51 protein-coding genes, 1 other RNA gene and 1 pseudogene (1 of these 53 running past the window's edge) are annotated in these 57,671 nt (G+C 61.6%); 17 read left to right on the top strand and 36 right to left on the bottom strand.

Going from position 1 to position 57,671, the window contains the following annotated elements:
* Positions 1-86: 86 nt before the first annotated feature.
* A complete protein-coding gene (locus ATY29_RS34030) occupies positions 87-2,564 on the top strand; it encodes an ATP-dependent helicase (RefSeq protein ID WP_003564991.1) in 2,478 nt (825 codons plus the stop codon).
* 27 nt (positions 2,565-2,591) lie between these two features.
* Here ATY29_RS34030 and ATY29_RS34025 read toward each other — a convergent pair whose 3' ends face one another.
* The gene (locus ATY29_RS34025; protein ID WP_003564993.1) at positions 2,592-2,939 is read right to left on the bottom strand and encodes a hypothetical protein; all 348 of its coding nucleotides are present in this window, start codon (positions 2,937-2,939) and stop codon (positions 2,592-2,594) included.
* 418 nt (positions 2,940-3,357) lie between these two features.
* On the opposite strand from ATY29_RS34025, the gene ATY29_RS34020 reads away from it, so the two are divergent.
* Positions 3,358-3,861 carry an EF-hand domain-containing protein gene (locus ATY29_RS34020; RefSeq protein WP_097534120.1) on the top strand — a complete coding sequence of 168 codons (504 nt, stop codon included), beginning with the start codon at positions 3,358-3,360 and terminating at the stop codon, positions 3,859-3,861.
* A 332-nt stretch (positions 3,862-4,193) separates the two neighbouring features.
* Complete coding sequence (gene pncA / locus ATY29_RS34015; protein ID WP_097534118.1) at positions 4,194-4,820, top strand: bifunctional nicotinamidase/pyrazinamidase; 627 nt, start codon at positions 4,194-4,196, stop codon at positions 4,818-4,820.
* Between the two features lie 36 nt (positions 4,821-4,856).
* On the opposite strand, the gene ATY29_RS34010 is transcribed toward pncA, so the two are convergent.
* Entirely contained in the window at positions 4,857-6,449 is a 1,593-nt protein-coding gene (locus ATY29_RS34010; RefSeq protein ID WP_097534116.1) for a hypothetical protein, read from the bottom strand.
* A gap of 86 nt (positions 6,450-6,535) precedes the next feature.
* Positions 6,536-6,786 (bottom strand): annotated as a pseudogene (locus ATY29_RS34005) (DUF2164 domain-containing protein).
* 131 nt (positions 6,787-6,917) lie between these two features.
* On the opposite strand from ATY29_RS34005, the gene ATY29_RS34000 reads away from it, so the two are divergent.
* Both ATY29_RS34000 and ATY29_RS33995 read left to right on the top strand, forming a co-directional pair.
* Positions 6,918-7,649, top strand: a complete 732-nt coding sequence (locus ATY29_RS34000) for an AzlC family ABC transporter permease (RefSeq protein WP_097534115.1) — start codon at positions 6,918-6,920, stop codon at positions 7,647-7,649.
* A gap of 3 nt (positions 7,650-7,652) precedes the next feature.
* On the top strand, positions 7,653-7,961 hold the full coding sequence (locus tag ATY29_RS33995) for a branched-chain amino acid transport AzlD family protein (protein ID WP_003565005.1): 309 nt from the start codon (positions 7,653-7,655) through the stop codon (positions 7,959-7,961).
* Positions 7,962-8,029: 68 nt separating this feature from the next.
* Here ATY29_RS33995 and ATY29_RS33990 read toward each other — a convergent pair whose 3' ends face one another.
* Positions 8,030-9,865: an aminopeptidase P family protein gene (locus ATY29_RS33990; protein ID WP_097534221.1), complete on the bottom strand. Its 1,836-nt coding sequence runs from the start codon at positions 9,863-9,865 to the stop codon at positions 8,030-8,032.
* 278 nt (positions 9,866-10,143) lie between these two features.
* On the opposite strand from ATY29_RS33990, the gene ATY29_RS37155 reads away from it, so the two are divergent.
* Positions 10,144-10,317: a hypothetical protein gene (locus ATY29_RS37155; protein WP_003565009.1), complete on the top strand. Its 174-nt coding sequence runs from the start codon at positions 10,144-10,146 to the stop codon at positions 10,315-10,317.
* Positions 10,318-10,533: 216 nt separating this feature from the next.
* Here ATY29_RS37155 and ATY29_RS33985 read toward each other — a convergent pair whose 3' ends face one another.
* Together ATY29_RS33985 and ATY29_RS33980 are read right to left on the bottom strand one after the other, a co-directional pair.
* Entirely contained in the window at positions 10,534-11,412 is an 879-nt protein-coding gene (locus tag ATY29_RS33985) for a 50S ribosomal protein L11 methyltransferase (RefSeq protein ID WP_003565011.1), read from the bottom strand.
* 67 nt (positions 11,413-11,479) lie between these two features.
* Positions 11,480-12,082 carry an SCO family protein gene (locus ATY29_RS33980; RefSeq protein ID WP_003565013.1) on the bottom strand — a complete coding sequence of 201 codons (603 nt, stop codon included), beginning with the start codon at positions 12,080-12,082 and terminating at the stop codon, positions 11,480-11,482.
* Between the two features lie 409 nt (positions 12,083-12,491).
* Here ATY29_RS33980 and ATY29_RS33975 point away from each other — a divergent pair, with 409 nt between their 5' ends.
* Positions 12,492-12,962 (top strand): chemotaxis protein CheW, encoded by a 471-nt coding sequence (locus ATY29_RS33975; protein WP_003565015.1) that lies wholly within the window; start codon positions 12,492-12,494, stop codon positions 12,960-12,962.
* A gap of 135 nt (positions 12,963-13,097) precedes the next feature.
* Here ATY29_RS33975 and ATY29_RS33970 read toward each other — a convergent pair whose 3' ends face one another.
* Positions 13,098-13,589, bottom strand: a complete 492-nt coding sequence (locus tag ATY29_RS33970; RefSeq protein ID WP_097534114.1) for a CreA family protein — start codon at positions 13,587-13,589, stop codon at positions 13,098-13,100.
* A gap of 77 nt (positions 13,590-13,666) precedes the next feature.
* Complete coding sequence (locus ATY29_RS33965; protein WP_097534113.1) at positions 13,667-14,257, bottom strand: 3'-5' exonuclease; 591 nt, start codon at positions 14,255-14,257, stop codon at positions 13,667-13,669.
* A 282-nt stretch (positions 14,258-14,539) separates the two neighbouring features.
* Between ATY29_RS33965 and ATY29_RS33960 the strand changes: the two genes are divergently transcribed.
* Positions 14,540-15,076: a GNAT family N-acetyltransferase gene (locus tag ATY29_RS33960; RefSeq protein WP_097534112.1), complete on the top strand. Its 537-nt coding sequence runs from the start codon at positions 14,540-14,542 to the stop codon at positions 15,074-15,076.
* A gap of 34 nt (positions 15,077-15,110) precedes the next feature.
* Here ATY29_RS33960 and ligA read toward each other — a convergent pair whose 3' ends face one another.
* The 10 genes from ligA to aqpZ form a co-directional block, all read right to left on the bottom strand.
* A complete protein-coding gene (ligA, locus tag ATY29_RS33955) occupies positions 15,111-17,267 on the bottom strand; it encodes an NAD-dependent DNA ligase LigA (RefSeq protein WP_003565024.1) in 2,157 nt (718 codons plus the stop codon).
* A gap of 334 nt (positions 17,268-17,601) precedes the next feature.
* Positions 17,602-18,129, bottom strand: a complete 528-nt coding sequence (locus ATY29_RS33950) for a DUF6886 family protein (RefSeq protein ID WP_003565026.1) — start codon at positions 18,127-18,129, stop codon at positions 17,602-17,604.
* Positions 18,130-18,216: 87 nt separating this feature from the next.
* Positions 18,217-19,890, bottom strand: coding sequence for a DNA repair protein RecN (recN, locus tag ATY29_RS33945; protein ID WP_097534111.1), 1,674 nt, complete (start codon positions 19,888-19,890; stop codon positions 18,217-18,219).
* A gap of 5 nt (positions 19,891-19,895) precedes the next feature.
* Positions 19,896-20,741, bottom strand: coding sequence for an outer membrane protein assembly factor BamD (locus ATY29_RS33940; RefSeq protein WP_003565029.1), 846 nt, complete (start codon positions 20,739-20,741; stop codon positions 19,896-19,898).
* 268 nt (positions 20,742-21,009) lie between these two features.
* Positions 21,010-21,966: a UDP-3-O-acyl-N-acetylglucosamine deacetylase gene (gene lpxC / locus ATY29_RS33935; RefSeq protein ID WP_097534110.1), complete on the bottom strand. Its 957-nt coding sequence runs from the start codon at positions 21,964-21,966 to the stop codon at positions 21,010-21,012.
* Positions 21,967-22,226: 260 nt separating this feature from the next.
* Entirely contained in the window at positions 22,227-23,942 is a 1,716-nt protein-coding gene (gene ftsZ, locus ATY29_RS33930; protein WP_003565032.1) for a cell division protein FtsZ, read from the bottom strand.
* Between the two features lie 55 nt (positions 23,943-23,997).
* Positions 23,998-25,329, bottom strand: a complete 1,332-nt coding sequence (gene ftsA, locus ATY29_RS33925) for a cell division protein FtsA (protein ID WP_003565034.1) — start codon at positions 25,327-25,329, stop codon at positions 23,998-24,000.
* Positions 25,326-26,258, bottom strand: a complete 933-nt coding sequence (locus ATY29_RS33920; RefSeq protein WP_025416629.1) for a cell division protein FtsQ/DivIB — start codon at positions 26,256-26,258, stop codon at positions 25,326-25,328. Before ATY29_RS33920 ends, ftsA begins: the two co-directional genes overlap by 4 nt.
* The gene (locus tag ATY29_RS33915) at positions 26,246-27,172 is read right to left on the bottom strand and encodes a D-alanine--D-alanine ligase (protein WP_097534109.1); all 927 of its coding nucleotides are present in this window, start codon (positions 27,170-27,172) and stop codon (positions 26,246-26,248) included. The genes ATY29_RS33920 and ATY29_RS33915 overlap by 13 nt, the downstream gene beginning before the upstream one ends.
* A gap of 227 nt (positions 27,173-27,399) precedes the next feature.
* Entirely contained in the window at positions 27,400-28,086 is a 687-nt protein-coding gene (gene aqpZ / locus ATY29_RS33910; protein WP_097534108.1) for an aquaporin Z, read from the bottom strand.
* A 215-nt stretch (positions 28,087-28,301) separates the two neighbouring features.
* Here aqpZ and ATY29_RS33905 point away from each other — a divergent pair, with 215 nt between their 5' ends.
* Positions 28,302-29,231 carry a UDP-glucose 4-epimerase family protein gene (locus ATY29_RS33905; RefSeq protein ID WP_097534107.1) on the top strand — a complete coding sequence of 310 codons (930 nt, stop codon included), beginning with the start codon at positions 28,302-28,304 and terminating at the stop codon, positions 29,229-29,231.
* 3 nt (positions 29,232-29,234) lie between these two features.
* On the opposite strand, the gene murB is transcribed toward ATY29_RS33905, so the two are convergent.
* From murB to ATY29_RS33820, 17 genes are all read right to left on the bottom strand, one after another.
* The gene (murB, locus tag ATY29_RS33900) at positions 29,235-30,209 is read right to left on the bottom strand and encodes a UDP-N-acetylmuramate dehydrogenase (protein WP_003565045.1); all 975 of its coding nucleotides are present in this window, start codon (positions 30,207-30,209) and stop codon (positions 29,235-29,237) included.
* The gene (gene murC / locus ATY29_RS33895; RefSeq protein WP_003565047.1) at positions 30,206-31,621 is read right to left on the bottom strand and encodes a UDP-N-acetylmuramate--L-alanine ligase; all 1,416 of its coding nucleotides are present in this window, start codon (positions 31,619-31,621) and stop codon (positions 30,206-30,208) included. Before murC ends, murB begins: the two co-directional genes overlap by 4 nt.
* Positions 31,618-32,742: an undecaprenyldiphospho-muramoylpentapeptide beta-N-acetylglucosaminyltransferase gene (gene murG / locus ATY29_RS33890; protein WP_097534106.1), complete on the bottom strand. Its 1,125-nt coding sequence runs from the start codon at positions 32,740-32,742 to the stop codon at positions 31,618-31,620. Before murG ends, murC begins: the two co-directional genes overlap by 4 nt.
* Positions 32,743-32,748: 6 nt before the next feature.
* Complete coding sequence (gene ftsW, locus ATY29_RS33885; protein ID WP_003565051.1) at positions 32,749-33,903, bottom strand: putative lipid II flippase FtsW; 1,155 nt, start codon at positions 33,901-33,903, stop codon at positions 32,749-32,751.
* A gap of 1 nt (position 33,904) precedes the next feature.
* Complete coding sequence (gene murD / locus ATY29_RS33880) at positions 33,905-35,317, bottom strand: UDP-N-acetylmuramoyl-L-alanine--D-glutamate ligase (RefSeq protein ID WP_097534105.1); 1,413 nt, start codon at positions 35,315-35,317, stop codon at positions 33,905-33,907.
* 7 nt (positions 35,318-35,324) lie between these two features.
* On the bottom strand, positions 35,325-36,425 hold the full coding sequence (gene mraY / locus ATY29_RS33875) for a phospho-N-acetylmuramoyl-pentapeptide-transferase (RefSeq protein WP_003565055.1): 1,101 nt from the start codon (positions 36,423-36,425) through the stop codon (positions 35,325-35,327).
* 22 nt (positions 36,426-36,447) lie between these two features.
* Complete coding sequence (locus ATY29_RS33870; RefSeq protein ID WP_097534104.1) at positions 36,448-37,887, bottom strand: UDP-N-acetylmuramoylalanyl-D-glutamyl-2,6-diaminopimelate--D-alanyl-D-alanine ligase; 1,440 nt, start codon at positions 37,885-37,887, stop codon at positions 36,448-36,450.
* Positions 37,884-39,404 carry a UDP-N-acetylmuramoyl-L-alanyl-D-glutamate--2,6-diaminopimelate ligase gene (locus ATY29_RS33865; RefSeq protein ID WP_193550387.1) on the bottom strand — a complete coding sequence of 507 codons (1,521 nt, stop codon included), beginning with the start codon at positions 39,402-39,404 and terminating at the stop codon, positions 37,884-37,886. The genes ATY29_RS33870 and ATY29_RS33865 overlap by 4 nt, the downstream gene beginning before the upstream one ends.
* 6 nt (positions 39,405-39,410) lie before the next feature.
* Complete coding sequence (locus ATY29_RS33860; RefSeq protein ID WP_025416637.1) at positions 39,411-41,171, bottom strand: peptidoglycan D,D-transpeptidase FtsI family protein; 1,761 nt, start codon at positions 41,169-41,171, stop codon at positions 39,411-39,413.
* Entirely contained in the window at positions 41,171-41,620 is a 450-nt protein-coding gene (gene ftsL / locus ATY29_RS33855) for a cell division protein FtsL (RefSeq protein ID WP_003565063.1), read from the bottom strand. Before ftsL ends, ATY29_RS33860 begins: the two co-directional genes overlap by 1 nt.
* Position 41,621: 1 nt before the next feature.
* Positions 41,622-42,647, bottom strand: a complete 1,026-nt coding sequence (gene rsmH / locus ATY29_RS33850) for a 16S rRNA (cytosine(1402)-N(4))-methyltransferase RsmH (protein WP_003565066.1) — start codon at positions 42,645-42,647, stop codon at positions 41,622-41,624.
* A gap of 17 nt (positions 42,648-42,664) precedes the next feature.
* Positions 42,665-43,102, bottom strand: a complete 438-nt coding sequence (gene mraZ, locus ATY29_RS33845; RefSeq protein WP_164895913.1) for a division/cell wall cluster transcriptional repressor MraZ — start codon at positions 43,100-43,102, stop codon at positions 42,665-42,667.
* A 426-nt stretch (positions 43,103-43,528) separates the two neighbouring features.
* Positions 43,529-43,926, bottom strand: an RNA gene (gene rnpB, locus ATY29_RS33840) — RNase P RNA component class A.
* 53 nt (positions 43,927-43,979) lie between these two features.
* Positions 43,980-45,155: an NAD(P)/FAD-dependent oxidoreductase gene (locus ATY29_RS33835; RefSeq protein WP_097534102.1), complete on the bottom strand. Its 1,176-nt coding sequence runs from the start codon at positions 45,153-45,155 to the stop codon at positions 43,980-43,982.
* Positions 45,156-45,236: 81 nt separating this feature from the next.
* Positions 45,237-45,857 carry a lytic transglycosylase domain-containing protein gene (locus ATY29_RS33830; RefSeq protein WP_003565072.1) on the bottom strand — a complete coding sequence of 207 codons (621 nt, stop codon included), beginning with the start codon at positions 45,855-45,857 and terminating at the stop codon, positions 45,237-45,239.
* 261 nt (positions 45,858-46,118) lie between these two features.
* Complete coding sequence (locus ATY29_RS33825; RefSeq protein ID WP_003565074.1) at positions 46,119-46,880, bottom strand: N-acetylmuramoyl-L-alanine amidase; 762 nt, start codon at positions 46,878-46,880, stop codon at positions 46,119-46,121.
* Positions 46,877-47,584 (bottom strand): J domain-containing protein, encoded by a 708-nt coding sequence (locus tag ATY29_RS33820; RefSeq protein WP_003565076.1) that lies wholly within the window; start codon positions 47,582-47,584, stop codon positions 46,877-46,879. The genes ATY29_RS33825 and ATY29_RS33820 overlap by 4 nt, the downstream gene beginning before the upstream one ends.
* Before the next feature lie 459 nt (positions 47,585-48,043).
* Here ATY29_RS33820 and ATY29_RS33815 point away from each other — a divergent pair, with 459 nt between their 5' ends.
* From ATY29_RS33815 to ATY29_RS33805, 3 genes are all read left to right on the top strand, one after another.
* The gene (locus ATY29_RS33815; protein ID WP_025416640.1) at positions 48,044-49,255 is read left to right on the top strand and encodes a pyrophosphate--fructose-6-phosphate 1-phosphotransferase; all 1,212 of its coding nucleotides are present in this window, start codon (positions 48,044-48,046) and stop codon (positions 49,253-49,255) included.
* A 57-nt stretch (positions 49,256-49,312) separates the two neighbouring features.
* The gene (locus tag ATY29_RS33810) at positions 49,313-49,948 is read left to right on the top strand and encodes a LysE family translocator (protein WP_097534101.1); all 636 of its coding nucleotides are present in this window, start codon (positions 49,313-49,315) and stop codon (positions 49,946-49,948) included.
* Positions 49,949-50,094: 146 nt separating this feature from the next.
* Complete coding sequence (locus ATY29_RS33805; RefSeq protein WP_097534100.1) at positions 50,095-51,021, top strand: lytic transglycosylase domain-containing protein; 927 nt, start codon at positions 50,095-50,097, stop codon at positions 51,019-51,021.
* 30 nt (positions 51,022-51,051) lie between these two features.
* Here the strand turns inward: ATY29_RS33805 and ATY29_RS33800 are convergent, their stop codons facing one another.
* Entirely contained in the window at positions 51,052-52,476 is a 1,425-nt protein-coding gene (locus ATY29_RS33800) for a serine hydrolase domain-containing protein (RefSeq protein ID WP_097534099.1), read from the bottom strand.
* 191 nt (positions 52,477-52,667) lie between these two features.
* On the opposite strand from ATY29_RS33800, the gene ATY29_RS33795 reads away from it, so the two are divergent.
* From ATY29_RS33795 to ATY29_RS33775, 5 genes are all read left to right on the top strand, one after another.
* Positions 52,668-53,912: a BtaA family protein gene (locus ATY29_RS33795; protein WP_097534098.1), complete on the top strand. Its 1,245-nt coding sequence runs from the start codon at positions 52,668-52,670 to the stop codon at positions 53,910-53,912.
* On the top strand, positions 53,909-54,583 hold the full coding sequence (locus ATY29_RS33790) for a class I SAM-dependent methyltransferase (protein WP_097534097.1): 675 nt from the start codon (positions 53,909-53,911) through the stop codon (positions 54,581-54,583). The genes ATY29_RS33795 and ATY29_RS33790 overlap by 4 nt, the downstream gene beginning before the upstream one ends.
* A gap of 125 nt (positions 54,584-54,708) precedes the next feature.
* Complete coding sequence (locus ATY29_RS33785; protein WP_003565088.1) at positions 54,709-55,506, top strand: glycoside hydrolase family 25 protein; 798 nt, start codon at positions 54,709-54,711, stop codon at positions 55,504-55,506.
* Between the two features lie 81 nt (positions 55,507-55,587).
* On the top strand, positions 55,588-56,805 hold the full coding sequence (locus ATY29_RS33780) for a lytic murein transglycosylase (RefSeq protein WP_097534217.1): 1,218 nt from the start codon (positions 55,588-55,590) through the stop codon (positions 56,803-56,805).
* A 143-nt stretch (positions 56,806-56,948) separates the two neighbouring features.
* Positions 56,949-57,671, top strand: the 5' portion of a protein-coding gene (locus ATY29_RS33775; RefSeq protein ID WP_097534095.1) for a DMT family transporter. Its footprint extends 183 nt past the window's final position; the window shows 723 of its 906 coding nt (coding positions 1-723); it begins with the start codon at positions 56,949-56,951; the stop codon falls past the right edge of the window.

Genomic DNA, 57,671 nt, shown 5'->3' with positions numbered 1-57,671 from the left:
CAAACCCCTTGGGATAGCGGCGACTTGGGAATGAAAGCAGAACATCTTTTCTGGTCTTTCCTTCCCGAATCACTACATTACGCGCCATGAGCAATAGTTTCGACGATATCCCCTTCTTCGACGAAGAGCCGGGCGAGATGGCGCGCAAGCCGCAGCCGCCTGCCGCGCCCGCCGGAAGGCCGCCTGCCACCGGTGGCATTGCCGCCCGCGCCATGGCGGCCCGCGACGGCGGCAGCCGGCCGGATTATCTCGCCGGTCTGAACCCCGAGCAGACCGAAGCCGTCGAAACTTTGGAAGGCCCTGTCCTCGTGCTTGCCGGTGCCGGCACTGGCAAGACGCGCGTGCTGACGACGCGCATTGCCCATATCCTCAATACCGGCCGTGCCTTCCCATCACAGATCCTCGCCGTCACCTTCACCAACAAGGCCGCCCGCGAGATGAAGGAGCGCATCGCGCTACTGGTCGGCGGCGCCGTCGAAGGCATGCCTTGGCTCGGCACATTCCACTCGATCGGCGTCAAACTTCTGCGCCGCCACGGCGAGCTCGTCGGCCTGCGTTCCGATTTCACCATTCTCGATACCGACGACGTCGTCCGCCTGATCAAGCAGTTGATCCAGGCCGAAGGCCTCGACGACAAGCGCTGGCCAGCCAAGCAGTTCGCCGGCATGATCGACACCTGGAAAAACAAGGGTCTCGCGCCGGCCGATATCCCCGAGGGCGACGCCCGCGCCTTCGCCAATGGCCGCGGCCGCGACCTTTATTTCGCCTATCAGGCGCGGCTGACCACGCTGAACGCCTGCGATTTCGGCGACCTGCTGATGCATCCGATCGCGATCTTCCGCAAGAACCCGGATCTCCTGAAGGAATATCACGGCCGCTTCCGCTATATCCTCGTCGACGAGTACCAGGACACCAACACCGCCCAATATATGTGGCTCCGGCTTCTCGCCCAGCGCGCCAAGGGAGAGCAGCAGAATGTCTGCTGCGTCGGCGACGACGACCAGTCGATCTATGGCTGGCGCGGGGCCGAAGTCGACAACATCCTGCGCTTCGAAAAGGATTTTCCCGGCGCCAAGGTCATCAAGCTCGAGCGCAACTACCGCTCGACCGAACATATCCTCGGGGCCGCCGCCCATCTGATCGCCCATAATGAAGGGCGGCTTGGCAAGACGCTGTTCACCGACCGTTCCGATCCCGACGACGTCAGGGTGCAGGTCCACGCCTCGTGGGATTCGGAGGAGGAAGCCCGCGCCATCGGCGAGGAAATCGAGCAGCTTCAACGCGGCAAGCATCTGCTCAACGACATGGCGATCCTCGTGCGCGCCTCCTTTCAGATGCGCGAGTTCGAAGACCGCTTCGTCACTCTCGGCCTCAACTACCGCGTCATCGGCGGCCCGCGCTTCTATGAGCGCCTCGAAATCCGCGATGCCATGGCCTATTTCCGCCTCGTCGCCCAAGCCGCCGATGATCTCGCCTTCGAGCGCATCATCAACACGCCGAAGCGCGGCCTCGGCGACACGACGGTGCGTGCGCTGCATGACTATGCCCGGGCCCGCGATATCCCGATGCTGGCGGCGGCCGCCGACATCATCGAGACCGACGAGCTGAAGCCGAAGGCGCGAAAAGCCCTCTTCGACGTGATTCAATCTTTCCGCCGATGGCAGGAACTGCTTGAAAACACGCCGCATACCGAACTTGCCGAGCAGATCCTCGAAGAGTCCGGCTATACCGATATGTGGAAGAACGACAAGAGCGCCGAAGCGCCCGGCCGCCTCGAGAACCTCAAGGAACTGATCCGCTCGATGGAAAGTTTCGAGTCGATGCGCGGCTTTCTCGAACACGTCTCTCTTGTCATGGATGCCGAGACCAACGAGAATCTCGATGCCGTCTCGATCATGACGCTGCATTCGGCAAAGGGTCTTGAGTTCGACACGGTCTTTCTGCCCGGCTGGGAGGAAGGCCTCTTCCCGCACCAGCGCTCGCTCGATGAGAGCGGCCGCGCCGGACTGGAGGAAGAACGTCGCCTCGCCTATGTCGGCATCACCCGCGCCAAGCACCGCTGCCACATCTGGTTCGTCTCCAACCGCCGCATCCATGGCCTCTGGCAATCGACCTTGCCCTCGCGCTTCCTCGACGAACTGCCGGAAACCCATGTCGAGGTCGCCGAAATGGAGCAGAGCTACGGCGGTTACGGCCGTGGCGGCTACGGCCAGTCCCGCTTCGACAAGGCGGAGCCTTTTGCCAATTCCTACTCCACCCCCGGCTGGAAACGCGCCCAGGCCAACAAGACCGACGCCACGCGCGACAATTGGGGCAGCCGCTCCGGCCACGCCGTCGAACGCATCGGTTATGGCGAAAGCGGCCCGAAGGGACGCACGATTGAAGGCGAACTTGTAGCGAAATCCACCTCGTCGGAACCGTCGAAGTTCACCCTCGGCGACCGCGTATTCCACATGAAGTTCGGCAACGGCAATATCACCGGCATAGAAGGCAACAAACTGACGATCGAGTTCGACCGCGCCGGGCAGAAGCGGGTGCTGGACGGGTTCGTCGAGCGCGTGTGACTCGGGATCAGCATGGCGTGAAAACGCTCACCCGAGCATCCGCATTCTTCCAAGACCCAGGACGTCGTTGACGAGCGCGATACCTATGCCCGCGGCAACGATTCCCAATCCGATCAGAAAGAGCCGGCGCGATCGATCGTATTTGACGGCAAAGAGGGAGTCGCGTGACAAGAGGTCCGCAAAGACCTTCACCTGAATGGCTATGCCGATGGTCAGGAACAACATCGGCGGGATATCGATGCGGCTCCAGTCATTGGGATTGGAAACCCAGACACTGATGAAATTAAGCGAGAAACCGAGGATAATCCCGGCCGCCGTCAGCGATCCGTTGCGGAACGTCGCATCGATCTTCTCGTTAGGCTCTGCCTCGGACATGGTTTCGCTTCCGGCTTGCGTCTGAGCAAGAAAGGCAGAAATCTCGGCCGGGAGCAAGATCGGCCGAGAGTATGATGCCGAAAAGTGAAAGCGGTTTTCGGGCGACGTCATGCTCGAATTCCTTCCGGCATCGCGCCTCCGGCACGACGAACGAACGCCGTCGCGGCGGGCATCCGGCGCAGCGCTCAACGCCCGTTCCGTAAACTGGACCGGCGACCGCATGTGTCGCCGGCGCAAAACTCTGCTCGACCGAACCAATCGACCATAAAAATACAATGATTTTAATGATTTATGCTTAGCGGCCAGAAAGTTAACGTGTCAAAACGTCGCTTTGACGCTTTCCGCAAATCAGCTTAGCCTGGAAGACGCCCGTCCATGAAAGGCGGGCTTCACGACGAACTTTTCGAAGGAGGTTCAAGTGACCAGTGTTTCATCTCTTGGCAGCACATTATTCCAGTACCAGTCTCCGCTTTCCAGCCTCGACAAGAATGGCGATGGCGTCGTTTCGGCGGACGAACTCGCCGCCGCATCGCAGTCCTCGTCATCCGGCACGGCTGAGACCCCCACCGACAGCGGCGACAGCAGTGCCGATATCCTCAAGAAGATCACCGGCGACATCCTGTCGCTGATGCTGTCCCTGCAGAAGACCGACGGCAGCGACGATCAAAACGACGGTAGCGATCAAAGCGACGACTCTTCCAACGGCGTCTTCGCCTCGATGGATACCAATGGCGACGGCAAGTTGACCGAGTCTGAATTCCTCGCGGCCGATCCGAGCAGCATCAATACGTCAGGCGACAGCGATCCGCTCCTGACCAAGGTGTTGAGCGACATGCAGACAGCCCTTCAGGCCTACCACAATACCTACGGCTCTTCCGCCGCCGCGGCCGATACGGCAACCGACGAGGTGACCGCGGCCTAGTCGGCCGGGATAAGGCTCCGCCGGGGGGAGCCTCGATCCTTCTTTACCGCAAAAAAGCGCGCCCTTTCAGGCAGCCACGTTTGCGGCCGTCGCCGGCTCTGCCGGCTTGCTGCTAGCTGCGATCCCGCATCATCATTTGAGCCTTGCCCTCCATTTCAGCACGACAGCCACTCCGGATTCTCTCAATGATTGCATTAGGATATGCTGTTTCAGTCATTCGCTACCGCTAGTACCAGAATTAGCACTTGCATCTGCGCCCCCGGAAATTCACTAGTTTATATGTTCAATGTGCTTGGCGTCTTACACTGAAATAAGCGAAGGGATTGGCCTTGATGAAAGCGCTGCTGCTCGTCGATATTCAGAACGGCTTCTGCCCGGGCGGCAATCTGCCGGTGCCGGATGGCGACAAGGTGGTTCCCATCGCAAACAGCCTGATCGACAGCGGCAAATACGACCTAATCGTCGCCTCGCAGGACTGGCATCCGCCGGGCCATGGCAGTTTCGCCTCTGCCCATCCGGGCGCGGCGCCTTTCGAGATGGGCGAACTCTCCGGCAAGCCGCAGATGATGTGGCCCGACCACTGCGTCCAAGGTACGCTCGACGCCGAATTTCATCCCGCGCTGAAATCCGCTGAGATCGATCTGATCCAGCAGAAGGGCGAGGATCCCGATATCGACAGCTACTCGGCCTTCCGCGACAACGACCGCGATGCCTCGACAGGCTTATCCGATTTCCTCGAGGACCAGGGTGTCACCGATCTCGACGTCTGCGGGCTGGCGACCGACTATTGCGTCAAGTTCTCCGCGCTCGACGCGCTGGAGATGATCCCCGGTGTCCGCGTCCGCTTCATCGAGGATGCAAGTCGCGGCATCACCCCCGACGGCGTCGCCGCCGCCATCGACGAAATGCGCTCGCACGGCATCGCGATCATCGACAGCTCTAAGGTGCTGACCGGTTAACTCACGCTAAAACGCGTCGCAATCTTTCAGACCATCTTACTTCATAACATAGACGTCGTAGGTCTCATCGCTCCCGGCAGCCGGGCCGAAGCGTTTGACGAACTCTGTCGCATTCTGGAAAGCAGAAATATCCTCCGGCGTTAGGGACAACCGCCAAACGTAGCTTTCCCGCAAGGAGACGGGTGCAGCAATCTGGTCGAGCCGCTGCGAAAGAAGAATGACGACAGGCACCTGCTCACCCTGCTGCAATCGACGTGCCGCTTGCAGTATATCGGCAAGGCTGAGCGAAAGCCGCGCGTTGCGGGTATATCGCACGATGGCGCCGAACCGCTCCTCCCGCAGAAGATAGGTGCGATTGGAAACATAATAAGGCAGCGCTTCCACGAGATAATCGGGATCTGCCATGATGATCGCATCCTTGAGATCGGGGCGCGATTGAATGAACGCACCGAAATCCTTGCTCCGGCTGAAGGGTATTTCGGCCACGAAGGTCCGATTGACCTTTTCGATACCGGACACGACCTGCAGTGCCAGCAGTACCAGGAAGCACAGGCGCCCGAACTTTACGCCGCCGCCGGCAGCCTTGATGGCGGCAACGTCCGCTCCTACACGTTGGAAGGGTGTGGTCGAGGCGGTCATCGCGATCATGAAAACCAGCCAGAGCGCCTGATGTCTGTATCCGCCGGGATAGACAAGCGTAAAAAGCAGCGACAGTCCTACCAGCACCAGTCCAGCTGCGATCATTGCCGGCCGTCGGTTTGCCAACGCGATCAGGCTGCCGTAGATAAGGACGGACATCAACGCGGCGAAGATACGGAACGCCAACGGATAGGCCATCATCAGTTCAAGAATGCTGTCGGGATAGAACGACATAAAATGCGAACTAGGCAGGGCCAGGGCACGAAGGGCAAGCACAGCGAAATTCTCGCCGCTGAAATCGTTCTGCCCCGTATCATTGAAGGTTGGATAGACAGTGAGGAAACACAGAACAATGCCAACCGCGGCGACGGCAGCGGCTGTCGCGAGGGCTCGATATTCCCTCAAAGGAGGCCTTGGCCGCACCAGCACCAGATCAAAAAACCAATAGGCCAGGAAGCCGCCGACAAGGACGACCGAATGGACGTTGGTATTCGCCAGCAAGGCAAACAACAGGCCGATCGATAGTCCGGTGCGTGCTCCTTTCTCCCAGGCCAGGACGATCAGGAAAATCAACAGCATGCTGATGCCGTAATTTCGCGACATCGCAGCGTATTCGAAAATCGAAAAGCTGCCGAACAGTGAAAGCAGCATGATGGGAAGCGGCAGTTTCAGCCTGAAAACAAGAAGATAGGCTGCTGCCGCCGCAATCACCAGCGCCACGGACTTGAGGACGACGGGTGAGCCGACCACGACATAGGCCGCGCGCAGCAGGATATACCAAAGAGCAGGATGCCCCTCGCCATGCAGCTGGCGAAGCATATCGGCGAAATTGTCGCCCTGAAGGGCCAGCGACAATGCACGGACCTCGTCGCGCCAGACGGTTTCGGACCAGCAAAGTGCAGACGCAAGCGCAAGCCAGACCAAAAAAATCAACGGCTTGCCGAGCTTCGCAAAACGCGGCTCATCAACAACAGAGACAATCAAGGCCAAATGACACGCAACCCGGTGAATGACAGCGTGACGACCATATCGGCAGCGACATAATTTGGCGTTAAGTGAAGGCTCTGATTTTATTTTCACGTGCTAGAGTTTTTGTTTTCTCTCTCGAGAAGATGAATGTCCTCGGCCACGTCTTCCATTCTCTTCAACAGGGCGGCCTGAGCATCTCTCAGCCCTCGATTGTAGAGGTACGGCGCGATCTCCTCGGTGAATCGAGCAGGAATTCGGCCGGCAAGGCGCCGATGGGGTCGAGTTCCCGGTCGAAATAGGCGCGGATGCGCGAAACGATTTCAGCCTTTTCTTCCTTCGAAAACTCGATCCTCTTCATGGGTTCCTCTTTGCCGGTGCGATCAGGGCTTTGATGGTTCAGCGAAATCGATTGGTCAATCAACGAAATTCAATTGCCGCGGCTACCCTTAGACCATAAGTGAAAGCTGAATTTCCAACAGGATCACCTATATGAATCGCGCCGACTTTGTTGAAGGTTTGCGGGGCGGCTCCGCTGTTGCGCTTGCATCGGCGCCCTTTGGCGCTCTCTTCGGAGCGCTGGCGGTCGAAAACGGCATGTCGCTCTCCGAAGCCGCCTTCATGAGCGCCACCGTCTATGCCGGCGCCAGCCAGATGGTCGGCATCGAACTCTTCGGTCACAATGTCCACGCCTGGCTGATCGTGCTGTCGATCCTCGCCGTCAATTTCCGTCACGTGCTCTATTCGGCGGCGCTGGCGCGTTACATCGGCCATTTCACGCCGGTGCAGAAATTCTTCACCTTCTTCCTGCTCGTCGATCCGCAATTCGCCGAAGCGGTAAAGCGCGCCGAGACCGGCCGGCAACTCGCCTTCGCCTGGTATTTCGGCTTCGCCATCATCATCTACATTCCTTGGGTGCTGATCAGCGTCGCCGGCGGCATGCTCGGCGGCTTCATCGGCGATCCCAAGGCCATAGGCCTCGACATCCTGCTGCCGGCTTATTTCCTCGGCATCGTCCTCGGCTTCAGCAAGCGAGACAATTTCCTGCCTGTGGCACTCGTCAGCGCGGTGGCGTCCGTATTCGCTTATCGCTATGTCGGCTCACCCTGGCATGTCAGCCTGGGGGCTGCTGCCGGTATCGTACTCGCCGCCGTACTGCCTTTGCCGCCGCAAGAGCCTGATCTCGAAGCCGACGCCCTTCAATCCGAAATGCACGAGGTCTGAGCCATGGAATTCGATCTTCACATGGCGCTCGTCATCCTCGCCGCAGCAGCCGCGACCTTCGCCACCCGCATCGGCGGCTATATCCTCATCACCCGAATGAAGAGCATTCCCCCGCGCGTGGAGGCGGCGCTGAATGCCGTGCCGGCGGCCGTACTGACGACGCTGGTTGCCCCTGCCTTCTTCACCGGCGGCTGGGAATCGAAACTGGCGCTAATCGTCGCCCTCTTCATCGGCCTGCGCTTCAGCCATACATGGATGCTGGTCGCCGCCTGGATCGTCGTGATGAGCTGGCGCCACACGATCGGCGCCTGAGCACCGGCTCTAAAGCCGGCGCAGAACTCAAGGCATTACAGCGTCGGCGACACTGTAATGCCGTTTTCTCAGTATTCCAGCGGCAGCGTCGCGTTCTCGAGCCACGCCCTGACATCGTGATCGTGGATCAGCGGCATCAGCGCCTCGCACGTGCGGCTGTGATAGTCGTTGAACCAGTGCAGTTCGTCATGGGTCAGAAGCTCTGGAATGACGAGGCTGCGGTCGATCGGGCAGAAGGTCAGCGTCTCGAAACCGAGCATCGCCATGTCGCCGCCCTCGATCTCCTCGGCTCCACGCACATAGATCAGGTTCTCGATGCGGATGCCGAAGCCGCCGGGCCGGTAATAGCCCGGCTCGTTCGACAGGATCATGCCGGGCAGCAATTCCTGCGTCGAAAGCCTGGAGATGCGCTGCGGCCCCTCATGCACCGAGAGATAGGAGCCGACTCCATGCCCCGTGCCGTGCGCGAAATCGGCCCCTGCCCGCCACAGCGCGATGCGCGCCAGCGGATCGAGGTCGCAGCCGCGCGTCCCCTTCGGAAAACGTGCCGTGCTGATTTGTATCATGCCTTTCAGCACCAGCGTGAAGAACCGGCGATGCTCCTCCGACACCGCACCAATGCCGACCGTGCGGGTGATGTCGGTCGTGCCGTTGATATATTGCGCGCCGGAATCGATCAGGAAGAGCTCGCCCGCCTCGATCATCCGGTTGGATTCGGTCGTCACGCGGTAATGCATGATCGCCGCATGTTCGCCGGCACCCGAAATCGTGTCGAAGGAAATGTCCTTCAGCGGGTTCTGCATGCTTTGGCCGACGCGGGCACGCACCGCTTCGAGGTGCTCGGCGGCAGCAATTTCGCTCACCGTGCCGGGTTTTTCCTGCGAAAGCCAATAGAGGAATTCAACCATCGCCGTCCCATCCTGCAGATGCGCGGCGGCCGAGCCGTTGATTTCAACGTCGTTCTTTACCGCGCGCGGCAGCTTGGCGGGATCAGCACCCTCCACCCCTTCGCCGCCCGCCTTGCGGATAATCTCGGCCAGCGCATAAGAGGCGATATCCGGGTCGATCAGAACACGGCCCCCGTCCCTGGAAACGGCAGCGAGCCTCTCCTCCAGCGCCGAGGGCGGCAGCTGTGTGCAGATCTGCGCGAGATAGGCCTCGGGCTCGATGCCGGTCTTGCGCTTGTCGAGGAAAAGATCGGCCCGCCCATCGGCATGGACGATGGCGCGCGCCAGCGGATGCGGCGTATGCGGCACGTCGGCGCCGCGAATGTTGAAGGTCCAGGCGACCGAGGAGGGATCGGCGATCAGCACTGCCGCCAGATTCTTCTTCGAAAGATCGGCGGCGATCGTGGCGATTTTATCCCTGGCAAGCACGCCGGCCTGGCCGACATTCTGGATGCTGACCGCGCCGAGCGGCTCGGCCGGCCGGTCGCTCCAGAGCTTGTCGAGTGGATTGTGCGGCAGGAAGACCAGCGTGCCACCGATCTGGGACAGTGCTCGTTCCAGACGGCGCACCTCGGCACCCGCGTGCAGCCAGGGATCGATGCCGAGTCGAAGGCCCTTGGCTCCGTTTGCGGCCAGCCAGAGATGCGGCGGCTCGTTGACGAGATCGCCACCCGAAAAAACCGACCCGTCGACCTGTTCGGCAAGCTGCGTCACATAACGCCCGTCGACGAAGACGATCGCCTGCGTGCGCAGAACCATTGCAACGCCGGCCGAGCCGGTGAAGCCCGTCAGCCATGCCAGGCGCTCCGAGCATGCGGGAACATATTCGCCGTTGAATTCGTCGGCACGCGGTACGAGGAAGGCGTCGATGCCGAGCGAATCGAAAGCAGCGCGCAGCGCCGATACCCGATCCCTGCCGAATTGAGGCGTGGAGGTGACTTCGAAGGACTGGAACATGCTGGAAACTCGAATGGTTGAGACGAATCCGGTAAATGGGATGGCGGCCATGTTAGCGAAATTTCAATCGATGGGGAGAAAAAGCGACGAAACGAGTCGAAACCGTTGGTGCCGCTCAATATTTTGACAGAACTGTGACGCGAAAAGTTAATTTGGCACGCTTTATGCATTGGCCGCATGGCTCCCATGAGCGAAACCCCCTGCCTCCACTTTTCAGAATAGCTATATAGGCGACATCGAACGGTTCGCGATGAACCTGCAACAAAGGAATTTTTGAAATGACCGCCTCTCTCTCGCGCTTCGCATATAGCAGCCCGGTGCAGGCTGGCGAACGCCAGACCGTACGTCACGTCATCGGCGCCCGCCGGCCGCAGAACGACGACAGCCTGAAGCTGCTCGGTACCGGCCAGCGTGCCACGCGCCACAACGGCGCCCCCAGCTACGCGTTCTAAGTCTGAAAGCCCGTCCGTCTCCTCCCTCCCGGACCGGCCTATTGGAATGCAGTAGAGCCCGCTCGAGCGCTCCTCCCCTTGAGCTCGCGGGCATTGGCCGGATAGACCGGTCCAAGGCGGTGCCATCGGCACCGCCTTTTTTGTTGTATTCGGAAGACTTTCCTTTCAGGGTAGTGCGAGAAGCGCAGGACAATCCCCTCGCCTCACCACCCAAAATCACGGCCGATCGAAATGGATCGTCACCCAGCCGTTCCGCCAGATCGTCCGGACATGTCGAAGCCTCGCGCCGCTATAGGCGGCGATCACCTTCCAGCGTTGCGCGGCGAGAATCCCCGAAAGGATCACCGATCCGCCGGGCGCAAGATGCGTCGCAAGCTTCGGCGCCATGCGCATTAGAGGCCGGGCGAGAATGTTGGCAATGATCAGATCGAAGGGACCATGCTCGGAAAAGGCCGTAGAATGAAAGCCCGGCGCGGTGCGGGTGACGATGCCTGAGGCGATGCCGTTGCGGCGCACGTTTTCTGCCGCTACCCGCGTCGCGATCGGGTCGATATCGGTCGCCAGCACCGGGATGTTTTTAAGCTTGCGCACCGCAATCGCCAGCACGCCGCTGCCGGTGCCGAGATCGAGCGCATTGTGGACCGGGCGCGAGCGCACCACGGCGTCGATTGCCTCGAGGCAGCCGGCCGTCGTGCCGTGATGGCCGGTTCCGAAGGCCTGGCCGGCATCGATCTCGATGGCGATATCGCCCGGGCGCACCTTATCGCGGTCATGCGAGCCGTGCACCAGGAAACGGCCTGCCCTGACGGGCTTCAGCCCCTCCAGCGATTTCACCACCCAGTCGACATCTGGAATGACTTCCCGCTCCAGGCGGGCACCAGGAAAGGCGCTCTTGAGAGCTGCCTCGACGCGGGAGCGCACATCGGCCTCGTCCTCGGTCATCATATAGATCGAGGCTTCCCAAATATCTTTTTTCTCATCAATTTCGGTGGTGCCGATGGCAAAGTCTTCTTCGCCGAAGACCTCGCTCAGAAGGTCGAGAATCTCTTCAGCCTTGCTCTCGGTCGTCGTCACGTAAAGGCGGATTTCACTCACGATAGGCGGTCTTTCCCGTTTCCGTTGCCCGCCACGGGTCGAGTCAACGCCTCATCACCTGAAGCCATCACCCCTTGTTGACGAGATTCTCCAGCTTCTTTACCGCCGTGTCCGGATTTTCGCCATAGGCGATCGTTCCGGCAAATCGCCCGGCCGAATCGAGCAGGAAGACCGAGGCGGTATGATCCATCGTATAGTCGCCGTTCGGATCCTTCTCGTCGATCGGCACCTTCTTGGCGTAGACGCGGAAACCCTTGATGACCTCGGCAATCTTGTCGGGCGCGCCTGAAATGCCGGTGATGCGCTTGGAGACGTTGGAAACATATTCGTTCATGATCTCGGGCGTGTCGCGCTCAGGATCGACGGTGACGAAATAAGCCTGCAGCTTGTCGCCCTTCGGGTCGACCTTTTCCATCCAGCCGTTCAGCTCGAAAAGCGTCGTCGGGCAGACTTCGGGGCAATGGGTGAAACCGAAGAACAGTGCCGTCGGCTTGCCGCGCAGCGCCTGCTCAGTGATCGGCTGCCCGCTCTGCGAGACTAAGGTGAAGGGTACGCCGTAGGGCGATTCCGCCACGACATCCCCGGACTTCGTGGGGTAGAACTGAACCGCGCCGAGAACGCCGGCAAGTATCAGGACGCCGACCCAGACGGCGATGCGGAATGTCTTCATTGGCGTGATCCTCGCTCCAGGCGGATGTGCCGCCCGCCCTTGCCCGCGTGATATAGTCCCGATCGGACGCACGCAATTCAAGAATATGTTTCCCAAGCCGTGATGAATTGTCTCACCGGTAGAAATTGCCACGGTAACGAAGTCCCTGCCGAACCTCCATGGACAAAACGTCCCACGCATTTCAACAGCTTACCTTTAAAGCGCGTCGTATCAAACTTGCCTCATACGACGGGCTTTGGCTTTTTGTTTTCACGCATGTGGTCATCCCCCGCCGCACATTTCAGGGCGACATGCGTTCGAGAGGCGGGCAATCGCAAAATACATATCGTTAGGAAAGACTTAAGCCGTCACATCTATATTTAAAAGCCATCGCTTCTCCCGCCGGGGACAACTGGGAAGAATTCTGATCATGAACAACAACAATGCCATCAAGCAGTCGGGCTCTTATCTCGAAATCGTTTCGTTTCACCTGGGCGATCAGGAATTCTGCATCGACATCATGGCCATCCGCGAAATCCGCGGCTGGGCGCCGGTGACGCCGATGCCGCATACCCCGCCTTACGTGCTCGGTCTCATCAACCTGCGCGGCGCGGTGATCCCCGTTATCGACATGGCCTGCCGCCTCGGCATGAAGATGACCGAGCCTTCCGAGCGCTCGGCGATCATCGTCACCGATATCGCCGGCAAGCTGGTCGGCCTGCTCGTCGAACAGGTTTCCGACATGATGACCATTAAGAGCGAAGACCTGCAGCCGCCGCCGGAAATCATCCCGGAAGCCCAGCGCGCCTTCTGCCGCGGCATCGTCGCGCTTGAGAAGACCATGGTCTGCTTCCTGAACCTGGATACGGTTATTGCCGACGAACTGACGCAGGCGGCTTGATATTATTTATACTGATGTTGAAAGGCCCGGCTCGTCCGGGCTTTTTTGTTTGGTGCGGTGCGCGAGCGTGGCAGGGTTCAGACTCTCTTGTGGGCAGGGATTAGGGCGGCATATTCTCCGACCAGAACCTTCCGCCTACGGCTTCCCATTCTTCCACGTCACGTTCTGCCCATAGAGCGGAATCGTCGAAATCGACATCTTCGCCGAGCCATCCGTCAATTCCCTGGAATGGGCGAGATAGATCAGCGTGTCGTTGGTCTTGTCGTAGATGCGGTTGACGACCAGCGTCTTCCAGATCAGCGACATGCCCTGACGGAACACTTCGCTGCCATCCTTGGACAGGTCGATATTGCCGATCTCGATCGGCCCCGTCTGCCGGCAGGCTAGGGAATTGTTGGAGGGATCTTCGAACCAGTTGCCGTTCTTGAACCGGTCGATAAGGCTGCGGTCGAAATAGGTGACGTGGCAGGTGACGCCCTTTACCTCCGGATCGGAGACCGCCTCGACGATGATGTCGTTGCCGATCCAGTCGACGCCGACCTTGCCGACGACTTCGGCCGAGGCAGCACCTGCGGAAAGGGCAGCGAAGGAAAAGGCGGCGAGAAGAAGATTGCGCGGTTTGGACATGGCGGCTCCCTGAGTGATCCGCATTCTAGATAAGTGCGCCCCGATGCTTTGCAAGAAATGGCGGCCTGAGGAAGCGATCAGCTTTTCCGGCACGTGCAGGGCTCGTAGGCCTGCGCCGTCAGCCGGCCGGGCCGCATACCGATCAGCGCGGGTATGGCGTGAACGGCATTGGCCTTGACCGCTTTCGCCATCTCGATGGCAGCGGCCGCGCAGACGACGGCGTCCTCGACGGCGTTGTGGTGCACGAAACGCAGGCCGAGATGCTCGGCGATCAGGTTCAGACGATGCGAGAGGAAGTGCGGCCAGATCCGCTGCGCCATCTTCAAGCTGCAGAGATAGGTCAGCTCCGGATAGGATTGCCGGTAGTGATCGAGGCTCGCCCGCCAGACGCTGAAATCGAAAGCGGCATTATGGGCGATCATGGTGGCGCCGCTGATATCGTCGTGGAACTCGTCCATCACCTCGGGAAATTCAGGTGCATCCTCGACATGCTCCGGCCGAATGCCATGGATCGCAATGTTCATCCCGGAAAAGCGCATGTCCCGCGGCCGGATCAGCCGTTCCTCGACACGAGTGACCCTGCCCTCCTCGATCCAGGCAAGGCCGACGGAACAGGCGCTGCCGCGCTGTTCGTTCGCCGTCTCGAAGTCAATCGCGATGGTCTTCAAATCAGTTATCCGAATCATTTCCCGGAGAACAGAAATACCGTCCCGGTTCCGGCCGCGCAAATTCGACACGACGCACGGTTGACTTTTCAACCGACATATCGAAACTTTCCGCCATGATCGGTTCCGTGACCATGGCAGCGCTTATCCATCACACCACCACCCTGAAGGGTACGCGGGAGCGATGGCGCGTTAGCAGCGATCCGATCATCCCGAAAACCCTGCCGAGGCGAGCAGGGTTTTCAGAAACTCGGGCTCTCCTCCTGAAACCAACGGAGAGCAGCCATGTCCGAAAATGAAGAGAATGAGCCTGGCCGCCGAGCGCGCCTGCCGGACGGCGTCCTTGTCCGCGCCGTCCGCCTTTCCGATGCGGAAGAGATCACCGATCGGATAAATCTGCCGGGCTATCGCGCCGGCACCCTGCGGCCGCCGTACCAGAGGGTCGAAGAGGTCCGCAAATACATGGAAAATCCGTCGCCGGATGCGCTGAACCTGGTCGTTACCCTCAATGGTAAGATCGTTGGCAATGGCGGTCTCAACCGCCTCTCCGGCCGCAGGCAGCACGTCGCCAGCATCGGCATGGGCGTGCATGACGATTTTACCGGCCGTGGTTTCGGACGGATCCTGCTCGGCGCTTTCACCGACGCCGCCGACGACTGGCTGGATATCAAACGGCTGGAACTGACGGTCTACACTGACAACCTTGTCGCCATCGGCCTCTACGAGAAGTGCGGCTTCGAGCGGGAAGGCCTGCTGAGGGCCTTCGGTTTTCGATCGGGACAGTATGTCGACGCCTATACAATGGCCCGGCTCAGGCTATAAGCTACGCGAGGCTGGCGGCACCGCCGTCGGCCTCTCACCCGCTGATCAGTGCCAGCCACTCGTCCTCGTCCATCGTCTGCACGCCGAGTTCGCGCGCCTTGTCGAGCTTGGAGCCGGCGCCGGGGCCGGCGACGACGATGTCGGTCTTCTTCGACACCGATCCCGCGACCTTGGCGCCGAGGCTTTCTGCCCTCGCCTTCGCCTCGTCGCGGGTGAATTTTTCCAGCGAGCCGGTAAAGACCACGGTCTTGCCGGCGACCGGGCTGCCTGTCGTCACCGGCTGCTCGGCCTGCTGAGGCGTCACTTCCTCAAGCAGCCGGGTGATCACCTCGATATTGCGCGGTTCCTTGTAGAACTCGACCATGGCACGCGCCACCACCTCGCCGATGCCCTCGATGGCATTGAGATCGTTCCAGGCGTCGCCGGAAAGCGGCGCTGCCTCCGTCATTGCCGTGGCAAAGGCTTCGTAAGTGCTGTAGGAGCGCGCCAGCAGCTTTGCCGTGGTCTCGCCGACATGACGGATCCCGAGCGCATAGATGAAGCGATGGAGTGCAATGCTGCGCCGTTCGTTGATCGCCGCATACAGCTTGCCGACGCTGACCTTGCCGAAGCCGTCGATATTCTCCAGCTTGGTCAGCGATTGCTGCTGGCGCTTCTCCAGCGTGAAGATTTCGGGCGCGGTGCGGATCTGCAGCGACGCGTCCTCATGTTCGAAGAAGAAGTCGATCTGCTTCGAACCCAGCCCCTCGATATCGAAGGCATTGCGCGAAACGAAGTGTTTCAGATGCTCGGTCGCTTGCGCCCGGCAGATGAAACCGCCGGTGCAGCGGCGCACCGAATCCATCTTGCCGGTCTTCTCGTTGACCTCGCGCACCGCATGCGAACCGCAGACCGGGCAGGTTTTCGGAAACTCATATGAGCTGGCGGCAGCCGCGCGTTTTTCCATCACCACGTCGAGGATCTGCGGAATGACGTCGCCGGCGCGCTGGACGATGACGGTATCGCCTTCGCGGATATCGTGGTCCTCCGGCCGAATGCGCTCGCCACTATTGCCGATACCCTTGATGTAATCCTCGTTGTGCAGTGTCGCATTGGTGACGACCACGCCGCCAACGGTAATCGGCTTCAGCCGCGCCACCGGCGTCAGCGCCCCGGTGCGGCCGACCTGGATCTCGATCTTCTCGACCTCGGTGAAGGCCTGTTCGGCCGGAAATTTGTGCGCGGTCGCCCAGCGCGGCGAACGCGAGCGGAAGCCGAGACGGGCCTGCAGCTCGAGACTGTCGACCTTATAGACGACGCCATCGATGTCGTAATCGAGATCCGGACGCTCGAGGCCGATCTCGTCATAATGCGCCAGGATGTCGGCGACCGAATTCAGCCGCTTCATCAGCGGGTTTACAGGAAAACCCCAATCCTTGAAGGTCTGCACCATGGCGAACTGCGTATCGGCCGGCATTTCCGACATTTCGCCCCAGGCATAGGCGAAGAATTTCAGCTTGCGGCTCGCCGTCACCTTGGCATCGAGCTGGCGCAGCGATCCGGCGGCCGTATTGCGCGGATTGACATAGGTCTGCTTGCCCTCCGCTTCCATCTGCCGGTTCAGCGCCAGGAAGTCGCTCTTGGCCATATAGACTTCGCCGCGGATCTCCACGACCGCGGGGACACCCTTCGGCAGTTTATTCGGGATTTCCGCAATGGTGCGAATATTGGCGGTGACGTTTTCCCCCGTCGTGCCGTCGCCGCGCGTCGCAGCTGTCACCAGCCTGCCGTTCTCATAACGGATCGACATCGACAGACCGTCGATCTTCGGTTCGGCGGTAAAAGCGATCGACTGGTCCGGCAGGCGGCCGAGGAAACGATAGACGCCGGCGACGAAATCCTGCACGTCCTCCTGCGAAAACGTGTTGTCGAGCGACAGCATCGGCCGTGCATGGACGACGGGCGAGAAGGTGACGGAGGGTGCTGCCCCCACATGCCGCGACGGGCTGTCCTCGCGGATCAACTCGGGAAACCGCGCCTCCAGCGCATCGTTGCGGCGCTTCAGCGCATCGTAATCGGCATCGGAAATCTCCGGCTGGTCCTTGCCATGGTAGAGCGCGTCGTGATGCGCGATCTCCTTTGCCAGCCGCTCGAGTTCGGCGGCAGCCTCTTCGATCGTCAACGTGTCGACGGCGGAACCTTCGGTGGACATGGAATATCACTCCAGGGAATCTGGCCAGAAAATCTCGATTGTTTTTAGAGCAAAATTTCTGGATGAAAAGAGAGGCGGAGTATGTCGCGCCGGGAAGATTGCCTTGCAGCATTGACAGGCCCCTAACCCCTCCGCCCTCATTCCTGTGCCCGTCACAGGAATCCAGCCACGGCGCGTCTGCGCCGTGAATGACTATTTTAATAAGAAGGGTCTCTTGCGCCCAAGGACTTGGGCGCGCTGGATCCCTGATGAGGGAGTGTGGAGCAGCGCACGCCAAACTTACAGCCGCCGACTGCACTAATGGGTCAGAGCATGTGCAGGCGCTTGCCCCGCCCTATTCCCAATCCCTCGCATTGCGCAGCCGAATGCCGCTGACATGCAGGGTGGTGTCCCAGAGGCTCTTCAGCGGCCGCAAGCTGTCGACCACCCGAAGTTCCACCCTGCGCGGCGCAAATACCCGATCGAGCCGTGTAATAACGCTCTTCCCCATGGGAATCACGCGTCTGCGGGAAACCCACATGCCCGTATCATTGAGGTCTTCGAAATCCTCAGCCGGAAGCTCATAACGATGGATCGCCTGCGCCTCGAGCCGTTCCAGCCAATGACGCTCGATGAAGGCCACAGCCCGCCAATCGCCGAGCCAGCGCCGTCGCTCTGGCTCCGACGTCTCTGCTGTCGCCCAGAGCAGGATGCGGGGACAGTCGCGGGGAAAGAGATACATGAAGTCGTAATCGCCATCGATCGCCCAGACGAGCGGACCATTCAGCCATTCCCGGCCGACCGGGCGGACGGAGGCGATACGGACCGGGCGCGGTTCGAACACGGCGATATCGGGATCATCGCTGAAGTGGAAAAGACGCATGGGCTACGGATCGCCGCTGATCGGAATACTGCGGATAGCGTGAAGCGGAATATTTGTCACCGTTGCCGGTGCGGCCGATTTTGGCGATCAACCGTTGCCGGCCAGAAGCCGCTTGGCGGCCGCCCTCGCCTCTTCGGTTACCGAAGCGCCGGCCAGCATGCGGGCGATTTCCTCGGTGCGGTCCTTCTGCGCCATCGTCGCCACGCGCGTGGCGATCTTTTCCGATCCCTCGGCGGCCGGCCCCTTGGAGATCAGAAGATGCGTCGCCGCCCTTGCCGCGACCTGCGGCGCATGCGTCACCGACAATACCTGCACCCGATCGGATAGCCGCTTCAGCCGCTGGCCGATCGCATCGGCCACGGCGCCCCCGACGCCGGTGTCGATTTCGTCGAAGACGAGCGTCGGGGCCGATCCGCGATCGGCGAGCGCCACCTTCAGCGCCAGCAGGAAACGCGAGAGTTCGCCGCCGGAGGCGACCTTCATGATCGAGCCCGGCCGCGTGCCGGGATTGGTCTGGACATGGAATTCGACGATGTCGATGCCTTCGGCGAGCGCCTCCTGCCCGTTCGTGGTGATCTCGACCATGAAACGGGCGCGTTCGAGCTTCAGCGCCGGCAGCTCCGTCATGACGGCCGCAGCCAGTGCGGTGCCGGCGTGATGGCGCCTGTCGGAGAGTGAGCGCGCTGCCGCATCGTAATTCTCGTGCGCCAGGCCGACCTCGGCTTCGAGCCTGGCAAGCCGCTCCTCGCCCGCGTCGAGGTCGGCAAGATCGGCGATCATGCGCACGGCAAGTGCCGGCAGTTCGGTGACCGGCACGGAATATTTGCGCGAGGCGGCCCTGAGCGCGAAAAGCCGCTCCTCCACCCGCTCCAACTCCCTCGGATCGTATTCGGTCTTGCGCAGCGCCGCCTCGACTTCCATTTGGGCGTTAGAGAGCTGGTCCAGCGCGGCATCGAGCAGCGTCACCGTGTCTTCGAGCAGGCCCGGCGCCTCATGGCTCTTGCGCTCCAGCCGGCGCACCAGCGAGGCGATATGAGGCACTGGCGAGGCATTGCCGTTCAAAAACTCGGACGCCTCGGCAATATCGCCGGCGATTCGCTCGGCTTTCATCATCTTCTGCCGGCGATCGGCGAGTTCGTCCTCCTCGCCATCTTGCGGCGAAAGCTTCTCCAGTTCCGCGACGGAGGAGCGCAGATAGTCGGCTTCGCGCGCCGCACCTTCCACCTTCTCGCGGTGTTTCTTCAGCGCCCGCTCGCTGTCGCGCCACAGGCGATACAGTCGGGAAACCTCCGAAACCTCGTCGGTGAGGCCGGCGAAGGCATCGAGCAGAGTGCGATGGGCATTGGTGTCGACCAGGGCGCGATCGTCGTGCTGGCCGTGGATTTCGACCAGCATCTGACCCGCTTGCCGCATCAGCTGCACGCTGACCGGCTGGTCGTTGACATAGGCCTTGGTGCGCCCGTCGGCCGATTGCTGACGGCGAAAAATCAGGTCGCCTTCGTCGTCGATGCCGTTTTCACGCAGAAGCCTGCGGGCGCCGTGATCCATGCCGACGTCGAACACCGCCGTCACCTGGCCCTTGTCCTCGCCATGGCGCACCAAGTCGCCGTCGCCGCGCCCACCGAGGGCCAGCGACAGGCTGTCGAGCAGAATGGATTTGCCCGCCCCGGTCTCGCCCGTCAGCACGGAGAGGCCGGTCTCGAAGGCAAGATCCAGCCGCTCGATCAGGACGATATCGCGGATCGAAAGCTGGATCAGCATTGGGCTTATGAACCGAGCAGGAGTTTCTTGCCTGCTGCAGCGATCCACGAGCCCTTGTTTTCCCGCGGCTCGGCGCCACCGGTCTGCAGCAGCTTGTAGGAATCGGCGTACCACTGGCTGTCGGGATAATTGTGACCGAGGACGGCAGCCGCCGTCTGCGCCTCGTCGACGATGCCCATTGCGTAATAAGCCTCGACGAGACGCGCCAAGGCCTCTTCGATCTGGTTCGTGTTCGGATATTTCTCGACGACGATGCGGAAGCGCGAGATCGCGGCGAGATATTCCTTCCGCTCCATGTAGTAGCGGCCGATCTGCATTTCCTTGCCGGCGAGCTGGTCGCGCGCAAAGCGGATCTTGGCCTGCGCGTCGTCGACATATTCGGAGTTCGGATAATTGTCGATGACGGCCTGCATTGCCTCGATCGTCTTGGCCGAGGCGCGCTGATCCTGCGTCACGTCGACGATCTGCTTGGAATAGGTGAGACCGATGAGATACTGCACATAAGCGGCATCCTGGGACTTCGGATATTGCGACATGTAGCGGTTGCCGGAGGCAAGCGCATCGTCCAGCTTGCCCTGGCGGTATTTGACGAAGGTGCTCATCACAAGCGCCTTGCGCGCCCATTCGGAGAACGGGTTCTCGCGGTCGATGGCATCGAACTTGCGCGACGCTTCCGCCATGTTGCCGGCCTTCATGTTGGCAAGGCCCTGGGTGTAGAGCACGTCAGGCGGATCGGTTTCGAGGCCGAGCTTGGTGATGTCGATATCGGGATCGGACTGGCAACCGGATATCGCGGCGCCTGCGCTCAGCACCAGAAGCGATGCGAACAAAGCGCGCGCTGTCTTCATCATACCGTCAGATCCTGCATAACCCATTCGAAAGAACCCCACTGCCGCCGCTCGCTCCACGGCAGCCACGCCTCGCTGGCGTTTCTAGCCATAAATGTGCATCAAGAGCAACGCAATGATAAGGCATTAACGCATTTTTGTGGCAGCACCCGGGGAATGACCGGCTTTTCCTCTTCTTCCCCGACCTGTGGCAGTAAAGCATCTGACCCGGTGGACATAAAAAAACCGCCTCCGGGAAAGAGGCGGCCTGGTCTTGAGAATGTGCTGGAGGTCATGCCGACCAGGGAGCGAATTCCGAAGCGTTGACCGCGATCAGTTCGCGGGCGGCGACGCGCTGGCGCGGTATCGACGTCTCCACCACCTCATAGGCGGAGGGATCGGCGAGCAGCGCCTTCAGTGCATTGGCATTCATCTTATGGCCGCCGCGATAGGAACGGTAGCAACCGATAAACTGAACGCCGGCAAGCGACAGATCGCCGACGGCATCCAGCGTCTTGTGGCGGACGAATTCGTCCTTGGCGTAACGCAGGCCTTCGACGTTGATGACGGTATTGTCGTCCGAAATGACGACGGAATTTTCGAGCGAGGAGCCGAGCGCGTGGCCCGAGGCCCAAAGGCGCTCGACGTCGCGCATGAAGCCGAAGGTGCGAGCGCGGGAAAGTTCGGTCTTGAAGACCGCCGCGGTCATCTCGCCGGCCCACTTCTGCCGGCCGATCAGCGGGCAGTCGAAATCGATCTCGACTTCGAAGCGCGTGCCGTCATAGGGGCGGAATTCGCTCCAGGAACCGCCGTGTTCGATTCGAACCGGCTTGGTGATCCGGATATAGCGGCGCTTGACGCCGAGCGAGACCAGACCGACCTGCTCGATCGCCTCGACGAAGGGCAGCGAGCTGCCGTCCATGATCGGCATTTCCGAGCCCTGCACCTCGATCACAACATTGTCGAGGCCGAGCGCATAGATCGCCGCCATCACATGCTCGATCGTCGCGACCGAATGGGTGGGAGAGAAGCCGAGCACGGTGCAGAGGTCGGTATTGCCGACCTGCGAGGAGACGGCCTTGAGTTCGGTGATGTCGCCATTGGCATGCAGGCGCTGGAAAACGACGCCGGTATCCGATTCGGCCGGATTCAGAGTGATCGAGACATTAGCGCCAGAATGGACTCCGATGCCCGAAAGCGTCACGGGACGCGATACCGTCGTTTGAAAACCCAGCAAGCCAATTGCCATAAATTCTGCCTTTATTCTTCCGCACCGGCAGTCTGCCCAATCGGCGCGGTCATCGTTCATTCTATACAACGAGCCTGTGGAAAGGACTCGTGGGGCAGTTTCCTTGCACCATACTTACGTGTGCCGGCGCTCCAATCCAAATCACTGTTTCTTTCGCTTTGTTACGAAGTCACACGATTGAAATCGCTTGCGAATCACGGGCTGAAAAACAGCAATGCCCGGGACCTGGATCCCGGGCATAAAAGCTGCTGATCAGCCGCTCAATTCGATTGGCGACGCAGGAACGCCGGGATTTCCAGCTGGTCGTCTTCCTGCATCATCCGGGCCTGCGGAACCGCCCGGCCCTGCTCGTCGAGATTGCCGCGGCGCGGTGCGTAGAGGCTCGCTTCAGGCGACAGCGGACGGCGCTGCTGCGAAGCGGCCGGCGGTGCGGCAGTCATGTCGGCGGCAACGGCTTCGTCGTCGCGGCGGCCAAGCGAATTGGTGATTCGCTTCAGCAAGCCCATCGGACCGCGCTCTTCCGCTGCGTGCGCGGAAGCCGGCTGCGTGCGGTGGTCGAGTTCGGCCTGGACGACCGGCGGGAAATCCTCGACCTTCGGCATGCGCATCGGTTCGGGCGCCTGGCGGATGATCGGCTCCTGCCGGACCGGCTGCTGCTGGACGGGCTGGCTCATGACCGGCTGGCTCATGACGGGCGCCGGAGCCTGCTGCTGCACCTGAGGACGCAGCACCGGAGCTTCCGGTGCAGGCGCGAAGATCTTGCTCTGCGGACGGAAGGTTTCCTGCTGGACCACAGGCTGCTGTACCGGTGTGGCGGCACGCGGGGCCGGGAATTCGAGCTCGCGTTCCATCTCGGTTTCGCGGATGGTCTGCGCGATCGGATCCATGACCTTCGGTGCCTGCATCACGGGGGCAGGCTGGACTGCGGCCGCTGCCGGAGCAACAGCCGCGGAGGGACGGATAGCAGGCCTCGCGGCCGGCTGAAGGTTGCGCTCGGCTGCCTCGCTGATCGCCCGGTCGATACCGGTTGCGACGACGGATACGCGGATAATGCCTTCAAGCGATTCGTCGAAGGTGGCGCCAAGGATGATGTTGGCGTCGGGATCGACTTCCTCGCGGATGCGGGTCGCGGCTTCGTCGACTTCGAAGAGGGTGAGGTCGCGACCGCCGGTGATGGAGATCAGCAGACCCTGGGCGCCCTTCATCGAGGTTTCGTCGAGCAGCGGGTTGGCGATTGCGGCCTCGGCGGCCTGCAGCGCGCGGCCGGAGCCGGAGGCTTCGCCGGTGCCCATCATAGCGCGACCCATTTCGCGCATGACCGAGCGGACGTCGGCGAAGTCGAGGTTGATCAGACCTTCCTTCACCATCAGGTCGGTGATGCAGGCAACGCCCGAATAGAGAACCTGGTCGGCCATCGCGAAGGCATCGGCGAAGGTCGTCTTGTCGTTGGCAATGCGGAAGAGGTTCTGGTTCGGAATGACGATCAGCGTATCGACAGACTTCTGCAGTTCCTGGATGCCCATCTCGGCCAGGCGCATGCGGCGCCCGCCTTCGAAATGGAACGGCTTGGTGACAACGCCGACCGTCAGGATGCCCTTGTTGCGGGCGGCCTGTGCGACGACGGGCGCAGCGCCGGTGCCGGTGCCGCCGCCCATGCCGGCGGTGACGAAGCACATATGCGTGCCGTTCAGGTGATCGATGATCTCGTCGATGCACTCTTCGGCGGCCGCCCGGCCGACTTCCGGCTGCGACCCGGCGCCGAGACCTTCGGTGACGTTGGCGCCGAGCTGGATGACCCGTTCGGCCTTCGTCATGGTCAGCGCCTGGGCATCCGTGTTGGCGACGACGAAGTCGACGCCCTGGAGACCGGCGGTGATCATGTTGTTGACGGCGTTGCCGCCACCGCCGCCAACGCCGAATACGGTGATGCGCGGCTTCAGCTCTGTGATGTCAGGCTTTTGCAGCTTGATGGTCATGGTACCTGTTCCTTCTCTCTCTGGCCGCATCGCCACGCCGGCCAATCACTCAATTTCAGAAGCTTTCCTTCAGCCACTGGCCCATCCGGGCTATGCGGCTGTTATTTCCCCCAAGCGACATGAGCAGACCGCTCTGTGACGCATGTGTCTCCATGTCCGCGACCTGCGGATAGATCATCAGTCCGACGGCCGTCGAAAAGGCCGGGCCCTTGGCCGCCGTCGGCAGTCCCGAGACGCCCATCGGACGGCCGATGCGGACGTTGCGGGCAAGGATGCGGCGCGCCACATCGGCAAGGCCGGTCAGTTGGCTCGCGCCGCCGGTCAAGACGACGCGCTTGCCGACGATCGGGCTGAAGCCGGAGCGCTGGATGCGGTCGCGGATCAGTTCCATCGTCTCTTCGATCCGGGCCGAAACGATGCGCGAAACCAGCGCCCTCGGCACCTGCGACGGCTGGTCGCGATCATCCTCGCCGATCGGCGGGATCGAGATCAGCTCGCGCTCGTCGGAAGAATTCGAAAGCGCCGTGGCATGCACGACCTTCAGCCGCTCCGCGTCCTCGATGCGGGTCGAAAGGCCGCGCGCCAGATCGGTTGTGACGTGATGGCCGCCAAGGCCGACGGCATCGGTATGAACGAGCTTGCCTTCGGCAAAGACCGAGATCGTCGTCGTGCCGCCGCCCATGTCGATCGCCGCGCAGCCGAGCTCGACCTCGTCGTCGACGAGAGCCGCAAGGCCCGATGCATAGGGCGTCGCGACGATGCCCTCGACCGACAGATGCGCGCGGTTGACGCTGAGCTCGAGGTTTTTCAACGCCGAGCGCTCCGCCGTCACGACATGCATATCGACGCCGAGCGCATCGCCATACATCGCCAGCGGATCGCGGATGCCGCGCTCGCCGTCGAGCGAAAAGCCGGTCGCCAGCGAATGCAGCACCGAACGGTCCTGGCGCAGCGACTGCTGGCAGGCGGCCGACAGCACCTTCTTCAGATCATTGAGTTCGACTTCCTGGCCGCCGAGATCGATCGTCGCGGTGTAGATGTCGCTGCCGAGTCGACCGGCCGTCAGATTGACGATCAGGCTCTCGACTGTCAGCCCCGCCATGCGTTCTGCCGCGTCGACGGCCAGGCGAATGACGCCTTCCAGCGCATCGAGATCGGCAATTACGCCGGTCTTGATGCCGCGGGAACGCTGGTGCCCGATGCCGATGATCTCGATATTGTGCGTGCGGCCCGGCAGGATCTGGCTTTCCTCGCGCGGCGTCAGCCGGCCAATCATGCAGACGACCTTGGTCGAGCCGATGTCGAGCACCGAAACGACATGCGACCGCTTCGACGAAAGCGGCTTCAGGCGCGGCAATCCGAAATGGGATGAACCGAACAAGCTCATATATTTTGCCCCGCCTTCTTCAATTCCTTGGTACGCTCCGTCACCGCCGTCTGCCGGCGGACCGCAGCCTCCGGCGTCAGCTGAATTGCGGTCCTGTCGGACAGCCTGAGGTCGACCGCAGCAATGTCCCGCTCCAGGAGCTGGTGCTCCTTGTCGAATTTCGAAAGCGTTGCCAGCGCCTGGTCGATACCGTCTTCCGGCAGCTTGACGACGACGCCATTATCCATGTGCAGGTCCCAGCGACGGCCTGATATCCAGACATAGGCCTTCACGCGGGCCTTCACGTCGGGCCACTTGGCGAAGGCGTCGTCGAGCGACGCCGCTGCCGTTTCCGCATCGCGACCAACGACGAGCGGCAGCGCCGAAAACTTGTTGTCGCGTAGCGGTGCAATGACGCTGCCATTCTTCTCGATCAGCGACAGCTCCTGCCCGTGCTGCCAGATCGCGTAGGCTTGGCGCTCCTTGAGCTTTACCTCGATCGTCTTCGGATAGATCTTGCGGACCTCGACACTTTCCACCCAGGGCAGATGCGCGATCTTCCGGCGGGCGGCATCAACGTCGAGGGCAACCAGCGAGGTGGTGCCGTCGAGGCCGATCAGCTGCAGGATTTCGATTTCGGAGGTCTCCGAATTGCCGGAGACCTTCACGTCCTCGATTGCAAAACCCGCCGCCGTCGTCGTCGCCTGCGCGACGGCTTCGGTGTGGCCGCCAAGCGACATGCCGTAAAGCCCGGTCGCAGCCAGGAAAGCCAACGCCGAAACCGTGCCCGTATGGGCCGGGATGTAGATGCGGCCGCTGCCGAGGCTGATCAGGAAACGGGTGACGCGGCGCAGCGGACGCGGCAGCACGAACCGCTCTTCGGCTTCCATGACCGGGAGCACGGCATGATGGCTGGGGCGCCCTATCCTCTTGACTGTCAACGCAAACAAGACGCGTCCTCCACCATCCACCGGAGAAACTCACCAAAGGAATAACCGGCATGACCGGCCATTTCGGGCACAAGCGAGGTTGGAGTCATGCCTGGTTGGGTATTGACCTCCAGCCAGATGATTTCGCCGTCTTCGGAGAAACGATCGTCGTAACGAAAGTCGGACCGACTGACGCCGCGACAACCGATTGCCTGATGCGCCCTTAGGGCCAATGTTTGTATTTTTTGGTAAATATTCGGTGAAATTTTCGCCGGGATGACGTGTTTTGAACCGCCCGCCGCGTACTTGGAATCGTAATCATAAAAATTGTGGCCCTGCGGCACCACCTCGGTGACACCGAGCGCCGTCTCACCCATGACGCCACAGGTCAGTTCGCGGCCGTAGACGTAGCGCTCGACGAGCACCGCTTCGCCATAGTGCCACTCGGGCGAACTGACGACCTGCGGCGGATGCGCCTGATCTTCCGTGACGATGACGACGCCGAAGCTCGAACCCTCACGCACCGGCTTCACCACATAAGGCGGCTTCATTGGGTGCGTCGAGGGAAAGGCGAAACGATTGATGACTTGTGATTCGGCGACCGGAATGCCGGCGGCGGCAGCGACAAGCTTCGCCTTGTCCTTGTCCATTGCCAGCGCCGAGGCAAGCACACCCGAATGCGTATAGGGGATTTCGAGATATTCGAGGATGCCCTGGATGGTGCCGTCTTCGCCGAAAGGCCCATGCAGCGCGTTGAAGACGACATCGGGCTTCAGCGCAGCAAGCTTCTCGGAAACGTCACGCGCGACATCGATGCATGTCACGTCGAAGCCTTCCGCTTCGAGGGCCCCTGCGCAAGCCTTTCCCGAGGAAAGGCTGACAGGCCGTTCCGAGGAAAATCCGCCCATCAGGACCGCGACATGCTTGCGACTCATCAACACCCCCAAAAATAACTTTCATTCTCGAAATAGACGCTTGCGCGAAGCTGTCGGCGCCGCGTCAGGCCTTTGCCCGACCCGAATGCATTAGAGCATCATTATGGTTAATGAAGTGTTTACTTTCGTTAACTTCCTCTTCCCATGCGCGGCATTTGTCCGTGCCGACAAAAAAGCCCGCGCAAAAAAATCGCGCGGGCTCAACGGGATAGCTCCGGATCCTGCAGTCAGTCGGCGTCGTCGAGGAATTTCCAGACGAGACCGCCGAGCGCGCCGCCCGCAAGCGGTGCAATCCAGAACAGCCAGAGCTGCTGCAACGCCCAGCCGCCGACGAAAAGCGCCTGGCCGGTGGAACGTGCCGGATTGACCGAGGTATTGGTCACGGGGATGGAAACGAGATGAATCAGCGTCAGCCCGAGGCCGATCGCCAGCGGCGCGAAGCCCGCAGGCACCCGGCTGCCCGTCGATCCCAGGATGATGATCAGGAAGAACATTGTCAGCAGCACTTCGATCAGCAGTGCCGAAAGCAGCGAATAACCGCCCGGGGAATGATCGCCATAGCCGTTGGCGGCAAAGCCGCCGAGTTCGAAACCCGCCTTGCCGGTGGCAACGAGATAGAGCAGCGCTGCCGCGGCGACGGCGCCGACAAGCTGGACGGCGATATAGGGAAGGAGGCGCACGGCGGGAAACCGTCCGGCAACGGTCAGACCAAGGGAGACGGCGGGGTTGAAATGGCCGCCCGAAATGCCGCCCACGGCATAGGCCATGGTGAGCACGGTCAGGCCGAAAGCAAAGGCCACCCCGACAAAACCGATACCTAGCTCGGGATAGGCCGCGGCCAGGACGGCACTGCCGCATCCGCCGAAGACAAGCCAGAACGTGCCGAGAAACTCGGCAACCAGACTCTTTTGCATGCGCGCCTCCTCAACCTCAACCTCAACCAGAGAGGTCACAGTGAATCCGCCACAATTCGAGACCGGTCAAGCCGGCGGGAAATACTTCGGCAAGCTTCACGCAAGGATCGTGAAACGGCGCTTGCGAGGAAGCCTGACGGCCAGCGCGGCTTTTTTATTGATGCGGCCGACACTTCCGGGTAACCGGAGCATTCAGGTAAAGCGGGGAACAGATCATGCGATGCCTCATTACCGGCGCGGCCGGCTTTGTCGGCGGGCCTCTCGTCGACAGACTGCATCGAGAGCGGCTGTGGGAGCTTCGGGTGACGACGCGATCCGCAACCGCCAGGTTTCCGGCAGATATGCGGAATTTCCCCATCGACATAACAAGCGAAACGGACTGGACGGCAGCTCTCGACGGTGTTGATGTCGTCGTCCATCTCGCCGCCCGCGTGCACATCATGAATGACCGCGCAGCCGATCCCCTGACGGAATTCCGCCGGATCAACACCGCCGCCACGCTGAACCTCGCCGAACAGGCCGCACGCGCCGGGGTAAAGCGGTTCGTCTTCATCAGCAGCATCAAGGTCAATGGTGAAGAGAACGACAGGCCCTTCCGCCACGACGACACGCCGATGCCGCTTGATCCCTATGGCGTTTCGAAGATGGAAAGTGAAATCGGGCTGCATGAAATCGCCAAGCGTACAGGCATCGAAGTCGTCATCATTCGGCCGCCGCTCGTCTATGGGCCCGGCGCCAGGGGCAACTTCGCCCTGCTCGTCGGACTTGTCCGCAAAAGAATACCGCTCCCCTTCGCGTCACTGAAGAACCGCCGAACGCTGGTTGCGCTTCCAAATCTCGTCGATCTGATCGTCGCGGCGATGACGCACCGGGGCGCTGCCGGCCAGACCTTTCTCGCCGGCGACGGAGAAGATCTTTCAACGCCCGGGCTCATCGAAGGGATTGCCGCAGGCTTGGGTGTCAAACCGATGCTGCTCCCCTTCCCGCCCGCACTGCTGCAGCTGGGCGCGAGAGCAACGGGAAAAGACGCCGTCTACCAGCGCCTTTGCGGCTCCCTGCAAGTCGACATATCCCACGCCCGCAACGTGCTCGACTGGTCGCCCGTCGTCACCCCGCGCGAAGGTCTGAAGCTTGCCGTGACGTAATACTTATTCGCTGGTGACGCCGTGGAACGGGCGCACTTCGCGGCCGGGCATGAAGACGCCGAGGCGCTTGATTTCCCATTCGAGCTTGATGCCCTCTTTCTCGAAGACCTCGCGGCGCACCTGTTCGCCGAGATATTCGAGATCGTAGCCGGTCGCCTGCCCCATATTGATCATGAAGTTGCAATGAAGCGACGACATCTGCGCACCGCCGATAACGAGACCGCGGCAGTCCGCCTCGTCGATCAGCTTCCAGGCCGAATGGCCCGCCGGGTTCTTGAAGGTCGAGCCGCCGGTCTTTTCGCGAATCGGCTGTACCGTCTCGCGGTGATTGCGAACGGCGTCCATCTCGGCGCGGATCTGGGCGCGATCCTCAGGATAGCCCTCGAACAGCACCGAGGTGAAGATCAGGTCGGCAGGCGCTGTGGAATGCCGATAGGAGTAGCCCATCTCGGCATTGGAAAGCACGTGCTTGTTGCCCTTGCGGTCGACCGCGTTGACCTCGATCAGCCGCTCGCGCGTCTCGACGCCGTTGGCCCCGGCATTCATGCGCGCCGCGCCTCCGATGCTGCCCGGAATACCGTAGAAGAAATGAAAGCCTCCGATGCCGTTGTCCATCGCCATCGCCGCCACATGTTTATCCGGGCAGATGGTGCCGGCCAATATGCGGTTTTCGCCGGCAAGCTCCACGAAGCCGAAGCCCTTGGCCGACAGGCGCAGCACGACGCCAGGAATGCCGCCGTCGCGCACCAGGATGTTGGAGCCGACGCCGACCACCGTCAGCGGCACCTCTTCCGGCAATATCTTCAGGAAGGCGACGAGATCGTCGATGTCGTGCGGCTGGAACATCAGTTCGGCCAAGCCGCCGGCCCTGAACCAGGTGACGCGGTCCATGGGGGCATCCGGGGTGATACGACCGCGAATATCCTTTACACCGTCTCCAAGAGACGCGAGAAGCTTTTCCCCATTCACCTGTTTCATGCGGACTTTCCCGATAGGCCTTCCAGTTGCTTGGGCAGCGCCGCCGCCCAGGATGTGATGCTCCCAGCCCCCAACAGAACCACGAAATCGCCAGGCTTTGCAACCTCCGCAACCATCTGCGGCAGAAGTTCCGCCGAGGTGAGAAAGCGGGCGTCGCGATGGCCGCCGGATTTGATCCGCGAGACCAGCGACACGGAATCGATTCCCTCGATCGGATCTTCGCCCGCCGCATAGACCGGCGCCAGGAAAATGCTGTCGGCGTCGTTGAAGCAGGCGGCGAATTCCTCGAACAGGCTTGCCAAGCGGCTGTAGCGGTGCGGCTGGTGAACCGCGATGATGCGCCCCTTGCAGGCTTCGCGGGCAGCGCGCAGCACTGCCTTGATCTCGACGGGATGGTGGCCGTAGTCGTCGAAGATCTGCACCCCGTTCCATTCGCCGGTCAGCGTGAAACGGCGCTTGACGCCGCCGAAGGAGGCGAGCCCCTTGGCGATATCGGCGCTCGATATGCCGAGCCGGTTGGCGACGGCGATCGCCGCGGTTGCGTTGGATATATTATGCCGCCCGGGCATCGGCATGACCAGCCCCTTGAGCTCGATCACCTGGCCGGTGCGGCGGCGGCGAATGGCGACATCGAAGATCGAGCGTGTGCCGTCGATGCGCACATTGGTGAAGCGCACGTCGGCCTGCGGGTTCTCGCCGTAAGTGATGATCTTGCGGTCCTCGATGCGACCGACGAGCGACTGCACCTCGGGATGGTCGAGGCACATGACGCCGAAGCCGTAAAACGGCACATTCTCGACGAACTGCCGGAAGGCGGCGCGCACGGCGTCGAAATTGCCGTAATGGTCGAGATGCTCCGGGTCGATATTGGTGATGACGGCGACATCGGCCGGAAGCTTCAGGAAGGTGCCGTCCGATTCGTCCGCCTCGACCACCATCCACTCGCCCTCGCCCATACGGGCATTGGTGCCGTAGGCGTTGATGATGCCGCCGTTGATGACGGTCGGGTCGAGACCGCCGGCTTCGAGCAGCGTGGCGACCAGCGAGGTGGTGGTCGTTTTGCCATGCGTGCCGCCGATGGCGATCGCATTGCGGAAACGCATCAGCTCGGCGAGCATTTCGGCACGACGCACCACCGGCAGCAGCTTTTCGCGCGCGGCGATCAGTTCCGGATTGCTCTTCTTGATCGCCGTCGAGACAACGACGACTTCGGCATCACCGAGGTTTTCCGCCCGGTGGCCGACAAACACCTCGATGCCTTTATCGCGCAGGCGCTGGACATTGGCGCTGTCTGATTGGTCCGATCCCTGCACCTTATGGCCGAGATTGTGCAGCACCTCGGCGATACCGCTCATGCCGATGCCGCCGATACCGATGAAATGGACGAGACCGATCGCCTTCGGCAGTTTCATGCGCGTGTCCTCTTGAATTCCGCTATTGTCCGTTTGGCGGCAATAGCCTCAACCATGTCGGCAAGCAAGTTCGCGGCATCGGGTTTGCCGGCGCGTTTCGCCGCCGCCGCCATATGCGCAAGCTTTTCCGGGTCGTTCATCACAGCTGTCAGGATCGCCGCGATCTTCTCCGGCGAAAGCTCCGACTGGGAGATCACTTTCGCCCCGCCGGTGGCCGCCAGTGCGGCGGCATTGGCCGCCTGGTCGTGATCGAGAGCATGCGGGTAGGGCACGAGCACGGCAGGCCGGCCGATGACCGAGATTTCCGAAACGGTCGAAGCGCCGGAACGGCAGATGACGAGGTGCGCCTTTGCCAGCCGCTCGGCCATGTCGGTGAAGAAGGGGGCGATGTCGGCCCCCATCTCCAACTGCGCGACACAGCCGCCGACCATTTCCATATCCTCGGGGCGCACCTGCTGGGTGATGCGCAGCCGCAGGCGAAGCGCGTCTTCGAGCAGGCTGATCGCCGTCGGCATCGCCTTGGAGAAATATTGCGCACCCTGGCTGCCGCCGAAGACGACGAGATTGAAGGCTTCGCCGGTATGCGAGGGCGTGTAAGGCACCTCGGCGGCGGCGATGATTGCCGGGCGGACCGGATTGCCTGTTGTCACCGTCTTCTCCGGGAAGGCGCCGCCGCCTTCCGGCAGGAAACCGCCGGCGATACCCTGCACGCGGGTCGCCAGGGCCTTGTTGGCGCGGCCCATTACGGCATTCTGCTCGTGGATCATCGCGGGCACGCCAAGCCGGGTGGCGGCAAGCAGCGGCGGCACGGTGGGATAACCGCCGAAACCGACGACGATGACAGGCTTCAGCCGCTGGATCAGCGTCTTTGCCGCCCGCATACCGCTCCACAGCGTCCACAGTGAACGGGCGACGGCAGCCGGATTCTTCGAGCCGATCGTTGCCGACGGCACGACATGGATCTCCTCGGCCGGGAACTTGCCGGCATAACGCTCGGCCCGGCTGTCGGTGACGAGATGCACCGAATAGCCGCGGTCCTTCAGCTTAAAGGCCAGCGCCTCCGCCGGGAACACATGGCCGCCGGTTCCCCCGGCGGCAAGCAGCACGATGCCTTTGCTCATAAGCTTTTACTCCGCCGGCATGCCGTGCGGGACGCGGAAAAGGCTCCGATCCTGCGCACGTTTTTCCGGTCGATGGCGCGTCAGCGCCAGAATGAAGCCGGCGGTGACGCAGATCGCCACCATCGACGAGCCGCCGTAGGAAATCAGCGGCAGCGTCATGCCTTTTGCCGGCAGCAGTTCGAGATTGACGCCGATATTGATGATCGACTGGATGCCCATCTGCAGCACCAGGCCGGCAACGGCGAAGCGATTGAAGTCGTTGCGCTCGCGATAGGCATGCGAGAGGCCGCGCAACACCAGCACGGTAAACAGCGCCACCAGCGCCATGCAGAAGACAATGCCGAACTCCTCAGCCGCGACCGAAAAGATGAAGTCGGTGTGCGCATCCGGAATGATGCGCTTGACGATGCCCTCGCCCGGTCCCTGGCCGAACCAGCTGCCGCGGATGATCGCCTCGCGCGCCGTGTCGATCTGGAAAGTGTCGCCTTCGCCGGTCATGAACTTGTCTATTCGCAACGCCACGTGCGGGAAGACGTAATAGGCGCTGAGCAGGCCGCCAGCACCACCAATGCCGAGCAGCATGATCCAGATCCACGGCATGCCGGCCATGAAGAACATCCCGCCCCAGACGGCCGTCGTCAGGATGGTCTGGCCGAGGTCAGGCTGCGCGACGAGCAGCGCCGCGACAATGGCAAACAGGATGATGGCGAAGAGATTGCCGGGAATTTCCGGCTGGCGCGCATGTTCGGCAAACAGCCAGGCGCAAACCACGACGAAGGCGGGCTTCATGAATTCCGACGGCTGGATGGAAAGGCCGGCGATCCAGATCCAGCGCCTGCCGCCCTTGACCTCCTGCCCGACGAACAGCACCAGCACCATCATCGCGAGCGAGATGATCAGCAGCAGGATCGCCGTTCTCCGCACCTGCCGCGGTGTCAGGAACGACAGTCCGAGCATGACGGAGATAGACGGGATCATGAAGGCGGCATGGCGCTTGACGAAGTGGAAGGGCTCGAGCCCGATGCGCTCGGCAACCGCAGGAGAAGCCGCAAACGACAGCATGAAGCCGATGCCCATCAGGAAAATGAACATCGCCAGGAAGAAGCGGTCGATGGTCCAGAACCAATCGGCCAGAGGCCCACGTTCCGCGCGGCTTACCATGTCATTTCTCTCCTGTTGCCGAACGGATCAGCATCGCAATTCCGTCAAGTGCTGCCACGTGTCCGACGAAGGCTTCACCCCTGACTTCGAAATTCTTATACTGGTCGAAGCTTGCGCAAGCCGGGGATAACATAACGACCGAAGCGGCCGCCTCGTCGCGCTCGGCATCGGCCGCCGCATGCACAACCGCTCGCTCCAGCGTGCCCGAGATCTCGTAAGGCACGGCCTCGCCGAGCGTGGCTGCAAATTCCGCGGCCGCCTCGCCGATCAGATAGGCTTTGGCGATGCGCGGGAAATAGGGAGCAAGCGTGGTGATGCCGCCTGATTTCGGCAGGCCGCCGGCGATCCAGTAGATGCGATCATAGCTCGAAAGAGCAGGTGCGGCAGCATCGGCATTGGTCGCCTTGGAATCATTGACGAAAACGACGCGGCCACGCTGCCCCACCGGCTGCATGCGGTGCTTGAGGCCGGGGAACGAGGCAAGGCCGGCGCGGATGTCGTCAGCGGAAACACCGACGGCAAGGCAGGCGGCCACAGCTGCGGCGGCGTTCTGCGCATTATGGCTGCCGCGCAGCGTCTGGACGCCGTCGAGATCGGCGAAGGGCAGCATGGCGCCACCGGCTGCCTGAATGAGCCTGGTGCCCTCGGCGTAAATGCCTGATGCCACCACGTTGCGGCGCGAAATGCGCACCACCTTGACGCCTGCCCGCTCGACGCGGTCGGCAATTAAGGCCGAATGGCTGTCGTCGATGCCGACGATCGCCACATCGCTGCCGGCGACCAGCCGTTCCTTGATGTCGGCATAATGCTGCATCGTGCCGTGACGGTCGAGATGATCGGGTGTCAGGTTGAGCAGGATGCCGGCCGAAGGGTTCAGCGTCGGCGCCAGATCGATCTGGTAGGAGGAGCATTCGACAACGTAATAACGCTTGGCCTTCGGCGGATCGAGCGTCAGAACGGCGGTGCCGATATTGCCGCCGAGCTGCGTGTCATAACCCGCCGATTTCAGAATATGGGCGATCAGCGCCGTCGTCGTCGACTTGCCGTTGGTGCCGGTGATGGCGATGAACGGGCAATCCCGCGCATGGGCGCGGCGCTCGCGCACGAAGAGCTCGACATCGCCGACAATATCGACGCCGGCGGCGCGCGCAAGATCGACGGTCCAGTGCGGCTTCGGATGAGTGAGCGGCACGCCGGGCGACAGCACGAACAGCGCCTGCTGGCTCCAGTCGATAGTGTGCAGATCTTCCGTCCTGATGCCTTCGGCCGAAGCCTTGGCGACGCTGTCCGGATTGTCATCCCATGCGGTCACCTCGGCGCCGCCTGAAACCAGCGCCCGGGCGGTGGCGAGGCCGGAGCCGCCGAGCCCGAAGAGCGCGACCTTCCTGTCCTTGAGCGTCGTGATCGGGATCATCGCCGCCTCACCGGAGTTTCAGCGTCGAGAGGCCGAGCATGGCAAGACCGACGGCAATGATCCAGAAGCGGATCACCACCTGGCTCTCGGTCCAGCCCTTTTTCTCGAAGTGGTGATGGATCGGCGCCATCAGGAAGACGCGCCGGCCGGTCATCTTGAAGAAGCCGACCTGGATGATGACCGAGAGCGTCTCCATGACGAAGAGGCCGCCGATGATCGCCATGACGATCTCGTGTTTGGTGGCGACGGCGACGGTGCCGATCGTACCGCCGAGGGCCAGCGACCCCGTGTCGCCCATGAAGATGGCGGCCGGCGGGGCATTGAACCAGAGGAAGCCAAGGCCGGCGCCGATGACAGCGCCCAGCACGACGGCAAGCTCACCGGTGCCGGGCACGAAATTGATCTGCAGGTAGTTCGCAAAAACCACGTTGCCGGCGAGATAGGCGATGACGCCGAAGGAGGCGGCGGCGATCATCACAGGCACGATGGCGAGCCCGTCGAGGCCGTCCGTCAGGTTGACGGCATTACCGGCACCGACAATGACGAAGCCGCCGAAGACGACGAACATGATGCCGAGATTGATCATGAAGTCCTTGAAGAAAGGAAAGGCGATCGACGAGCCGAAGGTCGAACCGGCAACGCCCGAGGCAAGGGCAGTACGCATCATGAAATAGACGGCGATGCCGGCAATGACGAATTCGATGCCGAGGCGCGCCTTGCCCGAGAAGCCCATATGGCTCTGCTTCGTCACCTTGAGATAGTCGTCGTAGAAGCCGATCGCGCCGAAGCCGAGCGTCACCAGCAAGGTGGCGACGACATAGACGTTGGAGAGATCGGCCCAGAGCAGCGATGCGCCGACGATGCCGGCAAGGATCATCAGCCCGCCCATGGTCGGCGTGCCGGCCTTCTTGAAATGGGTCTGCGGCCCATCGGCGCGGATCGGCTGGCCCTTGCCTTGCCGGATGCGCAGCGAATTGATGATGGTCGGCCCGAACAGGAAGACGATCAGCGCTGAGGTGAAAAGAGCGGCGCCTGTACGGAAGGTAATATATCTGAACAGGTTCAGAAATTTGAAATATTCCGACAGTTCGACAAGCCAGATCAGCATTCAGGGCCCCTTGTTTACCCGATCAAAGTTCGCGTTGCGTGTCGGAAAATGGCGGGAACTTGTCAAGGAGCGCGGCGACGATCTTGCCGAAACCGATGCCCAGAGACGATTTCACCATCAACACGTCGCCCGGTGCGACCGAGTCCAGTACATAATCCGCCAATTCGCCGGTGTTCTCGCGATACTCGACATGGACGCTTTCCGGCAATGATTCCTTGAGCGCCGCCATCTCTGCGCCGGCGAGCCAGACATGTGCGATGCCGGCTGCAAGCAGCGGCACGGCGAGATCGGTATGGACCTTCTGCGCATAGTCGCCCATCTCCAGCATGTCGCCGAGCACGGCGATACGGCGCCCGCGGCCGGCCGGCTCGGAGGCCGCCAGCAGTGCGATCGCCGCCCGCATCGAAGCTGGATTGGCATTGTAGCTCTCGTCGATCAGCGTGAAGCTGTCCCTGCCATTGCCGATCGAAAGGCGGTGGCGCTTGCCCCTGCCCTTTTCCGGCTTCAGCGTCGCCAGCGCTTCGATCGCCTTTCCCATGTCGGCGCCGACGATCCTGACGACCCCGAGTGCTGCGAGCGCATTTTCGGCGATATGGCGGCCGGGCGCGCCGATCGCGACCTCCAGCGTCTCGCCGCCGATCGTCAGCCACAGCGTCGAATTCTCGTCCGAGCCGTTGAATTCCGCCAGCCGGAATTCAGCCTTGGCGTGCTGGCCGAAAGAATGAATATGCTCGATGCCGAGCGACTGCGCCGTACGATCGAGGAAATTAAACTGGTCGTTGTCGCGGTTGAGCACGACATGGCCGCCGGGCTCGAGCCCTTCGAAGATCTCCGCTTTGGCGGCAGCGATCTCCTTGATGTTCTTGAAATTGCCGAGATGCGCCGGTGCGATTGTCGTGATGATGGCCACATCGGGACGGATCATCTCGACCAGCGGCCGGATCTCGCCGGGATGATTCATCCCGACTTCGAAGACACCGTAATCCGTATCCTCAGGCATGCGCGCCAGCGTCAGCGGCACGCCCCAATGGTTGTTGAAGGAGGCGACGGAAGCATGCACCTTGCCGGAGGACGACAGCACGTGCCGCAGCATTTCCTTGGTCGTCGTCTTTCCCACAGATCCCGTCACCGCAATGATCCGGGCCTTGGAGCGCTGGCGCGAGACAAGGCCGAGCCGGCCGAGTGCGGCGAGCACATCTTCGACGACGATCATCGGCACCGTCAGCCGGCCCATGGCCGGAAGCCGCGCCTCACTGACGACGAGAAGGGAGGCGCCGTTCGCCATCGCCATCGATGCGTAGTCGTGACCGTCGACACGGTCGCCCTTGATCGCGAAGAAAGCCTCGCCTGGAGCAATCGAGCGGCTGTCGATGGAAATGCCGGTGATGCCTTCGGGCAGGGCGCCGAAGGGGCGCCCCGCCATTGCTGCGATCATATCTTCGGTCGTCCAGAGCCAGCTCAAGATTGCAGTTCCTCCAAGGCCTTGCGCACCTCCGCATGATCGGAGAACGGCAGCGTGACCGTGCCGATTGTCTGCCCTTCCTCATGCCCCTTGCCGGCGACGATCAGCGTATCGCCGGATCTCAACATGCCCACAGCCTCGCGGATCGCCGTGGCGCGATCGGCAATTTCCGAGGCGCCCGATGCTGCCGCCATGATCTCCGCCCGGATCGAGGCCGGCTCCTCCGAGCGCGGATTGTCGTCGGTGACGATAACGACGTCGGCAAGTCGGCAGGCGATTTCGCCCATGATCGGCCGTTTGCCGCGATCACGGTCGCCGCCGCAGCCGAAGACGACGACGACACGGCCGGTGGTGAAGGGCCGGACCGAGCCCAGCACGTTTTCCAGCGCGTCAGGCTTGTGGGCGTAGTCGACATAGGCGAGCGCACCGTCTTTCGTATGGCCGACCAGTTCGAGACGGCCGGACGCGCCGACGAGCTTCTCGAGTGCGGCCATCGCAACCTTCGCCGCTACGCCGGTCGACATGGCAAGCCCTGCCGCAACCAGCGCGTTGGCCACCTGGAAATCGCCGGCCAGCGGAATGTCCACCTCGAAGATCTCGCCGTCGATATGGATTTCGGCCGTCTGCTTGTGGCGGAAGTGCTCGACGCGTTTCAAGGAGAGGTAATCGCCCTTGCGCCCCACGGTGCGCACGTCGTGACCGGCTGCCGCAGCCGCCTTGATCGCCTCAGCCGACCACGGATCGTCGGCAAAGATCACCGCCGGTGCACCCTTCGGCAGCAGCATATCGAAAAGCCGCATCTTGGCGGCCATATAGGCCTCGACCGTGGGATGATAGTCCATGTGGTCGCGGCCGAGATTGGTGAAGGCGGCGGCGGCAAGCTTGACGCCGTCGAGCCGGCTCTGGTCGAGACCGTGGCTGGAAGCCTCCATCGCCGCATGCGTGACACCTTCGCCGGCGAGTTCCGCCAGGAGCTTGTGCAGCGACACCGGATCGGGCGTCGTCAGCGAACCATATTCGTTGCGAGTCGGCGAGACGACACCGGTTGTGCCGATCATCGCCGCCGTAAGCCCTGCATGCGCCCAGATCTGCCGGGTGAAGGAAGCGACGGAAGTCTTGCCCGCCGTGCCGGTGACGGCGACCATGGTCTCCGGCTGTCTGCCGAAAAAGCGCGAAGCGGCGATCGACAGGAAGCGGCGCGGCTCCCTGACCACAAGCACCGGGATGGAAGCCTCGACGGCCTGGGAGGCGACCGCGACGGCGGCACCCCGGCCGGCGGCATCGGCGATGAAGCCCGCACCATCAGCCTTGGTGCCGGCGACCGCCACGAAGACATTGCCCGGCGCCACATGACGGCTATCTGAAGACAGGCCTGAAATATCGAGCAGACCTGCCGGGCCTTCGAGCTGTGCTTCAATTTCCGGAAACTGATCTCCGGCCAGGTCTCGCAATTTCATCGAATGCATTTTTCTCTCTTGAAGCCGGTCCACCCCTCGCGAATCGGCGTCGATATTCATTCACACTCAATAAGACACCAGCAAGGCCGATCCGCCCTCCCCGAATTTCGGCTCGATGCCGAGGATAGGAGCTGCGCGGCTGATGATCTCGCGGGCGATCGGGCCTGCGGTACCGGCAGAGATCGTTCCGCCATATTGCTTCTCGCCGGTTTTCGGCTCGTCGCAGAAGGTGATCACCGCATATCTCGGATCGTTGATGGGGAATGCGGCAATGAACGAGTTGAAGTTCAAGGTCGCGGAATAGCGGCCGTTCACCACCTTGTCGGCCGTCCCGGTCTTGCTGCCGACGGCAAAGCCCGGCACGCGGGCGACGCGGCCCGATCCCTTGTATCCATTGAAATCGAGCAGATAGCGGATTTCGTCGCTGGTCGTCTTTTTGATGACCTGCGTGGCGATCTCATCGGCCTGGTCGCGCGTGCGCGGCAGGAATGTCGGCTCGATCAGCTTGCCACCATTGACGAGAGCCGCGGCCGCCACCCCTGTCTGCAGTGCCGTCGTCGAGACGCCGTGGCCGAAGGAAATCGTGATCGAGTTGATCTTCTTCCAAACCCTCGGCTGGCTCGGCATCTTCACCTCAGGCAGTTCGGTCTGCATCTTGGTCAGCAGGCCGAACTTGGTCAGATAGTCTTTCTGCGCGTCGATGCCGACGATATCGATGACGCGCGCCGTGCCGATATTCGAGGAATACTGGAAAATCTCGGGTACGGTCAGCCAGCGGCGCTGACCGTGGAAATCGTGGATGGTGAAGCCGCCGATATAGATCGACTTGCTGGCATCGAAAGTGTCGGTCATCTTCACCTTGCCGGTGTCGAGCGCCATCGCCAGCGAAAAGGTCTTGAAGGTCGATCCCATTTCGAAGGTGCCGTTGGTCATCCGGTTGAGCCAGCCCTCTTTAGCCCCTTCCTGCGGATCGTTCGGATCGAAATCCGGCGCCGAGGCCATGGCCAGCACTTCCCCGGTATGCACGTCGATGACGGCAGCACCCGCCCCCTTAGACTGGAAGTTGTTGACGGCGTTGACGACTGCGTCCCGGACGATGTTCTGGACGCGCAGGTCGATCGAAAGCCGCACCGGTTCAAGCGGCTGGTCGCTGGTCATGCCGACCGAGGCCAAATCGGCAAGCCCCTGATCGTCGATATATTTCTCCATGCCGGCGACGCCGCGGTTGTCGATATTGACGTAGCCGAGGATATGCGCGGCGGTCGAACCGCCCGGATAGAAGCGGCGCTTTTCCGGCCGGAAGCCGATGCCGGGAATGCCGAGTGCCAGGATCTGGCTCTGCTGCTTCGGCGTCAGCTGCCGGCGCAGCCAGGCGAAATGCGAGGTTTTGACCGAGAGCTTCTTATAGGTATCCCGGACGTCGAGTTCGGGCAGAACAGTCGCAAGCTTCTCGACCGCCTCGTCGGCATCGACGATCTTGTTGGGTTCGGCAAACAGCGAGACGGTGCGGATGTCAGTCGCCAGCACCTCGCCGTTGCGGTCGAGTATGTCGGGGCGCGAGGCCATCAGCCGATCGGGCGGCAGGATGCTGGAGACGACTTCCTGATCCTTCATCGCATATTCGACGAGGCGGCCGCCGATAATCACGTAAATCCCCATGAAGCCGAGGATCAGCAGGCCGACACGGCTTTTTGCCTGCCCCGACTTCTTCTTGCGGGATCCTTCGATCGCTAGGCCGGCGGGCGAAGGACCGCCGAACCGGTTATAAACGCCGGCGGAGAAATGCGCTTGGCTCTTCAAAACCATGATGCGGGAAAGAAACGACATTATTCCACCGACCCTGTTTCGATCTCGTCTGCATCGTCCTCCGGCTCGGCGCGCGGCGCGGGCTTGGGAACGGGCTGCGCCTTCGTCGCGACCGTCGCGCCGGCCAGGCTCGCGCCTTTGGCGCCGGCCTTGGCCTCGGTCACGTCGGGCACGGGAACCTCGGACTTCAGCATCGGCAATTCCTTGGCATGCACCAGCGCCGTCGATTGCGTCGGTTGCAGCTGCAGTTCGTCGTCATAGGCCTTGACCAGCCGCTCTAGCCGGTTCGGCTGCGATTGCAGCGCCCAGTCGGCCTTGAGAAGGTCGATCGTGTCTTCCTCGAGCTTGATCTCGGCTTCGAGGCGATGAACCTCCTCGAGCTTCAATTCGGCGCGATGCTTGATCGTGTAGGTGACGGCGGCGGTGGCCGTCATGACGCCGATGAGTACGAGATCGAACGTTTTCAGCATATCAACCTCCAAGCTTTCCGAGACTGGCGAGATTGGGAAACCCGAAGAGCGACATATCCGCAGCCTCGGCGGCGGCATCCGTCCTCAGGCCGGCGCGCAGTTTGGCGGAGCGGGCGCGCGGATTGATCTCCGCCTCCGCCTCGCTTGCCGAAACCATCGGCTTGCCGATCGCCGCGAAAGTTGCCGCCCGCTCGTGCGCGACCGGAAGGTGCCGCGAGCCAGATGCCTTGCCGGCGCGGTCGGAGAAGAATTTCTTGACGATGCGGTCTTCGAGCGAATGAAAAGTGACGACAACGAGCCGGCCGCCCGGCTTCAGCGCCGCTTCCGCCGCAAACAGCGCTTGCGCGAGTTCGCCGAGCTCATCGTTGACGAAGATGCGCAAAGCCTGGAAGACGCGCGTTGCCGGGTGGATCTTGTCCTTCATCTTGCGCGGTGTGACCAGCTCGATGAGGCCGGCAAGATCGCGCGTTGTTTCGAACGGCTTTTCCTCGCGGCGCTTCTCGATCGCATGCGCGATGCGCGGCGACTGGCTTTCCTCACCGAGGAAATGAAAGATGCGGATGAGATCGGCGACCTTGGCGCGATTGACGACATCGGCCGCCGAAACGCCTGCAGCCGACATACGCATGTCGAGCGGCCCGTCCTTCTGGAAAGAGAAGCCGCGCTCGGCCTCATCGATCTGCATGGAGGAAACGCCGATATCGAGCACGACGCCATCAAGCCCACTTTGCGGCGCATGATCGGCAAGATGCGAAAATTGCGAATGAACGAGCTTGAGACGGCCACCATGGGCGGCAACCATTGCCTGGCCCGATGCAATCGCGCTGGGATCACGGTCGAGCGCGATCACCTCGGCGCCGGCCGCAAGAATGGCGGAGCTATAACCACCCGCACCGAAGGTACCGTCGAGGATGAGCTTGCCGGGCGCAGGCGCCAGCGCTGAAAGCACCTCATCGAGAAGAACAGGAATGTGACGAACCGGTCCGCCACCGGCATCAGTTGAACCTCCGCCAGGATTCGCCACCATTCCGTTCCCTCGTTCTTTCAGGAACGCTTGCCCGCCAGCTTGCGCTCCCCTCGTGCCTGCGCCTGCGCAGCCACAAAAGCCTGCGGCTGCCAGAGCTGAAAATGATCCGCCCGACCGACGAAAGTCACTTCGTCCGAGATGCCGGTAAAGCCGCGAATGAAATCCGTGACCATCAGCCGCCCCTCGGCGTCGAGCCTCATGAAGACCCCGCCTCCATGAATGAGAAGCGACATCTCGTTCGCATCCGGCGAAAACGGATCCTCCGCAGCAATCTGCCGTTCGAATCTTTCGAGAAGATCCGGACCGCCGACACTGATCGCCGGAAACACAAAGTCCTGGAAGCAATAGAGCTCCAGAACATTGCGCTGCACCAGCACGGAACGGAACGCCGAAGGCACGGAAACCCTGCCCTTGGCATCGATCCTGTTGGTCGCATTCGAAAGGAAGCGGCTCATCACACGAAACATCCGTTCCCGCAGGGATCCGGACCAAAAGACGCCCGAAACTCCCGATATCAGGCACAGCTTCGCAAGCCGGACGAGTGAAAACCCCTCCGACGCTTCCGGAGAGGAAGACGCCTTTGCTTTGCGATGAATGGGCAGGTGATTGCCCCGGTGCAGTGCGCATTTGGGATAGCATGGGACCATATGGGCGTCAATGGGATACGCCCATTTTGCAATAGACGCATGATCAAAAATTTATAAGCCGTTAAGTTTAACAAAGGGTTAGGATCGCCCTCTCGCGATGGCGCGCAGCGGCGCTTTTGAAAAAAGAATTTTCAACAGGCGGAGTGCATAAGCATCCACTTGAAAACATTCTATTTCAGCAGTTTACGGGGAAGTGATTCTTGAAGTCAGGGCTTGATCGCGCCACAAGAGTTAATCGCCAGTTGGCCTGTAAGCCGGGTTCTGTATGGCTCCGGCGTGAACCGGAACGTGGCAGCCATTCCTCTGGGACAGCGCTCGCACGCTGCCTCGCGCAACCCACCCGGATGACTGGCCTGGAAACCGGCCGGAAGGCCTTTCGGCCGCCCGCGTCATCCCTATTCGGTCTTGCTCCCGGTGGGGTTTACCGTGCCATTTCCGTTGCCGGAGATGCGGTGGGCTCTTACCCCACCCTTTCACCCTTACCTGTCATGACAGGCGGTTTGCTTTCTGTGGCACTTTCCCTGAGGTCGCCCTCGCCGGACGTTATCCGGCACCGTGTTTCCGTGGAGCCCGGACTTTCCTCACCCTACCGCCTTTCGGCATTGATAAAGCGCGGCTGCCCAGCCAACTGGCAGGGCTCCCATAAACGACAGAAACGGTAATTGCCACCGAAATCAGAATTTAATTAGCGAAATTGCGGTGTGAAATCCGTGGAGTAGCCCTGTTCGCTGATTCTGCCTGCTAAAAGCAGCTCGGCCCCAAGCCGGCCGATTTCGTCCGAGCTCTTGGCCGAGGTGCCGGCGCAGCCCGTCAGCACCGCGATTCCAGGCGATGAAGTATAACCGATCATCGGGTAGCCGCTTTGCGTCTGCGACACGACGCAGGCTGCCGTCGAAATCGAGAGCGGCGCCATGTCGGGCACGAGAGCTTCGACGATGCGTTCGAGATATGCGCGAACGGTCTCGCGCCCCTCGGTTCTGAACCAGGCGCGCATCTCCATCTCGTCGCCGAGCGCCAGATCGTCGGGGTCGCCGCCGATCTTCAGGTAGAATTTGCCGTCGGGATAACGGATCGGCGGCAGCAGATAAATATGGATACCGGGCACATCGAGAATGAGCGAGGGCATGGCCGCAAGACGCGCCGCATCGGTCTCGCTCACCTCGAAAAGCGTTACCGTCCTACCATAAACCGTCATCGCAACCGGACGCGCCAACAGATTCTGCGCAATGGAAAATCCGCCCGCTGCCAGCAACACCTTTTCACCGCGATAGCTCCGACCGCCTGCGGTCCGGACGACAGCCGACCCGCCCTCGCTGCGGATCGAGACGACATGGTCTCGAATGATGGCGGCACCTGCCTTTTCCGCCAGCATCGACTGTGCCTTGACCAGGCTGCGCGGGCTGATATGGCCGGCGCCCTTCGCCTCGAAGACGCCGGCGGCGCCATCGGGAAAGGCGAAGAAGGGAAAGGCGGCCTTCAATCCGGCCTCGTCGAGAAGACTGGTCTCGACGCCGAGCGAAACGGCGGCCTGCCGGGTTCTTTCGAGATAGTCGCTTCCGTCAGGCGCGACAACGACACAGCCGATTTCTCTATAGAAGTCGACGGCGCTGTCGCGGGCAATCTCGTCGTAGCGGCTGATCGAGCGATTGGCCAGCAGCGCCCAGTCGCGATCCGGATCGATGGTGCGGGTGATGCGGCCTTCGTCGTAATGACTGGCAAAGACGCCTTGATGCGTCCTGCGGTCATCGGGCTCATCAGGGCCGATGACGGCGACGCCATCCGTCTGGCGTGCCAGATATTTTGCGGCCGCGGCACCCATCATGCCGCGGCCGATAACGATGAACCTGAAATCGACTGCCATATCGCACCTCGCTAATTTCGAGCGATACCATGGCAATCATCCTGAATCATCCAGCTCTTGTCAGGGATAAACGCTTCAGGCTCAGAGTATTGCCAGAACCTTGCCGCAATAGGACTTGGACACCGGGTTCATGCGCGTGGCGCCATGGCCGGCATTGTATTTGAGGATGGTGTTGCAGGTCTCGCCACCACCGAGATCATGGGCGGCAGCCAGATATTTCATGCCGTACTTGATGTTGGTTTCCGGATCGAACAGGCCCTTGGCGGCGCCGGAATAACCCATCATGCGGGCCGTTGCAGGCTTGATCTGCATCAGGCCGATTTCACCGTGGCTGCCGCGCGCATTCGGATTGAAATTGCTTTCGACGCGGATGACCGCGGTCGCCAGCGCAACAGGTACATTATATTGGTTCGCATATTTGCTGATCAGCGCGGAATAGGAATTGGCGGAAACATCGGCGACGGGATAGCCGCTCTGGCGCTCGACCGTCTTCAGCGGGCGTTCCGCCGTCTTGAGCGGACGCTTCGCCGGCTTGACCGAACGTTCCGCTTTCTTCAACGGACGCTCTGCCTTCTTCGAAGGACGCTCGACTTTCTTCACCGGCGCATCGGATCGCACACCCCAATCATTCGCAAAGGCAAAGCTATTTCCCGCCAGCACCATGCCAACGCACGTTGCAGCAACAACAATCAGTTTTCTCATGTAGTCTTGAACACTCCGACCCAAAGAATTTCCAGACGGCGCGCCTCGCTGTCATAATGAATTCTAGATCAAAGAGCGATCTGAATTCACGGTAATTCTTATCGTTTCACATAACGCCCGCGGTTTAACTCGAAAACAATCACGAGACCGCTTGGCGGACGTTCTTAGACCATCGCAATGAGGAGATAATAGGGAAATGATGTGGCAGGCCGAATTTCGCGCTGCAATGCGAAATTCGGCGTTTCAGTAATTGCCGAGGAATCAGGAATAGCGCGGCAGCGCCGACAGCAGCCGATGCAACGTGTCGATCGTCGAGAAATCGGCGATGCCATCCACCCGTTCAGGCCGGAAATGGCGCTGGAAAGCTTCTACGTCGCCCGCCGTCTTGTCGGAAAATTGGCCTGTGATTTCAGTGCTGTATCCATAGAGAGACAGCATTGACTGCAGCGCTTCGACAGGCTGGCCGGCATCACCCCGCTGGAAGAAGCGCCCGCCGGTGATCGTTGCCGGCTCGACCCAGTGCCCGATGCCCGCCCTGTGGAGCTCGGCCCAGGGGAATTTTTCGCCCGGATCGACCTTGCGGACTGGGGCCACATCGGAGTGCCCAAGGACTCGTTCCGGTGCGATCGACCAACGTTTGACACAGTCGCGACACAATTCGATTACCGCGGCGATCTGTTCTTTCGGATAATCGGGAAGCCCGCCGGGGTGGCCGGCATTGGCGATCTCGATGCCGATCGATAGCGAATTGATATCCGTCTCGCCGTGCCAGCTGCTCTTGCCCGCGTGCCAAGCACGCCGGACCTCCGGTACGAGCTGCACCACCTCGCCGTTCTCATGCACGAAGTAATGGCTGGAAACCTGGCTCTCGGCGCGACAGAGCCAGTCGAGCGCGCCGAAAGCCGTCGGCATGCCGGTATAGTGCAACAGGATCATGTCCGGACGACGCCCGTCCGCGCGCTCGCCATGGTTCGGCGAAGGCTGCACGCGGGCACTCCCGCAGTCGGCCTCGAAAGAGGTCATGCGGCGCGGCGTTCCTTCTCGATCGCCTCATAGGCGGCGTTCAGCGCCGCCATGCGCTCATTGGCAATAACATGGAACTCCCTCGGCACGCCGCGCGAGATCAGCCGATCCGGATGATGTTCGCTGACGAGACCATGATAGCGGCGGCGGATGGTCGGGAAATCGTCCGAGGGCAAAACACCGAGCACCTTGTAGGGATCGCCCCCGGACGAGACGTGACGGGCGGCAATCTGCTCGAAGCGCGTCTCGCTCATCTGGAAGATCTCGCCGATATGACTGAGGAAATTCAATTCTTTCTCGTGGATCAGCCCATCGGCTTTGGCGATATGGAAGAGACCGTCGAGCACGTCTTCCAGTACCGTGCAATTGGCCGCGCAGGTAACGCAGAGCGTCGAGAGCCGTTCGGCATAGGCTTCGTAGCCGGCCACGTCCTGGCGTGCGAGGTTGTAAAGCCTGGCGACGTTCTTTGCCTGGTCTTCAGGGAATTCGAAGATTTCGCGGAAGGCTTCGACTTCCTTCTCGCTGACGATGCCGTCGGCCTTGGCCATCTTGGCCGACAACGCGATGATCGCCACGGAGAAAGCCACCTTGCGCCGGGTCTCGGGATCGCCTTCGAAAACCGTTCGGATAGCCTCGACGACCGCAGACAGCGCATTGCCCGCGGTATTGCCAATGGCATTCAACAGTTTTTCCCAGAAGGACATCGAAATCTCTCGCATGCTTGTCGACTTATATGCAAACAGCTTGACCAAAGAATCGTAGCCTTTGCAAGGCGACTATTGGTCGTAGGACCGAACACAGTTTTCACGATTTGGTAATTGTCGCAACGCAGCAAAGGTTCCTCGTGCGCTCGGCACCTCCGCTTCGCAGCGCGCCGCGCCGGCAATTTCCACAAGAGTTCTCGGCAGTCAGAACGGGCTTGAAACGATTATATCAGCTCTTAGGGTCGCCGCGCGGCAGAAAGGCGCTTTTTCGTAAATTCTTTACTTTACAGGCTCCTTTCCCTGCCGCATCCATGCCCTCATGCATGTTGCCCGGAAGTGTGCAGCGGGTCCGGGATAACGACATGCATGAAAACAATGCACTGAAGCGCGTCGCTCGAGTCGAATTCGATGCGACGCCTATAGCTGACGCCGCCGCACCGAAACGCCATAGGAGGGATCATGGCCAAGCAGAAAGTTGCAATGCTGACCGCCGGAGGCCTGGCGCCCTGTCTTTCCTCCGCCGTCGGCGGCCTCATCGAACGCTACAGCGACATTGCCCCCGACCTCGATATTGTCGCCTACAAGTCCGGCTACCAGGGCGTATTGCTCGGCGACAGCATCGCGATCACCCGCGAGATGCGCGAAAAGGCGCCACTGCTGCATCGTTATGGCGGGTCGCCGATCGGCAATAGCCGCGTCAAGCTCACTAATGCCGCCGACTGCGTCAAGCGCGGCCTGGTCAAGGAAGGCGACAACCCGCTCAGGGTCGCCGCCGAACGCCTCGCCAATGACGGCATCACCATTCTCCACACGATCGGCGGCGACGACACCAACACCACCGCCGCCGACCTTGCCGCCTATCTCGCCGCCAACGGCTACAACCTCACCGTAGTCGGCCTGCCGAAGACCGTCGACAACGACGTCGTGCCGATCCGCCAGTCGCTCGGCGCCTGGACGGCCGCAGAGGTCGGCGCACATTTCTTCGACAATGTCGGCAATGAACAGACGGCCGCGCCCCGCACCCTCGTCATCCACGAGGTCATGGGCCGCCATTGCGGCTGGCTGACGGCCGCTACCGCCCGCGCCTATCTCCAGCGCACCAGCCGCAACCAGTATGTCGATGGCCTGATGATGGACGCGCATCTCAAAAGCATCGACGCCGTCTACCTGCCTGAAATGGCCTTCGACCTCGACGCCGAGGCCGCCCGCCTGAAGGAAAGCATGGACCGCAACGGCCACGCCACCGTCTTCGTCTCCGAGGGCGCTTGCCTCGACGCCATCGTCGCGGAGCGCGAAGCCGCCGGCGAGACCGTCAAGCGCGACGCCTTCGGCCATGTGAAGATCGACACGATCAACGTCGGCGCCTGGTTCCAGAAGCAGTTCGCCAGCCTGCTGAACGCCGAGCGTTCTCTCGTGCAGAAATCAGGCTACTTCGCCCGCTCGGCGCCTGCCAATAGCGACGACCTCCGGCTGATCCAGAGCATGGTCGATCTCGCCGTCGAAAGCGCGCTCAACAAAGTCTCCGGCGTCACCGGCCACGATGAAGCGCAAAACGGTAAATTGCGCACTATAGAATTCCCGCGCATCAAGGGCGGCAAGGCTTTCGACCTGTCGACGGCATGGTTTGCCGAAGTCATGGACAATATAGGCCAGAAATACAAAGAAGCGTGATTGACGGATGGTTAATATGGTGTCTTTGCTTGTTCCTGAGGAATAGGAGGAGACACCATGTCACTTGAAGCCTGGTTCGCTTTTGCGGCCGCATCCGCCATCATGCTGGCCATTCCGGGGCCGACGATACTGCTCGTCGTTTCCTATGCGCTCGGTCATGGACGCAGGACTGCGTTTGCGACGGTGGGCGGCGTGGCACTTGGTGACTTCACCGCGATGACCGCGTCTCTCTTTGGGCTCGGCGCCGTCCTGGCCGCCTCCGCCGCGCTTTTCGCCGTCTTGAAGTGGATCGGCGGCGCCTACCTGATCTGGCTGGGAATCAAGCTGTGGCGGGCTCCAATCATCGGCGAACTTGTTGCCGACAACGACAATCTGCCGGAGGAAAAGTCGCTCAAGATTTTCCTCCACGCATATGTCGTCACGGCGCTAAATCCGAAGAGCATTATCTTCTTCGTCGCCTTCGTGCCGCAGTTCCTCGATCCCGCCTTACCCTTCTTCGGGCAGATGGCGATCATGGAAGCGACCTTCCTGGTGCTGGCGATCCTCAACGCCGCCACCTACGCGTTTCTCGCCCATTCCGCTCGTGGACTGATTCGCAAGGCAAGCGTCCAGCGCGCCGTAAACCGGACGGGCGGCACTCTGTTGATCGCCGCAGGCGCCGTAACGGCCGGCTATCGCCGCATTGCGGCTTAGAAATCCGGGTATCGCCCTGTTTCAGCTTGGAAATAATCCGTGGTTGCCGGAATGCCACAAATAGGTTAATGGGGTCGGCAGGGTTTAAGCTTTTTAGTAACTTTTATAACGCTGCCGGGGCGGCGCGATTTCACGAAAGTGGCGGAATGGTAGCGATCGGATTGTCCGGCCTGAAACGCAGTCTTGTCGTTTCGACGATACTCTGCGGCGTGATGACGGGATGCGCCAGCGTCGAATACACCTCCCAGGCCGAACTGACAGCCGCCCAGACCGTGGTGCCGATGCCGAAACCCGGTGAAGATGCCACACTTGCGGCTATCCCGACAGCGGAGGGCGCGGCCGGTCAGGTCGCCGGTGCCACCATTCCCCCGGCATCACCCTCACTGACCGCAACGGCGATGCCGAGCGTGACAGCCCCTCAGCCTGCCGATCTTCCCATGCAGCCGGCGGCCTATGCGCAGATCCCGCTGACGCCCGAGATGACGGCGATCCAGTCCGTGGTGCCGACGCCGCGTCCGGGAACCCCGGCGCAGCCGACGACGCAGCTCGCCTTTGCGGCGACACCGCAAAACAGTGCGCTTGCAGCACTTGCCGCAGTCGACACCACACCGCGTGCCAGCATGGATTACGGTTTCGACGAATCCGGGCCGATCGATCCGCCGACGGCACCGCCGATGTTCAGTGACGACGACAAAGACGATGCGCCGACGGTCGAAAAGAGCTTCGTCACCAAGCTCATTCAGAAATATTCGAAGCTCTACGAAATTCCCGAGACCCTGCTCCACCGCATTGTCCATCGCGAGAGCCGCTACAATCCCAAGGCTTACAACAAGCGCGGCTATTTCGGCCTGATGCAGATCAAGTACAATACGGCCAAGTCCATGGGGTATGACGGCGCTCCGGGCGGTCTCTTCGATGCCGAGACCAATATCAAATATGCCGCAAAATATCTGCGCGGCGCTTGGCTCGTCTCCGACAGCAGGGAAGACGATGCCGTGCGCCTCTATGCGCGCGGCTATTATTACGACGCCAAGCGCAAGGGCATGACCGACATCGCCCAGGGCAACTATTAAACAATAAACGACTGGAACGACGGAAGTCGCCTATGGCTGCGGCTGCGCTGGCTGTTGCGACACGGCCTGCTGTTGCGGTGCTCCCGTTTGCGGCAAGGCCCCCAGAACAGCCTTGAGAAGCGTCTGCGGCTGATAGCCGAGCCAGCTCGGTGTCAGGCCGAGTCTCACGACGACCAGATCGGCAGACGGCACGATCGCCATGCTCTGCCCATCATGCCCCGTCAGCCAGAACGTATCCTCAGGCAGCCCAGATTTAGCATTTGAACCGCCGGGCGCCAGCCAAGCCTGGCCCTGCGTATAGCGGCCGTTCGACGCTGCCGTCGGCGTGCGCATGGCGCCGACAAAACCCTCCGGCAGCAGCCGCTGGCCGTCCCAAACTCCGTCCTGCAGCAGGAACTGCCCGAAACGCGCCCAGTCATGCGCCGTCGCATAGAGATAGGAGCTTCCGGCAAAGGTGCCGCGCGCATCGAGTTCGAAGACGGCGCTCGTCATGCCGAGCGGCGAAAACAGCGCGTCGCCAGGATAGGAAAAGGCCGCCTGTGCATTACCGACCCTATCCATCCAGATGCGTGACAAAAGCACCGCCGTGCCGCTCGAATAGCGGAAGCGCTTGCCGGGCTCTGCCTCCATCGGTGCGTTGGCCGGCAGCGATACCATGCCGGGATCGAGATAGAGCATGCGCGTCACATCGGCGACATCGCCATAATCCTCGTTAAAGGCAAGGCCGCTCTCCATGCCGAGCAGATCGGAGACCTTGATCTTGGCGCGCCCGTCGTTCTTCCACTGCGCCAGCAAATCGTCGTCGTCGAAGGAAATCTTGCCGTCGAGCATCAGCCGGCCGACGATCGCAGCATTCACCGTCTTCGTCATCGACCAGCCGATCAGCGGCGTCTTCGCGGAAAAGCCGGGACCATAGGCTTCGGCAACAATGCGACCATTGCGCACCACCACGATCGCCCGCATGGCCGGGCCGGCAAGCCGGGCATCGGTAAGCAGAGCGGCGATCTTCGCGTCACGCCGATCGCCGGCGCCCTCCACCTCCGGCCATAGGGCCTCGTTCACCTCCACCCCCGCCGGCACATCGAAAGGCACCGCATTTGCCGCCGCCTCGAAATTGCCATCTGGCACGCTCGTACAGCCGAAAGCGCCGCGATACAGCGCATAGCTTGGCGCAAATAGTCCCAGGAAACGCGCCGTCACCCGGCCGTTGTCGCGGTCGACGCTGACGCGCACCAGCCGCAGCAGCGGATTTCCGGGCGCCTGAACATCATCTTCGAGCACCTCCTCGGCCTCCCGGCCAGCGATGAAGACATTGGAACAGACGATCTTGGCCGCATAGCCGTCGCCGACACGCAGCAGTTCCGGCGGCCGGACGAAGAGCCAGCCGCCGGCGCCGATAACGAAGAGTACGACAAGGAGAGCAAGCGCCTTCAGAATACGCAGAACAAATCGCATGGCATTCCTCCATACCGGGAGAGAAGCAGGAATCACAGGCGCCGGAAAGAGGCCGCAGCCAAGAACAGCCGCCATTGCGATCACTTTACCGGGAGGGCGATCTTTCCGGAGAACGGCGCCCCACAGCCCACGTCATCAAACTGTAGCAGTGGCGCGCTACACGCCCTGAACGCTAAAAAGGTGACAGACTCATGTCAGAATTTGCACCGGATGCCGGCTTCCGCAAGAACCGGAAACTCAAGGACGCCCTTCTCCGCCACAAGGCTTTTTCGAAGGATGGATTTTCCGAGCGTCTCTTCGGCCTTCTCTTCTCCGGCCTCGTTTATCCGCAGATCTGGGAGGATCCGGATCTCGACATGCAGGCAATGGAGCTGAAGCCCAACCATCGCATCGTCACCATCGGCTCCGGCGGCTGCAACATGCTCGCTTATCTCTCCAAGGCTCCGGCCTCGATCGACGTCGTCGATCTCAACCCGCACCATATCGCGCTGAACCGCCTGAAGCTTGCCGCTTTCAAGCATCTTCCCGGCCATACCGATCTCGTCCGCTTCCTGGCCATGCCGAACGAGAAGTCGAACAGCCGCGCCTATGACCAGCATCTCGCCGCCCAGCTCGACGAGGCGACCCGCAGCTATTGGAACGGCCGCAAGTTCGGCCGCCGCCGCGTCACCATCTTCGACCGCAACATCTACGAAACCGGGCTGCTCGGCCGCTTCATCGGCGCAGCCCACCTTCTTGCCCGCCTGCATGGCGTCAAGCTGCGCGAGATGACCAAGACCCGCTCGATCCGCGAGCAGCGCCAGTTCTTCGAAGAGCAGATCGCGCCGCTGTTCGAAAAGCCGGTGGTCCGCTGGATCACCGGGCGCAAGAGCTCGCTCTTCGGCCTCGGCATCCCGCCGCAGCAATATGACGAGCTCGCAAGCCTCGCCGCCGATCATTCGATCGCCCCGGTCTTGAAGCACCGCCTGGAAAAGCTCGCCTGTCATTTCCCGATGCGCGACAACTATTTCGCCTGGCAGGCCTTCGGCCGCCGCTATGGCACGCAAGAGGAAGGCCCGCTGCCGACTTATCTGAAGTCGGAGCACTACCAGGTGATCCGCGCCAATGTCGATCGCGTCAACGTCCATCATGCAAGCTTCACCGAGCTTCTGGCCCGCGAGCCGGCCGCCTCGCGCGACCGCTACATCCTGCTCGACGCGCAGGACTGGATGACGGACGAGCAGCTGAACGACGTCTGGCGGGAAATCACCCGCACGGCGCGTGACGGCGCCCGCGTGATCTTCCGCACTGCCGCCGAAAAGAGCATCATCGAAGGCCGCCTGTCACCCTCGATCCGCGACCAGTGGGATTATTTCGAGGAGAAGTCGCGTGAACTGACGGCGCTCGATCGCTCGGCAATCTACGGCGGCTTCCACATTTACGGGAAGAAGGCGTGAGCAAGGTCGGTACCGAGACGGCAGGAAAGAGCAACGAACATGCCAGCCTGATGGATGGCATGTACCGCTACCAACGCCACATCTACGACCTCACCCGCAAATATTACCTTCTCGGCCGCGACAGCACGATCCGCAATCTCGACGTGCCGGACGGCGGCACCCTGCTCGAGGTCGGCTGCGGCACCGGCCGCAACATGGCCTTCGCCCACAGGCATTTCCCGACCGCCAAGCTGTTCGGCCTCGACATTTCCCAGGAAATGCTGATTTCGGCCCGCAAGACCTTCGCCACCAAGGCGACGATCCCGGAATTCCGCGTCTCCGACGCCACGGCGTTCACCCCGCGCGAATTCGGGGTCAGCGGCTTCGACCGCATCCTGATATCCTATGCCCTGTCGATGATCCCGGACTGGGAACGCGCCGTCGATGCATCGATCGCCGCACTCAATCCCGGCGGCCAGTTGCACATCGTCGATTTCGGCCAGCAGGAAGGCCTGCCGGGCTGGTTCCGGCGCATGCTGCAGTCATGGCTTGCGAAATTCCACGTCACCCCGCGCCCCGACATGCGCGAGGTCCTGGAAGCGCAAGCCCATGAAAACAGCGCAAGATTGGTGTTTGAAACCGTCGGCGGCGGTTATGCCTGGCGGGCGGCGATTATCAGCAAGCGCTCATAATTCACTTGAAACTAACCGTTTTTTTACGTTGATATGGTGAAAAGAGGGTTATCCTCTGCTGACTCGTCATTTCCGAAGGTCAAGCTGTGGGGCAAAGAGATCATTCGAGTTACGACGGGACGCCCATGCGCCGGCTTTTGTTTTGCGTTTTGCCCCTGGCCATCATGCTGGCCGGCTGCACCTCCTCTGGTCATGACTATCTCGAAACGGCATCGATCAAGCCCAAGACGCGCTTCAAGGACACCGATCCTCAGGACTTCGGCCCAAAGCATCCGCAGCAGAATGCGATCCATGGCATCGACATCTCCAAATGGCAGGGCGATATCGACTGGGCGACGGTGAGGAATTCCGGCGTCGGCTTCGCCTTCATCAAGGCGACGGAAGGCAAGGACAGGGTCGATCCGCGCTTCGACGAATACTGGCGCGAGGCGCGCGCCGCCGGCATCCCGCACGCCCCCTATCATTTCTATTATTTCTGCTCTTCGGCCGACGAGCAGGCCGACTGGTTCATCCGCAACGTGCCGAAGGAGGCCATGCGCCTGCCGCCGGTGCTCGACGTCGAATGGAACGCCGAATCGAAGACCTGCCGCTACCGCCCCGACGCGGAAACGGTGCGCTCCGAAATGCAGCGTTTCATGAACCGGCTGGAGGCTTACTACGGCAAGCGTCCGATCATCTACACCTCGGTCGATTTCCACCGTGAAAATCTCGCCGGCTACTTCCAGGATTATCATTTCTGGGTCCGCTCGGTGGCAAAACACCCCGAAGTGACCTATTCCGACCGCCGCTGGGCCTTCTGGCAATATACCTCGACCGGCGTCATTCCCGGCATCAAGGGGCCGACCGACATCAACGTCTTTGCCGGCAGTGCAAAGAACTGGAACAATTGGGTCGCGACCGTTTCCAAGGATAGAAATTCTTAGTAACGTCTTGCAATGTTTCTTGCTTCCGTCACATTCCTCTGTGAAAGCGACGGCAATCTGTTTGATATAAGGACCGCATCCATGCACCGCTCGCTCGCAAGCCGCTCTGCACTCGCCCTTCTGTTTGCCCTCGCCCTCGCCGGCGGCGCGGCCGCCCAGCAGGCGCCGGACTCAGCCCCGGCCGCGCCTTGCGGCGGCGATCTTTCCGCCTTCCTTGACGGCGTCAAGAAAGATGCGGTTGCCACCGGCGCAAGTGCTGCAGCCGCCGACGCGGCCCTTGCCGGCGCCGAGATCGACCCCAAGGTCCTCAGCCGGGATCGGGCCCAGGGCGTCTTCAAACAGACCTTCCTCGAATTCTCCCAGCGCACCGTCAGCCAGGCCCGCCTCGACATCGGCCGCCAGAAGATGAAGCAATATGCCGACGTCTTTGCCCGCGCCGAGCAGGAATTCGGCGTTCCCTCCGGCGTCATCACCGCCTTCTGGGCGATGGAAACCGATTTCGGCGCTGTCCAGGGCGATTTCAACACCCGCAATGCCCTGGTGACGCTGTCGCATGACTGCCGCCGCCCGGAGCTTTTCCGCCCGCAGCTGATCGCCCTCATCGAGATGGTCCAGCACGGCGATCTCGACCCCGCCACCAATACCGGCGCCTGGGCGGGCGAGATCGGCCAGGTTCAGATGCTGCCGCGCGACATCATCGCCTATGGCATGGACGGCGATGGCGACGGCCATGTCCGCCTGAAGCAGAGCGGCCCGGACGCCATCCTGACGGCGGCGAAATTCATCCAGCATCTCGGCTTCGAGCGCGGCCAGCCCTGGCTGCAGGAAGTCACCCTGCCCGATAATCTGCCCTGGGAGAAATCCGGCCTCGGCGGCACGATGAAGGCAGGCGAATGGTTCGCGCTCGGCGTCAAGCCGCGCGACGGCAATACCGCCTTCGGCAACCTCGAAGGCGACCTCGTGCTGCCGCAGGGCCGCATGGGACCGGCCTTCATCGCCTACCCGAATTTCAAAATCTATCTCGAATGGAACAAGTCGTTCATCTACACGACCTCGGCCGCCTATTTCGGGACCCGGCTTTCCGGCGCTCCGACCTATCTCAAGGGTGTGCCGGAACAGGGGCTCGCCAACGACCAGATGAAGACGCTGCAGACCAAGCTGCAGTCGCTCGGTCATGATGTCGGCGAGATCGACGGCATCCTCGGCTCCGGCACGCGCGTCGCGATCCAGAAGGAACAGCAGCGTCTCGGCATTCCGGCCGACGGCTGGGCGACGCCTGCCCTGCTCAACGCCCTCTGATCCCACGGATGTCGCACCGCTGCCCGCTTCGCAAGAAACGGGTGGCGCTGGCCGCAGTCTGCCCTAAACATAGTGGTGAAGAATCGCCGCCCATTATCGGCAGACGATAGGGCGGCGAAGCGGCCTTGCGTGGAGGAACCGGCATGGACAGCAGGATGAATGCCTGGACCTGGAGCCTGCTGGTCCTGCTCGGCCTGATCTGGGGCGGCTCCTTCTTCTTTGCCAGCATCGCCGTCCAGCATGTGCCGCCACTGACCCTCGTCTTCCTCAGGCTGCTGCTTGCAGCCCTGGCGCTGCATCTCTATATCGCCGGCCGTTTCGACATCTATTCGATCCTCAAGGCCCGCTGGCGTGAATTCCTGATCCTCGGGCTGATCAACAATGCCCTGCCGCATGCGCTGATCTTCTTCGGCCAGACCCGCATCGGCGCCGGCCTCGCGGCGATCCTGAACGCGACGACGCCGATCTGGACCGTGCTCATCGCCAATTATTTCACGTCAGACGAAAAGCTGTCGTCGGCAAAAATCGCCGGCTGCCTCGTCGGCCTGGCCGGAACGATCGTGCTGATCGGCCCCGGCATCTCGGCCGGTGGCGAGGCGCCGCTCTGGGCGCTGCTTCTACCGGTACTGGCCGCCATCTCTTACGGTTTCGCCGCCACTTACGGCAAACGTTTCAAGACTATTCCCGCCCCGGTCACCGCCGCCGGCCAGCTGACCGCCTCCTCACTGATCACTTTGCCGCTATCGCTGCTGGCCGATCGTCCCTGGACGCTCCCCTTGCCGGAAGTCGATATTCTCCTCGCCATCCTGGCGCTGGCGCTGGTATCGACCGCATTCGCCTATATTCTCTATTTCCGGATCATGGCG

Origin of the sequence: Rhizobium hidalgonense (genome assembly GCF_002914525.1) — a bacterium.
Taxonomy (GTDB): Bacteria; Pseudomonadota; Alphaproteobacteria; order Rhizobiales; family Rhizobiaceae; genus Rhizobium; species Rhizobium hidalgonense.
Note: the sequence above shows the minus strand (reverse complement) of the source record. Positions and strands in the feature narration are given on the sequence as shown.

Coding starts and splice junctions, on each gene's coding strand:
- ATY29_RS33800 (WP_097534099.1), bottom strand. CDS start 52,476: ATGCGATTTGTTCTGCGTATTCTGAAGGCGCTTGCTCTCCTTGTCGTA.
- recN (WP_097534111.1), bottom strand. CDS start 19,890: ATGCTGATCCAGCTTTCGATCCGCGATATCGTCCTGATCGAGCGGCTG.
- mraY (WP_003565055.1), bottom strand. CDS start 36,425: ATGCTGATCTGGCTTGTCGAACTGTCGGAATATTTCAAATTTCTGAAC.
- murC (WP_003565047.1), bottom strand. CDS start 31,621: ATGAAACTGCCGAAGGCGATCGGTCTCGTCCATTTCATCGGTATCGGC.
- ftsA (WP_003565034.1), bottom strand. CDS start 25,329: ATGAGCTTGTTCGGTTCATCCCATTTCGGATTGCCGCGCCTGAAGCCG.
- ATY29_RS33780 (WP_097534217.1), top strand. CDS start 55,588: ATGCACCGCTCGCTCGCAAGCCGCTCTGCACTCGCCCTTCTGTTTGCC.
- ATY29_RS34000 (WP_097534115.1), top strand. CDS start 6,918: ATGAATCGCGCCGACTTTGTTGAAGGTTTGCGGGGCGGCTCCGCTGTT.
- ATY29_RS33905 (WP_097534107.1), top strand. CDS start 28,302: ATGCGATGCCTCATTACCGGCGCGGCCGGCTTTGTCGGCGGGCCTCTC.
- ftsL (WP_003565063.1), bottom strand. CDS start 41,620: ATGCTGAAAACGTTCGATCTCGTACTCATCGGCGTCATGACGGCCACC.
- ATY29_RS33960 (WP_097534112.1), top strand. CDS start 14,540: ATGTCCGAAAATGAAGAGAATGAGCCTGGCCGCCGAGCGCGCCTGCCG.
- murD (WP_097534105.1), bottom strand. CDS start 35,317: ATGATCCCGATCACGACGCTCAAGGACAGGAAGGTCGCGCTCTTCGGG.
- ligA (WP_003565024.1), bottom strand. CDS start 17,267: ATGTCCACCGAAGGTTCCGCCGTCGACACGTTGACGATCGAAGAGGCT.
- ATY29_RS33940 (WP_003565029.1), bottom strand. CDS start 20,741: ATGATGAAGACAGCGCGCGCTTTGTTCGCATCGCTTCTGGTGCTGAGC.
- ATY29_RS33795 (WP_097534098.1), top strand. CDS start 52,668: ATGTCAGAATTTGCACCGGATGCCGGCTTCCGCAAGAACCGGAAACTC.
- ftsZ (WP_003565032.1), bottom strand. CDS start 23,942: ATGACCATCAAGCTGCAAAAGCCTGACATCACAGAGCTGAAGCCGCGC.
- ATY29_RS33860 (WP_025416637.1), bottom strand. CDS start 41,171: ATGTCGTTTCTTTCCCGCATCATGGTTTTGAAGAGCCAAGCGCATTTC.
- ATY29_RS34030 (WP_003564991.1), top strand. CDS start 87: ATGAGCAATAGTTTCGACGATATCCCCTTCTTCGACGAAGAGCCGGGC.
- ATY29_RS33980 (WP_003565013.1), bottom strand. CDS start 12,082: ATGAAGACATTCCGCATCGCCGTCTGGGTCGGCGTCCTGATACTTGCC.
- murB (WP_003565045.1), bottom strand. CDS start 30,209: ATGAAACAGGTGAATGGGGAAAAGCTTCTCGCGTCTCTTGGAGACGGT.
- ATY29_RS33915 (WP_097534109.1), bottom strand. CDS start 27,172: ATGAGTCGCAAGCATGTCGCGGTCCTGATGGGCGGATTTTCCTCGGAA.
- ATY29_RS33950 (WP_003565026.1), bottom strand. CDS start 18,129: ATGCGTCTTTTCCACTTCAGCGATGATCCCGATATCGCCGTGTTCGAA.
- ATY29_RS33805 (WP_097534100.1), top strand. CDS start 50,095: ATGGTAGCGATCGGATTGTCCGGCCTGAAACGCAGTCTTGTCGTTTCG.
- ftsW (WP_003565051.1), bottom strand. CDS start 33,903: ATGGTAAGCCGCGCGGAACGTGGGCCTCTGGCCGATTGGTTCTGGACC.
- ATY29_RS33815 (WP_025416640.1), top strand. CDS start 48,044: ATGGCCAAGCAGAAAGTTGCAATGCTGACCGCCGGAGGCCTGGCGCCC.
- rsmH (WP_003565066.1), bottom strand. CDS start 42,647: ATGGTGGCGAATCCTGGCGGAGGTTCAACTGATGCCGGTGGCGGACCG.
- ATY29_RS33995 (WP_003565005.1), top strand. CDS start 7,653: ATGGAATTCGATCTTCACATGGCGCTCGTCATCCTCGCCGCAGCAGCC.
- ATY29_RS33785 (WP_003565088.1), top strand. CDS start 54,709: ATGCGCCGGCTTTTGTTTTGCGTTTTGCCCCTGGCCATCATGCTGGCC.
- ATY29_RS33825 (WP_003565074.1), bottom strand. CDS start 46,880: ATGACCTCTTTCGAGGCCGACTGCGGGAGTGCCCGCGTGCAGCCTTCG.
- murG (WP_097534106.1), bottom strand. CDS start 32,742: ATGAGCAAAGGCATCGTGCTGCTTGCCGCCGGGGGAACCGGCGGCCAT.
- ATY29_RS33820 (WP_003565076.1), bottom strand. CDS start 47,584: ATGTCCTTCTGGGAAAAACTGTTGAATGCCATTGGCAATACCGCGGGC.
- ATY29_RS33990 (WP_097534221.1), bottom strand. CDS start 9,865: ATGTTCCAGTCCTTCGAAGTCACCTCCACGCCTCAATTCGGCAGGGAT.
- ATY29_RS33830 (WP_003565072.1), bottom strand. CDS start 45,857: ATGAGAAAACTGATTGTTGTTGCTGCAACGTGCGTTGGCATGGTGCTG.
- ATY29_RS37155 (WP_003565009.1), top strand. CDS start 10,144: ATGACCGCCTCTCTCTCGCGCTTCGCATATAGCAGCCCGGTGCAGGCT.
- ATY29_RS33835 (WP_097534102.1), bottom strand. CDS start 45,155: ATGGCAGTCGATTTCAGGTTCATCGTTATCGGCCGCGGCATGATGGGT.
- lpxC (WP_097534110.1), bottom strand. CDS start 21,966: ATGGCAATTGGCTTGCTGGGTTTTCAAACGACGGTATCGCGTCCCGTG.
- ATY29_RS33975 (WP_003565015.1), top strand. CDS start 12,492: ATGAACAACAACAATGCCATCAAGCAGTCGGGCTCTTATCTCGAAATC.
- mraZ (WP_164895913.1), bottom strand. CDS start 43,102: ATGAGCCGCTTCCTTTCGAATGCGACCAACAGGATCGATGCCAAGGGC.
- ATY29_RS33810 (WP_097534101.1), top strand. CDS start 49,313: ATGTCACTTGAAGCCTGGTTCGCTTTTGCGGCCGCATCCGCCATCATG.
- ATY29_RS33865 (WP_193550387.1), bottom strand. CDS start 39,404: ATGAATATCGACGCCGATTCGCGAGGGGTGGACCGGCTTCAAGAGAGA.
- pncA (WP_097534118.1), top strand. CDS start 4,194: ATGAAAGCGCTGCTGCTCGTCGATATTCAGAACGGCTTCTGCCCGGGC.
- ATY29_RS33970 (WP_097534114.1), bottom strand. CDS start 13,589: ATGTCCAAACCGCGCAATCTTCTTCTCGCCGCCTTTTCCTTCGCTGCC.
- aqpZ (WP_097534108.1), bottom strand. CDS start 28,086: ATGCAAAAGAGTCTGGTTGCCGAGTTTCTCGGCACGTTCTGGCTTGTC.
- ATY29_RS34025 (WP_003564993.1), bottom strand. CDS start 2,939: ATGTCCGAGGCAGAGCCTAACGAGAAGATCGATGCGACGTTCCGCAAC.